Source organism: Enterovirga sp. CN4-39 (genome assembly GCF_049446235.1).
GTDB lineage: Bacteria > Pseudomonadota > Alphaproteobacteria > Rhizobiales > Beijerinckiaceae > Enterovirga.
Window position 1 is genome coordinate 166223 of record NZ_JBMSEF010000008.1, and the last position, 55799, is coordinate 222021.

Here is a 55799-nt window from a genome sequence, read left to right on the forward strand (position 1 = left end):
GGCCAGTATGTTGCGGTCGTCGTCCACGAGGGCGATGGTTGGCATCTTGTCTCCTCGATGTGAGGCAGCGCGCCGGAAATCCGGTCGTCGCACCCACTCGGTTCAATGTCCACCGGCGCCAGAACGCATGGTGGCCAGTCGCTAAATAAGGCAGAGCGGGCCGATTACCAATTCAAGGTGGCCCCGGGACCCGTCATGAGCGAGGAAAACGCGCCTAAAGCTGCCGAGTTCGACCCCGCCCCGCTCGCAAGGCAACTTCTTCGAACGGTGCGGTCCGGAGCGCTGGCAACGATCGACCGGGAGACGGGCGGGCCCTTCGCGACGCTCGTGACCGTCGCGACCGATGTCGACGGCTCGCCTCTCCTCCTCGTCTCGGGATTGTCGGCACACGCAACCAACCTCGATGCGGATCCCCGCGCCTCCATCCTCCTGGCGGCGACCGGCCGCGGCGATCCTCTCGCCCATCCGCGCCTGACCGTGACCGGGCGGGTGGAGCGCTCCGCCGACCCGCGGGTCCGACGCCGCTTTCTCGCCCGCAACCCGAAATCGGAGCTCTATGCCGACTTCCCGGATTTCAGCTTCCGGCGGATGACCGTCGAAGGCGCCCACCTGAACGGCGGCTTCGCGAAGGCCGGCCGTCTCGGCCCTGCGGAACTCCTCACCGACATGACGGGCGCCGAGGCGCTCGTCCAAGCGGAGGAAGGCGCGGTCGCCCACATGAACGCCGACCACGCGGATGCGATTGCGCTCTACGCCACTCGGCTCGCCGGGGCACCCGATGGGAGGTGGCGATGCACGGGCATCGACCCGGAAGGGATGGACCTGGCGGCCGGTGACCTCACGGCGCGCCTCACCTACCCCGAACGGGTGGTCGAACCCGGCGCGCTGCGGCGCGTGCTGGTGGCGCTCGCGGGCGAGGCGCGGGCGCTCGCCTGAGAATGCGCGCATGACGCCCTTGTGACGGGTGGCCGTTTCCGGCTAATTGCCCGGCCGAACAAACCCGTTTGCACGCGGCAGTTTCAGCTTCCAGTGTGGTAGCGTACGAACCTGTCCCGGAGGATACGTCCTTGGAAAATTTCGGCCGCCACAACGAGACGTTCGGCGCTGACAAAATCGGCTTTCGGAACCTCAAGGGCGTTCACTGGAACCTGACAGCCCCGTCGCTGGTCGGGGAATCGCTCGCCAGGGGCGAGTCCCACCTGATCCAAGGCGGCGCCCTCGCCGCCGATACCGGCATCCACACGGGACGCTCCCCGAAGGACAAGTTCATCGTCCGCGATGCGGACACCGAGAACGAGATCTGGTGGGACAACAACGGCTCGATCACCCGCGAGCAGTTCGATGTCATCCTGGAGGACTTCCTCAAGCAGGCCGAGGGCAAGGAGCTCTTCGCGCAGGACCTCTATGGCGGCGCGGACCCGGCACACCGCGTCAAGGCGCGCGTCTTCACCGAATACGCCTGGCACTCGCTCTTCATCCGCAACCTTCTGATCCGTCCCGACGAGAGCGAGATCGCGGGCTACACGCCCGACCTGACGATCATCGACCTGCCCAGCTTCAAGGCTGATCCCGCCCGGCACGGCTGCCGCTCGGAGACGATCATCGCCTGCGACTTCACGCGGAAGATCGTGCTCATCGGCTCCTCGTCCTATGCGGGCGAGATGAAGAAGTCGGTGTTCACCTACCTGAACTACGTGCTGCCGGCGAAGAAGATCATGCCGATGCACTGCTCGGCCAATGCCGGCCACGGCGGCGATTCCGCGGTATTCTTCGGCCTGTCCGGGACGGGCAAGACGACGCTCTCCAACGACCCGAACCGCATCCTCATCGGCGACGACGAGCACGGCTGGGGCCCGAACGGCATCTTCAATTTCGAGGGCGGCTGCTACGCGAAGACCATCCGTCTCTCGCGCGATGCCGAGCCCGAGATCTACGCCACCACCGAGCGCTTCGGCACGGTCCTCGAGAACGTGGTGTTCGATCCCGTGACCCGGATCCCGGATTTCGACGACGCCTCGAAGACCGAGAATTCGCGCTGCGCCTACCCGATCGACTTCATCCCGAACGCCTCGCTGACGGGCCGGGCCGGGCACCCGAAGAACATCGTGATGCTGACCGCCGACGCGTTCGGCGTGCTCCCCCCGATCGCGAAGCTCACGGGCGCGGAGGCGATGTACCACTTCCTGTCCGGCTACACGGCCAAGGTCGCTGGCACGGAGAAGGGCCTGAAGGGCCCGGAGGCGACGTTCTCGACCTGCTTCGGGGCGCCCTTCATGCCGCGGCATCCTTCGGTCTACGGCAATCTCCTGCGCGAACTGATCCAGCGCCACCATGTCGATTGCTGGCTCGTGAACACGGGCTGGACGGGCGGCGGCGTCGCCACCGGCGGCCGGCGCATGCCGATCCGCGTCACGCGCCGGCTCCTGACGGCCGCGCTCGACGGCTCGCTCGCCAAGGCGGATTTCCGGCGCGACCCGTATTTCGGCTTCGCGGTGCCGACCTCGGTGCCGGGCGTCGAGCCGCACATCCTGTATCCGGTCAAGACCTGGCAGGATAAGGCCGCCTTCGCCGAGACGGCGAAGCGTCTGGTCGCGATGTTCCAGGAGAACTTCAAGCGCTTCGAGGCCCATGTGGACGCGGATGTCCGGGCGGCCGAGCCGCAGATGTCCATCGCGGCCTGATCGACGCGGAGAGCGATGCGAGGCCCGGGTTCAGCCCGGGCCTTTTCCGTTGAGGCTGCCATGGCGGATGTCCCGACCCTAAGGCTTCCTTCCGGCGAGAGCGTCCCGGTGCTCGGCCAGGGCACCTGGATGATGGCCGAGGGGAACGGCAGGCGCGCCGACGAAATCGCTGCGCTCCGGCTCGGCCTCGACCTCGGCCTCACCCTGGTCGACACGGCCGAGATGTATGCGGACGGCGCATCCGAGACGCTGGTCGGCGAGGCCATCGCGGGCCGGCGCGACGAGGTCTTCCTCGTGTCCAAGGTGCTGCCGAGCAATGCCGGCCGGGCGGCGGCGATCCGGGCCTGCGAGCGCAGCCTCGCCCGGCTCCGGACGGACCGGATCGATCTCTATCTCCTGCACTGGCGCGGCGGCACGCCGCTTTCCGAGACCCTGGCGGCCTTCGAGACGCTCGCGCGCGACGGCAAGATCCGGCACTGGGGCGTCAGCAATTTCGATCCGGACGACATGGCCGAACTGGAGGGCCTGCCGGGCGGCGACGCCGTCGCCGCCAATCAGGTGCTCTACAACCTCACCCGTCGCGGCATCGAGTTCGACCTCCTCCCCGGCTGCCGCGAGCGCGGCATTGCCGTCATGGCGTATTCCCCGATCGAGCAGGGCCGCATGCTCCGCCATCCGGCTCTTGCGAAGGTCGCCGCCCGGCATGGCGCCACGCCGGCCCAGGTCGGGCTCGCCTGGGTGCTGCGGCAGGATGGCGTCATGGCGATCCCGAAGGCCGGCCGACCAGAGCACGTCCGCGAGAACCGGGCCGCGCTCGACCTCCGGCTCACGGCCGACGATCTCGCGGAACTCGACCGCGCCTTTCCGCCGCCAGCGCGCCCGCAGCCGCTCGAGATGCTATAGGGCCGCAATGGCCTGCCCCACCGAGGTCTGAAACACGTAATGGAAGTGCTTGTCATCGGCGCAGGCGTCGTGGGCCTCGCCTGCGCGCGGGCGCTCGCCCGCAGCGGCCACTCGGTCATCGTGGCCGAGAAGGAGAGCGCGATCGGCTGCGGCGTCTCCTCGCGCAACAGCGAGGTCATCCATGCCGGGCTCTACTACCCGACGGACTCGCTGCGGGCGCGGCACTGCGTGAAGGGACGCGAACTCCTCTACGATTACTGCGCGAGCCACGGCGTGGCCGCGAAGCGCTGCGGCAAGCTCGTCGTGGCCACGACGGAGCTCGAAGTCCCCAAGATCGAAGGCATCTTCCAGCAGGGCCAGCGGAACGGCGTCGAGGGGCTGTCGATGATCGATGGGGGCCGGGCAAAGGCGCTCGAGCCGAACCTGTCCTGCCTCGCCGCCCTGCACTCGGAGGAGACCGGTATCGTCGACAGCCACGGCTTCATGCTGGCGCTGCAGGGCGATATCGAGGACGCGTCCGGCAACCTGGCGCTCAACGCCGAGATCGAGAGCCTCACGCATACGGCGCTGGGCTGGAACGTGCGCTATGGCGGCGCGGATAGCGGCACCCTGACGGTCGACGCTGTGGTAATCGCGGCCGGGCTCGGAGCGCAGGCGCTCGCGGGCGCGACCGAGGGCTACCCGCAGGACCGCATTCCGCCGCTCGTCTATGCGAAGGGCAACTATTTCGGCTGTCTGGGCAAGCCGGCCTTCACGCGGCTGATCTACCCGGCACCGGTCGATGGCGGGCTCGGAACCCACCTCACCATCGACCTCGCCGGCCGGATGCGGTTCGGGCCGGATGTCGAGTGGGTCGACCAGCTCGACTACGAGGTCGATCCGGCCCGTTCCGAATCCTTCTACGCCTCCATCCGCCGCTATTGGCCCGGCCTCCCCGACGAGGCGCTGGTTCCCGATTATTCGGGCATCCGGCCGAAGCTGACCGGCCCGGGTGAGAAGCCCGCCGATTTCATGATCGAGGGGCCCGAGGAGCACGGGCTGAAACGCCTCGTCGCGCTCTTCGGGATCGAGAGCCCCGGCCTCACCTCGGCGCTCTCGATCGGGATCGAGGTCTGCGAGCGCATCGGCGAGTGACGCTCAGCGCGGCGGGAGGAAACGCCCCGCCAGCATGCGGATGACCTGCGGACCCATGTAGATGGGGAACTGCGCGAGCGCGAAGAACAGGAAGGTCGTCTCGGGAGCGCTGGCTCCGAGCGCCGCCACGATCAGCCCGAGATTGCGCTGCCCGGTCGCATAGCCGAACACGACCCGCTGCGATGCCGGGACCGACCGGAGGACCAGCCAGGCCAGGCCGTAGCCCGTCACCGAGAGCGAGGCGGCGAGGGCCAGGAAACCCGCCACCCGCGCCGGATTGCTCACGACGGCCGCCAGTACCCCGTCCATGGCGGCGATCGCGAACAGGCCGTACATCAGCACGCCGATGCCATCGAGGCTGCGGCTGTTCTCCTGGATCCAGCTGGCGCCGAGCAACCGCCGGAGCACGATCCCGGCCACCAGCGCGCCGCCCACCATCACGACGAGGCGCGTGACCAGGACCGTGAGGTCGAGCGGGACCGAGCCGCCCGCGACGAGGTCGGCGATGACGGGCGACAGCACCGGCGCCGCGATGGTGGTGAGGAGAACCGTCGCCAGGATCAGGGCCGGTTCGACGCCGAGCAGCATCGCGACCGCCGGCGAGGACATGATGGGCGGCGCGGCCGCGTAGATCGCAAGCCCGAGCGCCAGGCCGGGATCGATGAGGCCGGGCCCCAGCAGCGCCTTCGCGGCGAGTGCCACGAGGGCGGGCACGAGCAGCACGCAGAGGATGCACAGGATCAGCTTGCGCGGCGCGCGGAGCACCGCCAGGAACGCCGGCCCGTTCAGCCGCATGAAGCTCGTGAGCAGGAAGACGAAGATCGTCACCGCCAGGAACGGGCGCGCAGCCGATGCCAGCCAGGGCAGCGACAGCCCGAAGAAGAGGCTCACCACGAAGCCCTGGGTGCCGTAGCGCCCGATGAGGGCGAGCCACTGGAGGATGCGCTTCATCGGGCGGAGCCATGCCGCTCCGCGCCCCGAAGGCAAGCGGCCGGGCTGCATCAACCCGGCGAAATCTGGCTGGCGGCCGGGTCGGGGCCTGCGGCGCTACTCTAGCGGGTGGGAAGCCGCGTCACGGTGCGGACGAGCTCGGACGCGACATTGGCGTTGCTGACCAGGCGCCCGAGATCGACGTGGACCTTTCCGATCCCTTCCTTCGTCTTCACCAGTTCGCCTTGGCTTCCAGCCGCGAGTTCCCGAAGCTCCACGAGCATGCTCGTGAGCACGACAAGGCGATTGTAGATCCCCAGCGCCACGCAGAAGAGCGCGGTGCCGATGATCGCCAACACCAGAAGCGCGACGGTAACGACGGACATTGCCCTGTGAGGATGCCCGCCCGAAGGACGTTCGGCAAGTGAATCCTGCGGGATTCCGCGGCGTCGGCCTCCCGGCGCGATCAGAACAGCAGAGGATCGTCGGACGGGTCCGTCTCGCCGCCCGAGGGCTGCAACGAGAGGCGTCGCGCGAGCCCGGAGAGGCTGATCGTCGCGGCCGCAAGCGCCGGCGTGACGGTCCAGTCCTCTGCAACCTGGGCGGAGAGGCTCTCCACAAAGGCCGCGAGGGCGCCGAGGTGCTGCGCGATCAGGTCGAGGTCCTGGACGGCGACGAGGTCTGCGCTCGTCAGATCCGCCGAGGCCAGCACGCGCGAGAGCGCCTCCTGGACACCTTCGCTCCGTTGCGCGAGGTCCGCGACCTCCCCCTGAAGAGCGCCCAGGACTTGGGCCAGGCTCGCCTGCTCAGACGGCATGTTCGATCCCCGCCGGGCGATCAGAAGAGTTCGACATCGGAGCCGCCGGCTCTCGCCGAGCCGGCGGGGTCGAGTGTCGGGAGGATCGCCGCCGGATCGAGCTTGTCGACGAAGAGCTGCCGGACGCGACCGGTGGCGGGCCAGAACTGCACGCGCCGGGCCTTGCTCCCCCGCAGGCTCCCGCCCATCGCGATCAGCTCTTCCCGCCTGACGAAGGCCTCGGCGAAATCGGCGTTCTGGGAGCCGATGTCGGTGAGGCGGTCGAATAGTCGCGCCCCGCCGAACAGCCAGACATGCAGGCGTTCGCGCCGGCCGCCGAGCTTCAGGATGCCGTTGATGAGCAGCTCCATCGCGTTGACGCCATAGCGGACATGCGCGCTGGCGGGCCCATCCGCCTCCGGCAGGAGGAAGTGGTTCATGCCTCCGACGCCGGCGACGGGGTCGTGGATGCAGGCGGCGACGCAGGATCCCAGGAGCGTCGTCAGCACGACGTCCGGGTCGGGGCTGACCTCGTACTCGCCCTGCACGATATGCAGGCGCCGGGTCTTCCTGGCCTCGATCCTGTCACTCTCTGGGGCTTCGCGTCGAGCAATTCCGGTCACGAAAGCTTTCCGAACACCGCCTCGATCCGTTCGCGTAGTCCGGCGAGGGTGAACGGCTTCACCACGTAATTGTTGACGCCATATTCCTTGGCCTGCTTCAGCAGCTCGATATCCGCTCTTCCGGTCAGCATGATGAACGCGATCTTGCTGGTCGGCGGGTGAACCCGCAGGGAGCGCAGGAGACCGATCCCGTCGAGGTTCGGCATGTTGAAGTCGGATATGACGAGGTTCACCGGGCGCGTGATGACGCCCTTCAGGCACTCCTCCCCGTCCCGCGCTTCACGGATATCGACGAACCCGATCTGCTCGAGGCTGGTCCGGATGAGTGTTCTCATCGATGCCTGATCGTCGGCGATCATGACGCTGATCTGCTTGGCGGCGGGCATCAGACCCTCTCATCCATCACGTGATTGCAAAGCCGGAGAACCTCGCCGGCGATCCTCGAAAGAGGCAGCTGCTTTTCCACGGCCCCGACTTCCTGCGCGACGCGGGGCATGCCGTAGACGACCGACGTCGCCTCATCCTGGCCGATCGTCGATGCGCCCCCTCGCCGCATCGCCAGGAGTCCCCGTGCGCCGTCGCGGCCCATCCCGGTCAGGATGACGCCGACGCCCTCGGCGCCGACCGCCGCTGAAACCGACTCGAACAGGCGATCGACGGAGGGACGGTGCCCGCTGACGAGATCGCCGTCGCGCAGCCGGCAGCGGAGCGAGGTCAGGCCCGATATCTCGAGATGCGCACCGCCGCCGGGCGCCAGGTAGACATGGCCGGGCAGGAGCGGCGCGCCCTCCTTCGCCTCGGTCACCTTGGCGGCGCTGAAGCGATCGAGCCGCTGGGCGAAGCTGGCCGTGAAGCTGGCGGGCATGTGCTGCGTGATCACGGTCGGCGGGCAATTTGCCGGAAACCGCGAGACGATGGTCAGCAGAGCCTCGACGCCTCCCGTGGAGGACCCGATCGCGACGACGCGCCCGTTCGGCTCGAATGTCTGGCCGGGCGGAGACGGCGACCGGCCCGCGAGATTCGCCTGGCGCGGCCGCGAGCGCTTGGCGGCCTTCACCTTCGCGGGAAGCTCCGCGAATGCCTCGGCGGCCGATACCCCGCCAGCCGGCTTGCCGACGCAATCGAAGGCCCCGAGCTCGAGCGCCCGGATGCTCGATTCCGCGCCATGCTGCGTCAGGGTCGAGATCATGATCACGGGCATGGGCCGCAGGCGCATGATCTTCTCGAGGAAATCGAGGCCGTTCATGTTCGGCATCTCGATGTCGAGCGTGACCACGTCCGGATTGAGGGCCTTGATGGCTTCGCGCGCCTGCAGGGGATCGCCGGCGGTCCCCACCACCTCGATCTCCGGATCGCTCTGGAGCACCGCCGACACGATGCTCCGCATCGTCAGCGAATCATCGACGACGAGAACGGTTGTCTTCGTCACGCGGGGGCTCCGGCGAGGGCGTAGGCGGTAAGCCCATCGCTCCGGAACGCCCCGTCGGTCACGCGCTCCGAATGTCCGACATAGAGGCGTCCGCCGGGCTGCATGGTGGAGCGGAAGCGCCCCCACATCCGGTGCTGCGTCTCCTCGTCGAAGTAGATGACGACGTTCCGGCAGAAGATCACGTCGAAGCGTCCCTTCATCGGCCAGGGGCCGACCAGGTTAAGCTCGCGAAACGCCACGAGCGCCCGCATCGCGTCCCCCACCTCCAGCGCTCCGGCGTCCCGCGGCACCATCCAGCGCTGAGCGAGTTCCGCGGGAATCGGCGCGACCTCCGTCCGCGGGTAGATGCCGCGCCGTCCCGCGATGATGACGTTCGGGTCGATGTCGGAGGCGAGGATCTTCACGTCGTGCTCGGGCGCGTCCGGCATCATCCCCAGGAGCGTCAGCGCGATCGAATAGGGCTCCTGACCCGTCGAGCAGCCGGCGGACCAGATCCGCACCCGGCCACCCTGCCGCAGGCGCGAGACGAGGCCCGGCAGGACCTTTCGCCCGAGATCGTCGAAGTGGTGCGGTTCGCGGAAGAAGCGCGTGACGTTCGTGGTCAGCGCAGCGAGCATGTTGCGCCGCTCGCCCGCACCCTCCGCATTGGACACGAGTTCGCAATAGGCCCGGAAGCTCTCCAGGCCGAGCGCCCGCAGCCGCTTCGCGAGGCGGGAATAGACCAGCGTCGCCTTGCTCTCCGGCAGCGCGAGCCCGGCATCCGCGTAGAGCATCGCGGCGATCTGCCGGAAATCCCGCTCGGTGAAGGGGAATTCACCGCCCGCGATGGAGCTCCCGGCCTGCCGCACCGACAAGGTCGACATTGCTTCAGGCGGCCTTGGCCTGTTCGGGGAGCATGCGATCGAGCGAGACCAGGCTGATCAGTCGCCCGTCTACCGGCAGGAGGCCTTTCACGAACGCACCGGCGGGGTCGTAGGCGACGTCGGGCGTTGGCTGCAGCGCATCCTCGGACACCGTCAGGATGTCGGACACGGCATCGACCAGGAGCCCGACCAGCTGCTCGCCGATTCGGGACACGATGATGACGTGGCGGGCGGTCGGGTCGGTCGTCTCCAGGCCGAGCCGCGCGGCGAGGTCCACGACGGGAAGGACGGCCCCCCGCAGGTTGATCACGCCACGCACGAAGCCCGGCGAGTGGGGCAGCGGCGTCGCGGGGGTCCAGCCCCGGATCTCGCGCACGGCCTGGATGTCGATGCAGAATTCCTGGGCGCCGATGCGGAAGGCAATCAGTTCCTTCCGGTCGGCCCCTTGCACGTTGCTTTCGGTATTCATGGATCAGCCTGCTGCGAGGAGGCGGGTTTCTGTGATCGCGGCGGCGTCGCAGGACGGGCCGGCGATGACGGCGTCGACATCGAGGATCAGGGCGACGCGGCCATCCCCGAGGATCGTCGCCGCCGCGATCCCGGCGACGCGCTGGTAGTTCGCCTCGAGACTCTTGATGACCACCTGCCGCTGGCCCAGGATCTGATCGACGAGGAGAGCGGCGCTCCGCCCATCCTCGCCCTCCACGAGGAGCGCGACGCCCTCCGTGGGCTCGATCGGCGTGGGCCGGTAGCCGAGCCGATGCCCGATATCGAGGATCGGCACGTAGCGGCCGCGTATCAGGAGAAGCGGGACGCTTCCCGCCAGATTGCGCACGGCGGCAGCCTTGGGCTGCAGCGTCTCCATGACGGCGGTGATCGGCAGCACGAAGGTCTGGCCGCCGACCGACACCACCATGCCGTCGAGCACGGCCAGCGTAAGCGGCAGGCTCAGCGTGAAGGTCGAGCCCTGGCCCGGTCGGGACGCGATGCTGATGCGACCGCCCAGTGCCTGGATCGAGCGCCGGACCACGTCCATCCCGACACCCCGGCCGGAGATGTCGGACACCGTCTCGGCCGTCGAGAAGCCCGGCATGAAGATGAGGTTGTCCGTCTCTTCGTCGCTCAAGCTCGCGTCGGGTGGAATAAGGCCCTTGCCGACCGCGATCTCCCGCACGCGCCTGCGGTTGATCCCGCCGCCGTCATCGGAGACCTCGATGACGATGCGGCCGCTGCGATGCAGGGCCGAGAGGCGGACGACGCCCTCCGCCGGCTTTCCGGCCTCGCGCCTCCGCTCGGGCGATTCGAGCCCGTGGTCGATCGCGTTGCGGATCATGTGAGTGATCGGGTCCGTGAGGCGCTCGATGACCGTCTTGTCGACCTCCGTGCCCTCGCCCTCCACGACGAGGCGGACCTGCTTGCCGGTCGCGCTGGCGACCTCGCGCACGAGGCGGGGCATGCGCTGGAAGACGGATTTCACGGGCTGCGCCCGGATCGCCATGACGCTGTCCTGGATCTCGCGCGTCAGGAGTTCGAGGTCGTCGAGGCCGACCACGATCCCGGACGAGCGGGCGACTCCGCTCTCGAGCACGCGCTGCGCCAGCATCGCCTGATTGATAACGAGTTCGCCCACGAGGTCGATGAGGCGGTCGACGCGGTCCAGGTCGACGCGGATCGTCGGCGAGGCTGCCGGAACGGGCTGCACCTCCTCCTTCCTGGCCTGAGGCTCGGCCGCGCGCGCCGGGTGCTCCTTCAGGGGGATCACCTCGGCGACCGGCTGCTCCGATGCGTCCCGGGCGGCTTCCGGGGTAGCGGTGGCGACCTGGGTCACCCCGCCCGTGGCGCGCGCGATCAGCGCCTTGATGTCGAGCTCATCGAGGGGCACAGCCGCCGTCGCGGGCTCGACCGGGACCGGCGCGATACCGGCGAAGGCCGTCTCGTCCGGATTGTCGATGGCCAGTTCGCAATCGCCCTCGACGAAGTCGAAGACCTCTCGGATGGCTGCCTCGTCGGCCGTGGCCACCCTGGCAGTCCATCGGAAATAGGCCGCCTCGGGCTCCAGCGCGTCGAGGAGCGGGAGTGTGCTTGCATCCAGCTCGATCGCCGTCCTGCCGAGCGACGCGAGTTCGCGCAGCAGCACGGCCGGCTCGTTCGCCTTGGCGTAGAGTGCGCTCGTGGGCTTGAAGGTGACGATCCGGCTCTCGGCAGGCGCGACCACTCCCTCGAGCGGTGCCGGCTCGCTCTCGGGCAGGTCGATCGCCACGACGATCGGCGCGAAGTCGAGATCCAGGAACTCGTCCCCGGCCGAGGCGTCCTGCTCCGTCCCGGTGAGTTCACCGAGCTCGGCCATCAGGGCCTGGGCGCGAGCCTCGTCCATCGCGGTGCCGTCGCGCGTGGCCCGCACGAGGTCGGCGAGCACGTCGGAGGCGCGCAGCATCACGTCCAGGATCGGGCCATCGGGTGCCAGCCGGCCGGCTCGCATCTCGTCGAGGACCGTCTCGAAGACGTGGGCGAAGCGGACGAGGTCGGTCAGGCTGAAGGCACCGGCGCCGCCCTTGATCGAGTGCACGGCGCGAAAGACGGCGTTCACCGTCTCGGAATCGCACTCGCCCTCCTTCATGGCGAGAAGGCCGACCTCGAGTTCGGCGAGCTGCTCCTCGCATTCCTGGAAGAATGTGACCTTGATGGAAGCGAGGGGATCCACGTGACGCGCCCTTCTGGGACTGTGGTCGATCAGGCCGCGACGCGGCGGATCGCGCTGACGAGTTTCTCGGGATTGAAGGGCTTCACGATCCAGCCGGTGGCGCCCGCCTCCCGCGCCCGTTCCTTCTTGGCCGCATCGCTCTCGGTGGTGAGGACCAGGATGGGCGTCGCCCGATGCTTGTCGTCGCGCCGCACGCTCTCGATCACCCCGAACCCGTCCATGCGCGGCATGTTGATGTCCGTGATGATCACGTCGGGCTTCTCGGCCCCGAGCATTTCCAGCCCGTGCACGCCGTCCACCGCCTGGACGACGCGGTAGCCGGCATCCGTGAGGGCCAGCATCAGCATGTCCCGCATCGTGCGGGAATCATCGATCGTCAGGATGGTCTTGCTCACCGCACGCACTCCCGGGAGATGGAGAAGAGGAGGAACGACGCGCCGAGCGTCTCCAGGCCCTCTTCGAAAGCCGGGGAGGTCCCGCCCAGCGAGAAGGGCACCCCGTCCGACGTCCAGGTCGAATGGGCGGACATGATGACCTGGAGGCAGAGCGCCCCGACGCGGTCCACATCCGTCGCATCCACGCAGACCGCCTTGCCGCGCAGGGCGCCGAATTCCTCCTTCAGCGGCGCTGCGGCCGTGAGATCGAGGACGGGCCGCAGCTTCAGCGTCGCTGCCTGTGTCTCTAGTGCCGGCTGCATCCCGCGCTCCTCAGAACTCTTCCCAGCCGTCTTCCGTCGGCTGCGGCTTGCGCACCGCCGCGAAGCAGCGCCCGCTCACCCTGAGAGGTCGGGCGCTGCGCCCAGCCGGACCCGGGTGCTCCGGCAACCGGTTGCGCGACGGTGGCGGCATTCTGCTGCGCAACCCGATCCATCTGATTAACGGCCCCGGAGGCGTAGACGAGATTTCCTAAAACTTCTCTGCCGCGGGCCGCCCTGCGCCCCGCCGGGCGATCGTCCGAAGCTTCCCCAAAATCGAGGCGAGAGCTCTTGCCGGGGTAGAAGAGGACCTTGCGATTCCCGTTGGAGGAGCGAACCTCCGCTCTCGCGCCGGATGCGGGCTGGGCACACGGCCGAAGGCTCATAGCGGGAGCCCGCGGCGCAAGCATTCGTTAACCTCCCGGAAACCATAATCAGTCCTACACGGAGCATGACCGCGGCCTTCAGGCCGGCCGGTTTTCCAGGGGGTCTCCGCGACGCGGGCGACACGTCCGACGGATCGGAACGACGGATGGCGAACCCGACAATTCTCGAACCCGGGCAGGGCGGCGAAGCCGAACAGGACGCGCCGTTCAACCAGGCGTCGATCGACGATTTTCTCGGGCTTGGCGGCTTCGGCGGCCCCGTCCAGAGCCCGTCCGGCATCGACGCCCTCGTCCACGCGCCGACCGTCCCCTACGAGCGCATCCCCATGCTGGAGGCGGTCTTCGACCGCCTCGTGAAGCTGCTGCGGATCTCGGCCCGCAAGATCACGTCCGACCTCGTCGAGGTGCAGCTCGACCGGATCACCTCGGTGCGGTTCGGCCAGTACCTCGACTCGATCGCGCTTCCCTCCCTCATCGGCGTCGTGAAGGCCCAGCCCTGGAACAATTTCGGGCTGATCACGGTGGATTCGAGCCTGGTCTATGCGCTGATCGACGTCGTCTTCGGCGGCAGCGCGAACCTCTCCCCGCCGATCGTCGAGGGCCGGTCCTTCTCGTCCATCGAGATGAACATGCTGCGACGCTTCGTCGAAGCGGTCCTTGGCGACACGCGCGAGGCGTTCAGCTCGATATCGCCGGTGGAGTTCGTGCTCGACCATTTCGAGACGAACCCGCGCTTCGCCTCGATCACGCAGCCGCAGAACATCATCGCGCTCGCCACCTTCAAGGTCGAGCTCGGAACCCTCCAGGGGTTCTTCGACATCGTCCTGCCCTTCGTCACGCTGGAGCCGATCCGCGAGGCCCTGAGCCTCTCCTATGTCGGCGACCGGCTCGGCCAGGACGACGTCTGGCAACAGCACCTCGTGACGGAGGTCAGCCGCTCGGAGGTGAAGCTGACGGCGGTGCTGCACGAGCAGATGCTGCCGCTCGGACGCGTGCTCAACCTCGCGATCGGCGACACGCTGATGTTCGACATCGGGCCGGACCATCTCGTACAGCTCCGCTGTGCGGACGTGCTGCTCACCCGGGGGCGCATGGGCCGCGCCGGGAGCCACGTGGCCGTGAAGATCGGCCAGACCGTCGCGAAACCGCATTACGAGCACGAACCCCCGGCCTGAACGCCTGACCCATGTCGACGATGATGGATGCCAAGGGCCGGGACGACCTGAGCGGCGCACGCAAGGCGGCGACGATCATGCTGATGCTCGGGGAGGAGCGCAGCGCGCCGATCTGGGAGCACCTCGACGAGGAGGAGGTGAAGAGGCTCTCGCTCGCCATGGCCGAACTCGGCACCGTGCCGCGATCGAGCATCGAGGCAATCGCGGAGGAATTCGCGCAGAACCTTTCCGAACAGGACAGGATCGTCGGCAACTACGATCGGACGGAGGCCTTCCTGCGCGGCGTCCTGCCGAAGGAGAAGGCCGACGTCATCATGGACGAGATCCGCGGCCAGGCGAGCCGCAACGTCTGGCACAAGCTGTCCAGCGTCGACGTCTCCCTGCTGTCGGCCTACCTCAAGGGCGAGCACCCGCAGACGGTCGCCCTGATCCTGTCCCGGCTGCCGGCCGAGATCTCGGCCAAGACCCTCGCGCTCCTGGACGAGTCCTTCGCGACCGAGATCCTCAACCGCATGCTGACGCTCAACAACGTCCAGCGCGAGGCGCTGGAGAGCGTCGAGCAGGTGCTCCACGCCGAATTCCTGTCCGGGCTCTCGCGCACGCAGCGGCGCGACTCGCACGAGGCGATCGCGGAGGTCTTCAACAACCTCGACCGGCAGAGCGAGCGGCGGCTGATGATCGCGCTCGAGCGGACGAACGAGGCTGCCGCGACGCGCATCAAGGAGCTGATGTTCACCTTCGAGGACCTGACCAATCTTGGACCGGCCGCGATCCAGACCCTGCTCCGCACCCTCGACAAGGGGCTGCTCGCCCGCGCCCTGAAAGGCGCGAACGACAAGGCGCGCGAAGCCTTCACGACCAACATGTCGAGCCGGGCCGCGAAGCTGTTCATGGACGACCTCGAGGCGCTCGGCCCCATGCGCCTGCGCGATGTCGATCAGGCGCAGGCCACCGTCATCCAGATCGCCAAGGAACTGGAGGCCAGGGGCGAGATCATGATCGGCCGCAACCGGGACGACGAGTTCGTCTAGCGGCGCGCCGCAAAGCCGGCACCTCGACCTCCGAATTGAGTCGGCCGCATTCCAAGATGGCCGACAGTCGTCGCGGTGCGATCAGCACTCCGTGTGCAGATTGACCTTTAGTAACACGGCGCCTCGTGTTAGCTTTACTCGCCGCTCACTGGAATCCCCATGGACCCAGCGATCTTCGAGTCCACCTACCACGGCGTCTCGATAGATGACGCACGGCTAGGACTCCGGGGGCAAGTCGACATAACTCGATACGTCTCCGGGTGGCCGAGCGGCGGCATGGATGAATTCTATGCCGTTCTCAGCGTGCTCGCCCGCAAGCTGAAGCTGTCCGGGCCCAATCAGGTACCGGCCGAGTTCAGGCTCGCGGGGGATTCCCGGATCGATCCGGACGAATACTTCTATCGGCACTCGCTCCGGCGAGCCTATGAGTGCCGGGCCTCGCCCGACGAGATTCGGGACGCGATCCGCCTCGCCTTCTTCGCGGGCAGGTTCAAGTTCCCGGTGACGGCCCAGGCCTACGCCAAGACCTGGTTCGGGACGGACTGCAACGCTTTTGTCGGCAATTATTGCGGGATCTCGCCCTCCACCTCGATCGCCGCATATGCGCGCGGCTACCCGAACGGGGCCATGCAGGGCGCGACACCCGACCTCTATACGAGCCGAGGGCTGCTGCCCGTGCCGCCCGTCGAGAACCTGGACGACATCAAGGCGGGGACGATCCTGGCCACTTTCGGGGCACCCGACACGAGGGGCAATCGCTGGCGCCACATCGCCCTCGTCCAGGAATTCACCCCGACGATCGGCGTCGGCGGCGCCCGCACGGGGGGAACGCTGATCATCGCCGAATGGGGCAGGCCGGGCGGGACCGACCTCCACGTCACCAAGCCCGCCAAGGTGCAGGTGAAGGAGTTCAAGTGCCCGGAACTCCCGGGCCGGCCCTGCCTCGCCTTCGACGGCACCGATCCTGGCGGCAATGCCGCCAAGCGCATCTTCATGAACGGGTCGCGTTTCGACGAATTCTCCACCCGGGGCTTCCAGATCTATAACGGCACGGGTTCGCCGACCTACAATACGTGACTGGGCGAGAAGCCCGTCGGCGACGTTGAGCGAGATTGCCAGGGCCGCGCTTTGACACCGGCGCCGGCACGTGGGACGGCGCGGGGCGCTTCGGACCGCCCGCATGCCCCGCCCCGTTCTAGAATTCTGGTACGAGTTCGCCTCCACCTACTCGTATCTCGCCGCCATGCGCATCGAGCGCGAGGCGGAGCGGGCTGGGGTGGAGATCGCCTGGCGCCCCTTCCTGCTCGGACCGATCTTCGCCGCCCAGGGCTGGACCACCTCGCCCTTCAACCTCTACCCGGCGAAGGGCCGCTACATGTGGCGCGACATGGAGCGCGAGGCGGCCGCCCTCGGCCTGCCCTGCCGCCGGCCCGACCCGTTCCCGCAGAACTCGCTCCTGCCCGCCCGCATCGCGCTTCTCGGGCTTCGGCAGGCGGGGTGGGGTCCTGCCTTCACGAAGGCGGTGTTCTTCGCCCAGTTCGGCGAAGGGCGCTCGATCTCCGATCCCGACATCATGGCCACGCTGCTGCTGGACCTCGCGCTCGACCCGCGCGCCGTGATCGCGGCCGCCCAAGCGGAGGAGAACAAGGCGCTGCTGCGGGCGCAGTGCGACGCGGCCAGGGCGCTCGGAATATTCGGCGCACCGACCTTCATCACGCCTGACGGCGAGATCTTTTGGGGTAACGACCGCCTTGATCGGGCCCTCGCCTGGGCAACAAGGGCCGGACGCCCGGGCTAGAGGGCGAAACAACTTGTCGCTGCGGGGCCGATCGATTAAATGAGCACCGTTCCGACGAGACGATGATGAAGGATGCCGTGCGGGTGCGCTCGCGACGGGTCCCTCCCGCCAGCCCGCCGGATACCGATCTCGCCCGTCGACGACGCGCCGGCCTGCCTTCGGGCAGTGGGTCCTGCCAGACACCTCAGAGGGGTGCGCGGGACCAAGTCGACAGGCAGACCGTATGCAACACGAACCGCCGGCGCCGCCCTTCAGGGCACCAGGAGACTGAATGTCAGCAGCTTTGCAAACCGCCCGCGAAGATTTCGCGGCCATGCTCGCGGAATCCTTCGAGAAGTCCGAGGTCCAGGAGGGCTCGGTCGTCAAGGGGAAGGTCGTCGCGATCGAGAAGGACGTCGCCGTCATCGACGTCGGCGCGAAGACGGAAGGGCGCGTTGCCCTCAAGGAATTCACGGGACCCGGCCGGGGCGACACGCCGATCAAGGTCGGCGACGAGGTCGAGGTCTATCTCGAGCGTGTCGAGAACGCGCTCGGCGAGGCCGTCATCAGCCGTGACAAGGCCCGCCGCGAAGAGAGCTGGGTGAAGCTCGAGAAGGCCTTCGAGGCCAACGAGCGCGTCAACGGCGTGATCTTCAACCAGGTGAAGGGCGGCTACACGGTCGACCTCGACGGCGCCGTGGCGTTCCTGCCGCGCTCCCAGGTCGACATCCGCCCGGTCCGCGACGTTTCGCCCCTGATGGGCACGCCGCAGCCCTTCATGATCCTGAAGATGGATCGCCGCCGCGGCAACATCGTCGTGTCGCGCCGCACGGTCCTCGAGGAGAGCCGCGCCGAGCAGCGTTCCGAGCTCGTGGCCAACCTCGAAGAGGGTCAGGTCATCGACGGCGTGGTGAAGAACATCACCGAGTACGGCGCCTTCGTGGATCTCGGCGGCATCGACGGCCTGCTGCACGTCACCGACATGGCATGGAGGCGCGTCAATCACCCGAGCGAGGTCGTGAATATCGGCCAGACCGTGAAGGTGAAGATCATCAAGATCAACCACGAGACGCACCGCATCTCGCTGGGCATCAAGCAGCTCCTCGCCGATCCGTGGGAGGGCATCGCCGCCCGCTACCCGGTCGGGGCGAAGCTCAAGGGCCGCGTCACCAACATCACCGATTACGGCGCCTTCGTGGAGCTGGAGCCGGGGATCGAGGGCCTGATCCACGTCTCCGAGATGTCCTGGACGAAGAAGAACGTCCACCCGGGCAAGATCGTCTCCACCTCCCAGGAGGTCGAGGTGGTCATCATCGAGGTCGATCAGGTCAAGCGGCGCATCTCGCTCGGCCTGAAGCAGGCCCTGCAGAACCCGTGGGAGGCCTTTGCCGAGCAGCACCCGGTCGGGTCGGTCGTCGAAGGCGAGGTCAAGAACAAGACCGAGTTCGGCCTGTTCATCGGCCTCGAGAACGACGTCGACGGCATGGTCCACCTGTCGGATCTCGACTGGAACCGTCCCGGCGAGCAGGTCATCGACGAGTTCAAGAAGGGTGACGTGGTGCGTGCCCAGGTTCTCGACGTCGACGTCGAGAAGGAGCGCATCTCGCTCGGCATCAAGCAGATGGCTGGCGATCCCTTCGCGGATGCCGGCGAGCTGAAGAAGGGCCAGGTCGTCACCTGCGAAGTGGTCGACGTGAAGGATTCCGGCATCGAGGTGAAGATCGTCGACACCGACATGCAGACCTTCATCCGCCGGGCCGAGCTCGCGCGCGACCGCGGCGACCAGCGCCCCGAGCGCTTCGCCAAGGGCGAGAAGGTCGATGCCCGCGTGACCATGTTCGACCGGAAGGCGCGCCGCGTCACCCTGTCGATCAAGGCGCTCGAGATGGCCGAGGAGAAGGAAGCGATGGAGAAGTTCGGGTCTTCGGATTCCGGCGCCTCGCTCGGCGACATCCTCGGTGCGGCTCTGAAGAACCGCAAGTAAGCATCCTCTCCGGGGTCCGCCCCGGAGAACGTCTCAGGCCCGCGCGGAGCGATCCGCGCGGGCTTTTTCATTCCGCGGCCTTGAGAGCTCCGGAGGGCACCGTCCGGGCGCGGACGTCCGCAGCGCGGCGGGTCTCCGGCAGGAACAGCTTTGCCACCGCGAGGCCGAAGGCCGAGACGCAGGCGAGGAACACGAACGCCGCGCTGTAGCTGGCCCGGGTGACGATGAAGCCCGCCACCGTGGTCGAGAGCGCCGCTCCGATCCCTTGGGCCGTCGCGATGGCCCCTTGCGCGATGTTGAAGCGTCCCGTGCCGCGCATCAGGTCCGCCACGACCAGCGGGAAGAGCGCGCCGAAGATGCCCGCCCCGACGCCGTCCAGGAGCTGTACGCCAACGAGCCAGAACGGATTGTCCGAGACGGGATAGAGCAGCCCGCGCAGCGTGAGCACCGCGAGGCCCGTCAGGAAGATCGGCTTGCGGCCCACCCGGTCCGCAAACCGTCCAACGAGAACCGCCACGGGAACCATCACCAGCTGCGCGGCGACGATGCAGGACGCCATGAGGGTCGTGCCGAGATTCCTGTCCTGCAGCGCGAGCTTCTGGCCCACGAGCGGCAGCATCGCGGCATTGGCGAAGTGGAACAGCGTCGTGGAGAGCGCGAAGACCAGCAGCGGCGGGCAGGTCACGAGCACCGAGATGCCCGACGGCTGATGTTCGACCTGCCCGCTGCCCTCTTCGAGACCGCGCGCCATGTCGTGGTCGATGCGGTCGCCTGGCACGAAGGGCGTGGCCGCGAGGCTCAGGGCCGTCATGGCGGCCATGAGCCAGAAGACGGCGATCGGCCCAGCAAACCAGGCCGCGCCCGCCGCGATCGCGGCCGCGACCGCATTGCCGGCGTGGTTGAAGGCCTCGTTCCGACCGACGCGACGGGGGAATGCCTTCGGGCCGACGATGCCGAGCGTCACGGCCGCGACGGCTGGCGGAAAGATCGCGCCGGCGGCTCCACTGACCGCCTGAAGGGAGGCGACGCTCCAGAACGAGGGGGCGAACGGCAGCGCCACAGCGGCAAGCGTGATGGCGATTGCAGCCGCCGCAAGAATTCCCCGCTTCGCGCGGGAGCGGTCGATGAGAGCCCCCGCGGGCGTCTGGGCGAGGATCGTCGCCACCCCGGCGACCGACATGACGATGCCTATGGACGCGGCATCCCATTTCTCGACGGTCAGGAGATAAATCGCGAGGTACGGGCCGAGCCCGTCCCGCACGTCGGCAAGAAAGAAGTTGAGCGCGTCGAGCGAGAGACGGCACTGCAGGTCGGACTGGGACATGGCACCGTCCTCCGAACCGTACAGAACCTCCGTCCGGCGGAAGCGGGTTCCGCCAGTCACACCGGTGTGATCAGAGCGGTGCCTTGAACACGAAGAACGCGCCCGCCACGATGAGGGCGAAGCCGATCGCGTGATTGATGGTCAGCGCCTCCCGCAGGTAGAGCGCCGAGAAACCCGCGAAGACGACCAGCGTGATCACCTCCTGCATCACCTTGAGCTCGGCCGCGCTGTAGACCTGGTGGCCGATTCGGTTCGCCGGGACCGCGAGCCAGTATTCGAAGAAGGCGATCCCCCAGCTCGCGAAAACCACGATCCAGAGCGGGCGCTCGGTGAACTTGAGATGCCCGTACCAGGCAAAGGTCATGAAGACGTTCGACGCAAAGAGCAGGGCGATCGGGGCGATGTAGCGCAGCGTCATGGCGAGCCTTTCGGGACGATGCGCATTAACGGGCGGGAGGTTCCGGCGCGAGACCAAAGGCCACGCTTGCTTGCGGCCCGACGGAGGTCGGCGCTAGGTACAGGCCGAAACAAGGGACACGTCACATGGCATTCGATGCCGATATGATCGCGGACCGGAGGCGCCTGCGCCGCAAACTCTCCTTCTGGCGGGTGGCGGCCATCCTGGTGCTCGTCCTCGCGGTCGGAGCAGGCGCATTCGTCTGGAGCGGCCGGGCCGGCCTGCCCGGGACCGGGCAGCAGATCGCGCGCGTCTCGATCTCGGGGCTCATCACGGGCGACCAGCGCACGGCGGACCTGCTGAAGCGGGTCGGCGATTCCGCGGCCGTGCGCGGGGTGGTGATCTCCATCAACTCGCCGGGCGGAACCACGTCGGGCTCGGAGGAGCTGTTCCAGCGCATCCGCGAGCTGTCGGCCAAGAAGCCGACCGTGGCGTTCGTGGACGGGCTCGCGGCGTCGGGCGGCTACATCACGGCGATGGCGGCCGACCGGATCGTCGCCCGCGAGACCGCGCTCGTCGGCTCGATCGGCGTGCTGTTCCAGTATCCCGATTTCTCGAACCTCATGGGCAAGGTCGGCGTCTCTGTCGGGACGATCAAGTCGGCTCCGTTGAAGGCGGAACCGTCACCCTTCAGCCCTACGCCGCCGGAGGCGATCGCGGCGCTCCAGTCCGTGGTCAACGACACCTTCGCGTGGTTCAAGCACCTCGTTTCCGAGCGCCGGGGCATCGCGGGAGAGCAGCTCCAGTTCGTGTCCGACGGCCGCGTCTTCAGCGCCCGCCAGGGGCTTCCGCTCAAGCTCGTCGACCAGCTCGGCTCCGAGCGCGACGCGATCGCATGGCTCGAGCGCGAGAAGGGCGTCCCGGCCAGCCTCCCCGTCCGGGACTGGAAGCCGCGCGACACGTCGCGGTTCTCGTTCTGGTCGCTCGCGGCCTTCGGGGCCGACCTTGCAGGGTTCGAAGAGCTCGCCGCCTCGATTCGGTCGACGGCGTTCGGCGCAGTCAAGCTTGACGGTCTCCTGGCTGTTTGGCAGCCTCATTCGACCGACCGTTAAAGTCAGAGCTCGCGTACCCGTATGATCAAGTCCGAGCTCGTCCTGAAGATCGCGGAACAAAATCCGCATCTTTACCAGCGCGACATCGAAACGGTCGTCAGCGCTATACTCGACACCATTGCCGATGCGCTGGCACGTGGTGACCGGGTCGAGCTGCGCGGCTTCGGCGCCTTCTCGGTGAAGAAGCGCGACGCGCGCAGCGGCCGCAACCCGCGGACCGGAGCGACCGTCGCCGTGTGCGAAAAGAACATCCCGGTCTTCAAGACCGGAAAGGAAATGCGCAAGCGCCTCAACCTCTCGGCCCCGGGTGCCGAGAACGGCGACAGCACGGGGTAGGAGACGAATGCTGGGCTTTCTCAAGGCATTGATCCTCTTACCCATCGCGATCCTCGTGGTGCTGCTCGCGGTCGCGAATCGTGCGCCCGTGGTGCTGTCCTTCGACCCCTTCGCGAAGGGCCAGCCGGAACTGAGCATCACGCTGCCGCTCTTCGCCCTGATCCTCGCCTCCGTGGCGATCGGCGTGGTGCTGGGAGGGGTCGGCTCCTGGCTCGCCTCCGGCCGCCAACGGCGGGAGCGGCGGGTGTCCGCACGCGAGATCAACCGGCTGAAGGCGGAGGCCGACCGGCTGCGCGCGACCATCGTGCAGAGCCGCCCGGCCCTGCCGAGCTCCGGCGCGACCTACTGAACGACGCCCGGCGGGGAGCCTTCCGGCCGCGCGGTCGTTCTCGCCTCGTCTAGCTTTCACGAGGTGAGCATGCCGATCCATCCTGCCATCGAGCCGGGCCGCGTTGCCGTCGTCACGGGCGCGGCGAGCGGCATCGGCCTTGCGGCCGCGACGTCCTTCGCCGCGATGGGCATGAATGTCTGCCTCGCCGACATCGAGGGAGAGAATCTGGACGAGGCCCTTCGCGAGGTCCGTGCGGCTGCCGCGGGGCGCGGCGAGGTCCGGGCCATCCCGACCGATGTCGGCAGCATGCAGGACCTGCTGCACCTGAAGGCGCGAGCCGACGAGCTCGGCGATGTCGCCGTCCTGATGAACAATGCGGGTATCGAGCTCGGCGGCCGGTTCTTCAGCCCGCTCGGGACCTGGCGCCGGATCCTCGACGTGAATCTCTGGGGCGCCATCCAGGGCGTCCAGGTTTTCGTCCCGGACATGATGGCGAGCGAGCGGCCGGGCCTCGTCATCAACACCGGCTCGAAACAGGGCATCACGACGCCCCCCGGCAACACGCCCTACAACGTGTCGAAGGCCGGCCTGAAGGTGATGACGGAGGCGCTGGCCCACGAGCTCAGGAATGCTCCGGGGTGCCTCGTGACGGCGCATCTGCTCATTCCGGGCTTCGTCTTCACGGGCCTGACCCGTGCGCGCGGCGTGACCGAGAAGCCCGCCGAGGCCTGGACGCCGGAGCAGACGGTCGACTTCATGCTGGCGTCGATCGAGCGCGGCGACTTCTACATCCTCTGCCCGGACAACGACGTCACCCGGGAGATGGACGAGAAGCGAATGGCCTGGGCGGTGGGCGACATCATCGAGAACCGCCCCGCTCTCTCGCGCTGGGACGAGCATTACAAGGACGCGTTCGACGCTTATATGAGGGGGTGAGATCCGCGAGCAGGAGGCTCGCTTGAACGCACCGGAGACATATCGCTCGATCCTTCGACATCACGTCGCGAGCATCGAGGCCAAGTACCCGCTCAAGATCGTGGGGCTGCTGCCGTCCGGCACGCTTGGGCATTGGAGCGGCGAAGAGGATGCCGAGTTTCTAGCGGAGCGTGGCGATGGCCTATCCATTCTTGGCTTGAGCGGCGCGGAGGTTGATCTCGGAATTCTTCTCGGCAAGCCCGTCCGGATCGTACTCGTCAGCGAATTGCATGGCTCAGCAGCCGAAGAGATCCCGGCAAGAGCGTCGCCGCTTTGACGCGAACGGACCTCGAACGGCTTGCTGATGCGCGGGATCATGCGGGCGCGGCCATAGACCTCGTGGGGCACCGCGGATGGAAAGCCGTTTGGGCAGATCCCCTGACGAGGCAGGCGTTGATCCTCGACGTGATCGTCGTCGGCGAAGCTCTGGGGAAGGTGTCACCTGCGGTTCAAGGGCTCGCGCCTGAAATCCCTTGGCCGGCCATTCGCGGAATGCGAAATCGGCTTATCCATGAGTACTGGTTGCATGACGAGCATATCATCGCGAATGCCATCGCGAATGATTTCCCTTCGCTGATCTCGGCCGTCGGTGACCTCATTCGATTGATGCAGGACCCATCGTGATCAAGATCTGCGGCCTGTCCACGCCCGCGACGCTCGATGCCGCCATCGCGGCCGGGGCGGACATGGTGGGCTTCGTGCGCTTCCCGCGCTCGCCGCGCCATCTCGGGCTGGAGCGCGGGCGCGAACTCTCCGAGTTCGCCCGCGGGCGCGTGTCGCGCGTGCTGCTCGTCGTGGACCCCACCGATGCGGAGCTCGACGAGGCCATCGAGGCTCTCGCACCGGAGATCCTCCAGTTGCACGGCCGCGAGACGCCCGAGCGGGTGGCGGAGATCCGGGCGCGGACGGGCCGACCCGTCATGAAGGCGCTCGGGATCGCCGAAGCGGCGGATCTCGCGCGCGCCGCAGACTATGCCGGCGTGGTGGATCGGCTCATCCTCGACGCGAAGCCGCCGCGCGGGGCCGTCCTCCCGGGCGGCAACGGCCTGTCCTTCGACTGGTCGCTCCTTGACGGCCTTGACCCGCGGCTCGATGTCATGCTGTCCGGCGGGCTGGATCCGGCCAACGTTGCGGAGGCGATCGGGCAGACGCGCGTCAGGGCGGTGGACGTCTCGTCCGGCGTCGAGGCGCGCCCGGGCGAAAAGGATCCGGACAAGATCAGGGCCTTTATCGAGGCCGCACGGGCGGCTTTCGCCCAGCAGGACAGGACCGCATCGTGACAGCGCAACCCACCCCGAACAGCTTCCGGATCGGGCCGGACGAGCGCGGCATGTTCGGCAAGTTCGGCGGCCGCTTCGTCGCCGAGACGCTGATGCCGAACATCCTGGCCCTGGAAAAGGCCTACGAGGAGGCGAAGGCCGACCCCGAATTTCGGACGGAGATGGACGGCTACCTCACGCATTACGTAGGCCGTCCGAGCCCGCTCTATTTCGCCGAGCGCCTCACCGAGCATCTCGGCGGCGCCAAGATCTACCTGAAGCGCGAGGAGCTGAACCACACCGGCTCGCACAAGGTGAACAACGTCCTCGGGCAGATCCTGCTGGCCCGCCGCATGGGCAAGAAGCGCATCATCGCCGAGACGGGTGCCGGCCAGCACGGCGTCGCGACCGCCACCCTCTGCGCGCGGTTCGGCCTCGAATGCATCGTCTACATGGGCGCCGTCGACGTCGCCCGGCAGGCGCCGAACGTGTTCCGCATGCGCATGCTCGGCGCCGAGGTGGTGCCGGTCGAGTCCGGCACCAAGACCCTGAAGGACGCCATGAACGAGGCGCTCCGCGATTGGGTCACCAATGTCGATACGACCTTCTACTGCATCGGCACGGTCGCGGGCCCTCATCCCTATCCGGCGATGGTGCGAGACTTCCAGTCGGTCATCGGCGAGGAGACGCGTGAGCAGATGCTGGAAGCGGAAGGCCGCCTGCCGGACTCGCTCGTCGCCTGCATCGGCGGCGGCTCCAACGCGATGGGCCTCTTCCACCCCTTCCTCGACGACCGCGAGGTCGCGATCTATGGGGTCGAAGCGGCAGGCCATGGGCTCGACAGCCTTCATGCGGCCTCGCTCACGGGCGGCCGCCCGGGCGTGCTGCACGGCAACCGCACCTACCTCCTCATGAACGATGACGGGCAGATCGCGGACGCCCACTCGATCTCGGCCGGGCTCGACTATCCGGGCATCGGGCCGGAGCATTCGTGGCTGCACGAGTTGGGGCGCGTCACCTACCTGTCCGCCACGGACGACGAGGCGCTCTCGGCATTCCAGCTCCTGTCCCGCCTGGAAGGCATCATCCCGGCGCTGGAGCCCTCGCACGCGATCGCCAAGGTGGTCGAACTCGCCCCGACCCTGCCGAGCGATCACCTGATGGTGGTCAACCTGTCCGGCCGCGGCGATAAGGACGTGCCGCAAGTCGCCGAGATGCTGGGGATGTGACGCGTCACTGACGCCGATAGTGGAAGCGGGCGGACGCGATCTCCAGGCTTTGGCCCTCTCCGGATCCGACCACCCGATAGACCAGGCGGTGCTCGCCGGTGAGCCGACGCGACCACCAGCCCTGGAACTCGCCCCGCAGGGGCTCGGGCTTGCCTACCCCGGAGAACGGGGAGCGGACGGTGTCCCGGATGACCTCATTGAGGCGTCTGAGCACCGCACGGTCATGCTCCTGCCAGTAAAGGTAATCCTCCCAGGCGAGCGGCGCGAAGACGAGCCTCAAGGGTCAGGCAGGCTATCGACGACGACGCCCTCTCCGCGATCGAGCTCCTTGACCGATTGGCGGAGACGCCGTGCGTTCTCTTCGCTGCTCAGCAGATGCAGCGTCTCGCGCAAGCTTTCGAGCTCGGCGAGCGGCATGATCACGACTGGTTCGCGGTTCTGGCGCGTGACGACAAGCTCGTCTCGATCGGCGACCAGCCGGTCGAAATGGCTCGCCATGTTGGCCCGGAGCTCGGTAAAGGACACGATTGCCATGGCAAGTCTCAGTACGCGATTACGTACATAAACCTGACCTCCTTCTGCGGCAAGCTTCCCCTACGCGGCGGTCAGCCGCGTCGAGAACTGATCGAGCTCCTCGTCGAAGCGCTCACGATTGGCCGAGATGCGTCGCGACGCGTCGTCCATGGCGGCCATCGAGGTCTTCAGGTCCTGCATCATGGTCCGCACGCCGTTTGCGGCGGTCCGGATGGTCGCCACGGCCTCCGATGCGAAGCGGGCCTGGTCGGCGATCGCCGCCGTGGCGGAAGCCTGCTCGCTCGTTGCGGCAGCGGCGGCGGCGGAGATTTCCTCCACCTGGGCGATGATGCCCAGGATGCGCCCGAGTTGCTCGGCGGAGCGCGCGGAGGCGGCCTGGATGGCGCCGACCTGGGCGGTGATCTCGCGCGTCGCGGCCGCGGTCTGGCCGGCGAGGCTCTTCACCTCCGAGGCGACCACCGAGAACCCGCGCCCGGCTTCGCCGGCGCGTGCGGCCTCGATCGTCGCGTTCAGGGCGAGCAGATTCGTCTGGCTCGCGATCCCGGCGATCATCGTGACGACGCTGCCGATCTCGCGCGCGGCCCGCTCCAGCTCCTGGACCTCGTCCCGCAGGGAGCCGACCGTGGCGGTCGTCTCGCGCACGGCATCGAGGCTCTGGTTCGCGAGCCGGTCGACTTCCCCGATCGAGCCCACGAGCTGCGCGCTCGCGGCCGCCGTGGAGACGAGATTGCTCGAGCCGCGGTCGGCCGCCTCGCTCGTCTGCTGCGACGCGTCGAGGGCGGCTTCGACGGCCGTCGCGGTCCGCAATGACGTCTCAGCGAGAGCCCCCGAAGCGTCATTCATGGCGGCCCGCAGGTGGGAGGCGGCCTGCCCGAACATCTCCAGCGCCTCCCCGATCGTGGCCTTCCGCCGCTTCACCGTCTCGCGGGCATGCACCCGCTCGAGCTGGAAGGCGTTCAGGTTGTCGACCCCGAGATAGCGGATGAGCGCCGCGCAGAGGCGGGCCGTCTTGGGTCCGGACCAGCGATGGCGCCGGCCGATACTTTCGAACAGGGCTGCCGCGACATGGGTGCTCATGCCGAGATGGACGCGGAAGCCGTAGCCCGTCTCCTGCTCGGCCTTGTGCACGGCGCAGAGGCGCTCGTGGGAGGCCTGGTCCATCGGCCCCGAGAGGAGCGCTTCGAAATACGCGGCTTCCAGGCGGGCGAGCCTGCGGCCGTCCTCCCGCTTCTCCTCGTCGTGCTCGCAGAAATCCGACCAGGACTCGGTGTAGTCGTCGATCGCCCGGCTGATCTGCCCGGCCGCGCCTTCCGCGATCCTGAGGACCTCGCGCTCGGTCTCTGGGGTGACGTGAAGCGCCGCTCGCCGAGCCTGAAGATCGGCCTCGTAACTGCTCATGCGCGCGCAACCCCGTCCCCGGGATCACGCTTGCCGGGACGCCGTAAAGATCCTGTAAAGCCTAAGGCGCACTCAGCCCGTGGCCTGGGCTTCCAGGGCAGGCCGACGCGGCGAGGCGCTCACCCGGTGCCAGCGGCTGAGCAGGAGGTAGATCGCAGGCGTCGTGTAGAGCGTCAGGAGCTGGGACACGACGAGCCCTCCGATGATCGTCACGCCGAGCGGCTTGCGGATCTCCGCCCCGACGCCGGTCGCGATCGCGAGCGGGACGGCGCCGAGAAGCGCGGCCAGGGTCGTCATCAGAATCGGCCGGAACCGCTCGACCGCGGCCTGGACGGCAGCCTGCTCCGGGGGGAGCCCCCGCGCCTCCGCCTCGAGGGCGTAATCGACCAGCATGATGCCGTTCTTCTTCACGAGCCCGATGAGGAGCACGAGCCCGATCAGGGCGATGATGGACAGGTCGTAGCCGACGAGATCGAGCGCGATCAGGGCGCCCAGGCCCGCGGAGGGCAGGGTCGAGATGATCGTGATCGGGTGGACGAGGCTTTCGTAGAGGATGCCGAGGATGATGTAGACGGCGAGCAGCGCCGCGAGGATCAGCATTCCGGTGCTGCCCGAGCCCTGCGCGAAGTCCTTGGCATCGCCCGCGAAATCCGCCCGGAGCGTGTCCGGCAGGCGCAGCTCGTTCACGGCCTCCATGATGGCGGCCGTGCCCTCGCCGATGCCGATTCCGGGGGCGAGGTTGTAGCTGATCGTCACCGAGGGGAACTGGCCCTGGTGGTTGACGACGAGGGGCGATGTCCCGCGCGTCACCCGGGCGATGGCCGAGAGGGGAACCTGGGTTCCGCCGGAGGCCGGGACATAGATGCGCGTCAGGTCCTCCGGATCATCCCGGTCCGTCGGGGCGACGTCGAGCACCACGCGGTACTGGTTCCGCTGGGTGTAGATCGTCGAGATCTGCCGCTGCGAGAAAGCGTTGTTCAACGCATCGTCGACGTCCTGCATTCGCACGCCGAGCCGCGAGGCGGCCGTACGGTCGACCTCGACCTTCGCCTCCAGGCCGCCCTGCTCGCGGTCGGTCGAGACGTCCTGCAGGCCGGGCAGCGTGCGCAACTTCGCGAGCACCCGGGGCATCCAGGTCTCGAGGTCGGAGAGCTCGGGGCTCCAGAGCGTGAACTGGTAGGTGCCCCGCCCGCCCCGCGCACCCGCCCGCATGTCCTGCGCCAGGAACATGAAGGTGCGGATGCCGGCCACCTCGGCGAGCTGCCGCCGCAGCCGCTGGATGACCACCATCGACGGCTCGCGCCCTTCGCCCGTCTTGAGGCTGATGAAGAGCCGACCCTGGTTGACGGAGGCAACGCCGAAGCCGGAGGACCCGACCGACGAGGACACACCGACGACCGCACGGTCCTCGCGGATGATCCGCGCCACCCGCTCCTGCAGCTCGGCGATCGCCGGGAAGGAGATGTCCGGCGCGGCCTCGGTGAAGCCGACCACGAGGCCGGTATCGTCCTGCGGAAAATAGCCCTTCGGGATGGCGCGGAACATCTGCACCGTGAAGGCCACGGTTGCGAGGGTCAGCAGCAGCATGAGCCAGCGGTGGCGAAGCGCCCCGCCGAGCGTCGCCGCGTAGCCGCGCGTGAGCGCCCCGAGCACTCCCTCGACGATGCGGTCGAAGCGCGTCGGGCGGCCCTGGCGCTGCGGCATGCGGGCCACGATGGTCGGCGCGATGGTGAGCGACACGATCGTCGAGATCACGACCGCGAAGGCGAGCGTCATGGAGAATTCGCGGAAGAAGCGGCCGATGATCCCGGGCATAAAGAAGAGCGGGATGAAGGCGGCCAGCAGCGAGAGCGAGATCGACAGCACCGTGAAGCCGATCTGCCGGGCGCCCGCGATCGCCGCATCGATGCGGCTCATGCCGGCCTCGACGTTCCGCTGCACGCTCTCGATCATCACGATGGCGTCGTCGACCACGAAGCCGATCGAGATCGCGATGGCCATCAGGGACAGGTTGTCCAGGGTGAAGCCGCAGGCCCACATCAGCGCGAAGGTGCCGGCCAGGGACAGGGGCACGGTCACGCCTGCGGCGAGCGTCGGCGTCGCCCGGCGGAGGAAGACGAAGACCACCAGCATGACGAGCAGGATCGTCTCGAACAGGGTCACCTGCATGTCGGCGAGGGAGGACCGGATGGTTGCCGTCCGGTCGCTCATCACCTGGATGTCGATCGCGGCCGGCACCCAGCGCCGCAACTCGGGCAGGATCTCCTTCACGCGATCGACGGTCTCGACCACGTTCGCGTCCGGCTGCTTGGTGATCTGCAGCGTGACGGCGGGCAGGCCGTTATAGGAGCCCGCCGCCCGCGTGTTGCGGGTCCCGCGCTCGACGACCGCGATGTCGCCCAGCCGCACGATCGTGCCGTTCTGGCTGCGGACGACGATCCGCCGGTACTCCTCCGGCGTCGAGAGCTGCCCGTTGGTCTCGATCGTGATGCCCTGGTCGTTCCCGTTGAAGGCCCCGAGCGGTGATTGCGTGTTCGCGGCCGCGACGGCGCTGCGCACCGCCTCGAGCGAGAGCCCCATGGCGGCCAGGCGCTGCGGATCGATCCGGACCCGGATGGCCGGCTGCTCGGCGCCGCTGACATTCACCTCCGCGACGCCTTCCACCTGCGCGATGCGCTGGGCGATCACCGTGTCGGCGACGTCGTAGATCGCCGGCCCGCCGAGCGTCTTCGAGGTCAGGGCCAGGATCAGGACCGGGAAGGCGCCCGGATTCGACTTGCGAAAGGTCGGAAGCGTCGGCAGGTCGCTCGGAAGGTCCGTCGCGGCCGCATTGAGGGCCGCCTGGACGTCCCGCGCCGCGCTGTCGGAGTTCCGCGACAGGTCGAACTGGATCGAGATCGAGCTCGACCCGAGCGAAGACTGGGAGGTGATCTCCGTTACGCCCGCGATCGCGCCGAGCCGCCGCTCCAGCGGGGCCGCGACGGTCGACGCCATGGTGGCGGGATCCGCTCCGGGACGGCTCGCCATCACCCGGATCGTCGGGAAATCCACCGTCGGCATGGAGGCGACGGGAAGGAGGCGGTAGGCCACGAAGCCGACGAGCAGCAGCGCGATCGAGATCAGCGTCGTGGCGACCGGCCGGCGGATGAAGGGTTCGGAGAGATTCACTCCGCCGCCTCCTTCAGGGGCGTGGGAGCCTTGGGCTGGGGAAGCGGCAGTTCGGGCTCCAGCGCCGCCGCGGGCTGGTTCTCGGGCGCGGCCACGAGCCGCTGCCGGAGGCCTTCCAGGCCGAGATAGATCACCGGCGTCGTGTAGAGCGTGATGAGCTGGCTGAGCAGCAGCCCGCCGATGATCGTGATCCCGAGCGGGATGCGCAGTTCCGCCCCGGCCCCGTGCGCGAGCGCGAGCGGCAGCGCGCCGAAGAGGGCGGCGAGCGTCGTCATCATGATGGGCCGGAAACGGAGCCGGCAGGCCTGGATGATCGCCTCCGTGGCGCCGAGGCCCTGCTCGCGCTCGGCCGCGAGCGCGAAGTCGATCATCATGATCGCGTTCTTCTTCACGATGCCCATGAGCAGGATGATGCCGATCAGCGCCACGACCGACAGGTCGAGGCGGAACAGCATCAGGGCGAGCAGGGCACCGACGCCCGCCGATGGCAGGGTCGACAGGATCGTGAGGGGGTGGATGAAGCTCTCGTAGAGGATCCCGAGCACGATGTAGATCGTCACCGCGGCGGCCAGGATCAGCCAGGGTTGCCCGTCGAGCGAGCGGCGGAACTCGGCGGCGTCGCCCGTGAAGGTGGACACCACCGAGCTCGGCAGGTCCACGTCCGCCTCGGCGCGCGAGACGCCGTCGATCGCCGCGCTGAGCGCTGCCCCGCGCGCGACGTCGAAGGAGATCGTGGCGGCCGGGAACTGCTCCTGGTGCGCTACCGAGAGGGGCGCGGTGGTGCGCTCCATGCGCGAGAAGGCCGAGAGCGGCACCTGCGCCCCGCCCGTCCCCGGCACGTAGAGCTTGGAGAGCGCATCCGGGCTCGTCTGGTAGGCGGGCGCGGCCTCCAGGATCACGCGGAACTGATTCGCCTGGCCGTAGATGGTCGAGATCTGGCGCTGGCCGAAGGCGCTGTTCAGCGTGTCGTTCACGGTCTGCATGGAGACGCCGAGCCGGCCGGCCATCTCGCGGTCCACCGTGATCAGGGCGCGCAGGCCGCCGTCCTGGTTCTCGAAGGCGACGTTCCGCAAGGCCGGGTCCTGCGCGAGGCGCTCGGCGATCTGGCGGGCCCAGAGCGAGACCTCCTGCGCGTCCGACCCGGCCAGCGTGTACTGGTATTGCGACCGGCTCTGGCGGGTCGCGATCTGGATGTCCTGCACGGGCTGGACGAAGAGCGTCGCGCCCGGCACGGCGGCGGCCTCCGCCTTCAGGCGATCGCCGATCTCGGCCGCGGAGGCGGAGCGGTCGTCGCGCGGCTTCAGGCTGATCGAGAGCCGCGCCACGTTCGGGGTCGGGTTCAGGGGCCCGACGCCCACGGAGGAGACCACGCCGGTGACGTCGGCGTCCTGGCGGATGATCCGGACGACCTGCGCCTGGATCCGCGAGACCTCCTGGAAGGAGGAATCCGGCTCCGTCTCGAGCACCGCGACGATCAGGCTGGTGTCCTGCAGCGGCAGCAGGCCCTTGGGGATGGCGAGATAGAGCCAGCCCGTCAGCCCGAGCGTGCCGAAGGTGATCAGCAGCATCAAGGCGCGGTGGCGGAGTGCCCAGCCGAGCGTGACGTCGTAGCCGCGCGCCATCCAGGCGACCGGCGCCTCGGCGATCCGCTGCCAGCGGCTCTCGCCCGGCGGAACGTGGCGCAGGATCTTCGCGCAGAGCATCGGCGTGAGCGTCAGCGACACGATCGCCGACACGACCACGTTGATCGTGAGCGTCAGGGCGAATTCCCGGAACATTCGGCCGACGAGACCGGTCATGAACAGGAGCGGGATGAAGACGGCGATCAGCGAGACCGTGAGAGAGATGACCGTGAAGCCGATCTCGCGCGCGCCCTCCAGGGCCGCTTCGAAGGGCCGCTCGCCATCCTCGATCTTGCGCACGATGTTCTCGATCATCACGATCGCATCGTCGACCACGAAGCCGGTCCCGATCGTCAGGGCCATGAGGGACAGGTTGTCGAGGCTGAACCCGACGAGCCACATCACGGCGAAAGTGCCGATGATCGAGAGCGGCAGGGTGATGGCCGCGATGATCGTCGCCCGCGCGTTGCGCAGGAACAGGAGGACCACCAGGACGACCAGGATCGCCGAGATGATCAGGGTCAGCTGCACGTCCCAGATGGAGGCGCGGATCGTGTCCGTCCTGTCCTGGACGATGCGGAGGTCGACGCCGGCCGGCATGGCCCGCCCGAGGCGGGTCAGCTCGTGCCGGATGCGGTCGACCGTCTGGACGACATTGGCGCCCGGCTGGCGCTGCACGTCCAGGATCACGGCCGTCTCGCCGTTGTACCAGCCGCCGACCCGCGAATCCTCCAGCCCGTCCACGATCTCGGCCACGTCCCGAAGGAGGACCGGCGCGCCCGTGCGGTAGGCGATCACGATGTCGCGGTACTGCGCGGCCGTCTCGATCTGGTCGTTCGCGGCCACCGTGTAGGATTGCTGCTTGCCGTCGAGCGCGCCCTTCGGGCCCGCGACGTTGGCGCCCACGATCGCGAGGCGCAGGTCCTCCAGGCTCAGCTTGTAGGAGGCGAGCCGGGCGAGGTCGGCCTGGATGCGGACGGCCGGGCGCACGCCACCCTGGATCGAGACGCTGCCGACCCCGGACACCTCGGCCAGCCGCTGCGCGATCAGCGTATCGGCGAGATCGGAGAGCGTCCGCAGCGGGACGGTGCGGGAGGACAGGGCGAGCGTGACCACCGGCACGTCGGCCGGGTTCACCTTGGCGTAGGTCGGCGGGAAGGGAAGGTTGCGCGGCAGCGTCGAGCCCGCCGCGTTGATGGCCGATTGCACGTCCTGGGCGGCGCCGTCGATGTCGCGGTCGAGCTGGAACTGCAGCGTGATCTGCGACAGCCCGAAGGACGAGTTCGAGGACATGCCCGCAAGGGCGGGAATCTGCCCGAACTGTCGCTCGAGCGGTGCCGTGACGAGGGACGCGATCGTGTCGGGGTTCGCGCCCGGCAGCCGCGTCGTGATCTGGATGGTCGGAAAATCGACCTGCGGCAGCGAGGAGACCGGAAGCTTCAGGAAGCCGAGCACACCGCAGAGCAGGACCGCGAAGGCGAGGAGGGTGGTCGCGATCGGCCGGCGGATGAACGGCGACGAGACGCTCACGGCGAGGCGGGCCTCGTATCCTGCCGCTCGCCCTGCCGGCCCTCCCCCTGCCGCCACCCCCGCTGGCCGTCGCCGCGGGGCTGCGATCCATCCGCCGCCACGGCGGGAGCGCCGCCTTGCCCGGGGCCGCCGGTCGGGGCCGGCTCCGTCGAACCTGTCTGGGCATCGGGTCGCCTGCGCCGCTCGCGCGGCGGGGTCCCGGCCTCACCGTCCGGGCGCTGGCGCCGCGTCGCCGGCACCGTGGGAGCCGTCGCGGCACCCGGCTCGGGCTCGGCCACGCGGACCCGGTCGCCGTCGGTGAGCCGGGCAAAGCCCGTCGTGATGACCCGCTCCCCGGCCGAAAGGCCGGAGGTAACGACCGACACCGTCTCGGTCTGCCGGCCTATCGTGACCGGCTTGAGCACCGCCCTGTCCTCGTCGAGGCCGTAGACGAACGTGCCGTTCGGCCCGCGCTGGACCGCGGCCGTCGGCACGACCGTCGCGCCCTTGGTCACGTCGACGGTGAGCCGCACGTTCACGAAGCTGCCGGGCCAGAGCTGCAGGCTGGCATTCGGGAAGCTGGCCTTCAGCTTCACGGTCCCGGTCGTCTGGTCGACCTGGTTGTCCACCACCTCGAGACGCCCCGTGTCGATCACGGTCTGGTTGTCCGATTCCAACGCCTCGACCGAGAGCGGGCCGCGCTGGGCGGCGGCGTTCACGGCCCGCAGGTTCTGCTGCGGCAGGTTGAACACCACCGAGATCGGCTTGAGCTGCGTGATCACGACGAGGCCGGTCGTGTCGGAAGCCCGGACGAGATTGCCCTGGTCGACGAGGCGGATGCCGGTGCGGCCGTCGATCGGCGCCGTGATGGTCGTGTAGTCCAGATAGGCGCGGGCATTGTCGATCGCGCCCTGGTCGGCCTTTACCTGGGCCTCGAGCTGGGCGACGAGCGCGCGCTGCGTGTCGGCCTGCTGCTTCGAGCCGTAATTCGTCTTGGCGAGGCTGGCGTAGCGCTCGAGGTCGATCCGGGCATTGGCGAGGTTCGCCTCGTCCTGCGCCTTCTTGGCGACGGCCTGGTCGTACTGCGCCTGGTAGATCGTGGGGTCGATGCGGGCGAGGAGATCGCCCTTCTTCACGTCCTCGCCCTCCCGGAAGGCGAGCTCCATCAGGCGGCCATCCACCTGGGACCGGACCGTGACGGTGTTCAGGGCCTGCGCGGTCCCGACAGCTTCGAGGATGACCGGCACGTCCGCCACCCGGGCGGCCTCGGCCAGGACCGAAACCGGCCCCTCGCCGCCGCGCATCGCGGCCCGCCGGCCGCCGCCGGACGGCGCGCGGCCCGGCCCGGCGACCTGCTGGCCGGGACCGAACAGGCCGAGCTCCTTGCGCCAGACATAGGCAGCGCCGGCCGCGATGACGGCGAGGATCAGGAGGGCCGAGAAAAGCCGCTTCACGGGACGGACTTCCAGCTGAACGGCGCATCCGCGACCGCCGCGACCGCCACCGCCCGCTCCGCCGTCCAGCCGCCGCCAAGCGCCTGGTACAGGGAGACGAGCGCCTGGAAGCGCTGCAGCCGCACGCGGGCCAGCGCATCCTGGTTCCCGAAGAGTGTCGTCTGGACGTTGAAGAGCGTCACGATGTCGATCGTGCCCTGGCGGAGAAGCTGTTCCGTTATGTCGAGCGCCCGGCGCGATGCCGCAACCGCCTCACGTTGCCGCCGCTCGAACTCGGCCGTCTCGCGCACGGCCACCAGGGCGTTCTCGACGTCCAGGAAGGATTGCAGGATGGTGCGCTTGTAGGCGGCCGCGAGTTCCGCCGCGCGCCCCTGCTGGAGGGCGAGCTGGCCCTGCAGGTTGAACCCGTCGAAGATCGGCTGCGTCAGGCCGGCCGCGACGGAATAGACGAGCGAGTTGCCGCCGAGCAGCGAGCGCAGGGCCGCGCTCTGGAAGCCTCCGCTGGCCGTGAGCTGGATGGACGGGAAGAAGGCGGCGCGGGCAGACGCGACATTCGCGGCCGCGGCCGCGAGGTTCGCCTCGTCCCGGGCGATATCGGGCCGCCGAAGGAGAAGCTGCGAGGGAAGGCCGGCCCGCACGCCGGGCAGGCGAAGCCGGTCGAGGCTGCCGCCCGCGACGCTCATGCTCTCGGGCGTGCGGCCGACCAGCACGGCGAGCGCGTTCCGGTTCTGCTGCAGCTCCTGCCTCAGGGGCGGCACCGTGGCGCGCTGGGTGGCGACGACGCTCTCCTGCTGGGCGAGGTCCAGCGCCGTCCCGGTGCCGACATTGAGGCGGCCCCGCACGGCCTCGAGCACCCGCTCGGCGATGCGGAGGTTGTCCTGCGCGATCCGCAGGCGATCCTGGGAGGCGAGGACGGCGAAATAGGTGTTCGCGACGGAGGCCGCCGTGGCGAGGGCGACCACGTCACGGTCGAAGCGGGTCGCGATCGCGGTCGTCTCCGCGGCGCGCGCGGCGTAGCGGTTGCGGCCGAACAGATCGACCTCGTAGGAGGCGTTCAGCCCGAGGCTGAAGGAATTGGAGCGGAACGGCGACCCGCTTCCGCCGACCCCCGCGCGCCCCGTTCCGGAGGATTGCTGCCGCGAGGCGTCCGCCGAGGCGCCCAGGTTCGGGAAGAGCGGTGCGCCCGCGACGACGGCCTGCGCCTCCGCCTGGTTGATACGCTGGATGGCGGCCTCGATGTCGAGGTTCTGCTCGAGCGCGGCGCCCACAAGCCGGTCGAGCTCCGCCGAGCCGAAGCCGCGAAACCACAGCGGAGAGACCGGCGGCGTCTCCCCGCTGGGGGCCGCCTTGAAGGCGACCGGGATCGGAAGCGCCGTGTCGGGCGCCGCCGTCTGGCAGCCGGCGAGAAGCAGGACCGCACCTCCGGACGCACAGAGACGCCGCCAGGCACGGCGGCGGCGCTGGACGTCCTTGGCGGGAAAGGATGACATCTGGATCTGGGCGCGGAACATCGTTGCGCCCAAGGTTTGCCAGCCTGGAGGGTCGCCGCGGGACCTTAAGGAGGGTCGAGGTAGCTGAGAAGCCGCAACCCCTTAGATGAACAAGATTTAATGCGGCCGCGTCACCCTCGGCAAGCGAGGCCCGCAACCGAGTTGCCCCCTGTGAGTTGCTGAGGCGAAGAGGAAAAACGGACCATGTCTGCGCGTATTGTCGCTTCCGGCCTGCTTCTATGCCTGGCCGCCATCCCGCTCGCGGCACCGGCCCAGGCCGACCCGGCGAAGGACTATCTTTTCCAGGAGCGGCAGCTCCGCACCTTCTGCCAGCCGCCGCTCAAATTCGCGGCCGGCGCCTGCATGCCCTATTGCCCGGCCGGGTTCGAGGACCTCGGCAGCTATTGCCGCCTCTACAACCAGAGCTCCCAGTCCAGCCGCTGGTAGAGGGCTGCAGGGAGCGCCGTTGCGGGGGGCCTGCCTCTACGCCCAGGGCTCCCCGGCGAGCAACCGCCGGGCCATCCCATTCACCACGGCCTCGATGAGGCGCTCGCCCTTCTCGGCCGAAGCGCGGCGCGCATCGCCGAGGACCCCGGTCTCCGACAGGTCGCGGAAGGAGCGCCAGCGGTTCAGGGTCGGCGACAGGATCGCGCTCGGGCTATCCGCACCCTGACCGAAGGCATCCGGCAGGCGCGCGGAATCCACCAGGTCGGGCCGGACCACCATCATCATGGAGGTCTCCGCCTCGCAGGCATGCAGCACCGAGCGCTGGTCCTCGAGGATGGAGGCGAACTCTTCCTGCGCCGCGAGGAAATAGGTCGTCGTCGCGATCGGGGCATCGAGTTCGCGCGTCAGGTCCACGGTGAGCGCCGCGAGCGCGCTCATGTTGCCGCCATGGCCGTTGACGATGAGGATGTAGCGGAAGCCGGCCCGCAGGATGGAGCGGCACAGGTCGCGCAGCAGGGCGTGGTAGGTCGGGAGCGTCAGCGTGAAGCTGCCCCCGAAGGCGACGTGGTGCTCGGCGAGCCCGCACCAGAGCGTCGGCGCGACGACGCTCGGCTTCCCGGCGGAGACCAGGGCTTCGGCCACCCGCCGGCAGATTTCGGAGCACAGGACGTCATCCACGCCCGTCGCGAGGTGCGGGCCGTGCTGCTCGGTCGAGGCGACCGGCAGGAGCACGAGCGCGCCGGCGGCGGGCCCGTCGCGAAGCTGCGCCGCCGTGAGCTCGCGCCACAGGACCGAATTCGTCATGACCTCGCCTTCTCCCTCGCGATCTCGCCCAGCCGGCCGACGAGCTTGCGGGCGACCTCGTCCTTGCCCATCGTCGGCCAGGTCTCGACCTCCGTGGCCGTGACCAGGTGGACCGTGTTGCGCTCGCCGCCCATCACGCCGGTCGCGGGCGAGACGTCGTTCGCGACGATCAGGTCGCAGCCCTTTCGGGCGAGCTTCTGCCGGGCATGCTCGACCACCTTCTCCGTCTCGGCCGCAAAGCCCACCACGAGGGGCGGCCGCCCCTCCGTCCGATGGGCGATCGTGGCCAGGATGTCCGGGTTCAGGGCGAGTTGCAGGGGCGGCGGGGCGTTGCCGTCCTTCTTGAGCTTCTGGCCGGCCTCGCTGGCGGTGCGCCAATCCGCGACGGCCGCCGCGAAGACCGCGATATCCGCCGGCAGCCCAGCCTCGACGGCGGCGAGCATGTCGCGTGCGGTCTCGACATGCACCGTCCTGACGCCCGCCGGGTCCGGCAGCGAGACCGGACCGGAGACGAGCGTGACATCCGCTCCCGCCGCCGCTGCGGCGGCCGCAATGGCGTGGCCCTGCCGGCCGGAGGAGCGATTGGCGATGTAGCGGACCGGGTCGATCGGCTCGTGCGTCGGCCCGGACGTGACGAGGACGCGAAGGCCCGCGAGCGGAGCTGGCCCTCCCCCTTGTGGGGAGGGTCGAGCCGAAGCGAAGCGAAGGCCGGGGTGGGGGGCGGGAGGAGTATGGCTCGGGGGCGGCGTCTCGTCCGGCCCGCCCCCCACCCCGGATCGCGCCTCCGGCGCGACTCGGCCCTCCCCACCAGGGGGAGGGCACTCCGCCAGCACCCGCTCCACCGCGTCCGCGATCTCGGTCGGCTCCGCCATCCGGCCCGGGCCGAACTCCGCCTCCGCCATGGCGCCCTCGTTCGGGCCGACCACATGGATGCCGTCGCCCTGCAGCGTCGCGAGGTTCCGCTGGGTCGCTGGGTGCAGCCACATGCGGACGTTCATAGCGGGCGCGACCAGGACCGGCAGGGTCGTGGCGAGGAGCACCGTCGAGGCGAGGTCGTCGGCCGCGCCGTTCGCCATCTTGTTCATCAGGTTCGCGGTGGCCGGCGCCACCACGATCGCGTCCGCATCGCGGGCGAGCTTGATGTGGCCGATATCCGCCTCGTCCTCGCGATCGAAGAGATGGGTATGCGCGCGCTGCCCGGAGAGTGCGGCGGCGGCGAGCGGCGTCACGAATTGCTGCGCACCCGCCGTGAGGATGCAGCGGACGGAGGCGCCGCGCTCGCGCAGGCGGCGGATCAGGTCTAGCGACTTGTAGGCCGCTATGCCGCCGCCGATGACGAGGAGGATGCGCCGGCCTTGCATCGGAACACCTATAGGGCCGCGAGGCCGAAGAGGAGGATCACCACCACCACCCATATGCCGAGGGCGATGAAGCTCAGGTTGCGCGTCGGGCGCTGCCCGATCGTGGTGACCTGGACGGGCGAGAGGCCGAGGCCCTGGTCCGCCACCCGTTCGAGCTTGGCGAGGAGCCGCTCCGTGCGCTGCGCCATCTCGGGAAGATCGGACACGACCTTGGCGAGCGTGGCGAGGCCGCGGCCCGCCTCCTCCACCCGGCCGATCGGCCCGAGATTGCGCTCGATCCAGTCGCGCACGACCGGCTCGGAGGTCGCCCAGATGTTGAGATGCGGATCGAGCCCGCGCGCGACGCCCTCGACCACCACCATGGTCTTCTGCAGCATCACGAGTTCCGGCCGCGTCGCCATGTCGAAGAGCGACGTGATCTCGAACAGCAGCGTCAGGAGGCGCGCCATCGAGATCTCGCTGGCGCGCCGGTTGTGGATCGGCTCGCCGATGGCCCGGATCGCCTGCGCGAAATCCTCGACCGAGTGATGCGCCGGCACGTAGCCGGCATCGAAATGCACCTGGGCGACACGGCGGTAGTCGCGCCGGATGAAGCCGAGCAGGATCTCGGCCAGGAAGCGCCGCTCCTTGAGGCCGAGCCGCCCCATGATGCCGGTATCGACCGCGACGAGCCGGCCCTCCCCGTCCACCATCAGGTTCCCGGGATGCATGTCGGCGTGGAAGAAGCCGTCCCGGATGGCCTGGCGCAGGAAGGACTGGATGACCGTGCGGGCGAGCGCGGGCCGATCGTGGCCGGCCGCGTCGATGAGATCGAGCCGGTGCAGCGGGATGCCGTCGATCCACTCCGTCGTGAGGACGTCGCGCTGCGTCAGGTCCCAATCGGGGCGCGGCACCCTGAACCCCGGATCCGCTCCGGTGTTGTCGGCGAGCTCGGACAGGGCCGCCGCCTCCAGCCGGAGGTCGATCTCGACCGCGACCGAGCGCGCCAGGGTCTCGACGATGTCCTGAGGCCGGAGGCGGCGCGCCTCGGGCAGGGTCCGCTCGGCGAGACGGGCCGCGAAGCGCATCGCCTGCAGGTCCTTGTGGAACTGCTCTCGCACGCCGGGCCGCACGACCTTCACGGCGACCGTCCGCCCGTCGCTCAGCACCGCCCGGTGGACCTGCGCGATGGAGGCTGCCGCGACAGGCTCGCTCAGGCTGACGAAGATGTCCGAGACGGGCCGTCCGATCGCGGCCTCGATGGTGGCGACCGCCTCCGCCTTCGGGAAGGGCGGCATGCGGTCCTGCAGGCTCTCGAGATCGCGCGCGACCTCCACGCCCACGATGTCGGGCCGGGTCGCCAGGAACTGGCCGAACTTCACATAGGAGGGGCCGAGCCGGGTGAGGGCCGAGGAGAGGCGGGCCGCGCCTCCGCCGGCGCGCTGCTTCTCGATGAGCCGCGCGAGGCCGAGGCCGAGCCTCGCGCCGGGCGGCAGCACGCTGGCATCGATCAGCGAGAGCGCCCCCTCGCGCGCCAGCACGTAGCCGGCGTGAAGGTTGCGGGCGAGATGCGCGACGGCGCCGATCACGCTCAATATTTCCAGCCCGAATGGATGGCCACGATGCCGCCCGACAGCGGCCGGTGGCTCACGCGGCGGAAACCTGCCTCCTCGATCATGCGGGCGAAGGTGCCCGGGGCCGGAAAGCGGCGGATCGACTCGACGAGGTACTGGTAGGACTCGCGATCCTTCGCGACGAGCTCGCCGATCCTCGGGATCACGTTGAACGAATAGGCTTCGTAGATGCGATCGAGCCCGGGCACGTCGACCTTCGAGAATTCGAGGCACAGGAACCGGCTGCCGGGCTTCAGCACCCGGTGCGCCTCCTTGAGGGCGAGCTCGATGCGCGGCACGTTCCGGATGCCGAAGGCGATCGTGTAGCCGTCGTATTCGCGATCCCCGAAGGGCAGCGCTTGGGCGTCGGCCTCCACGAAGTCCAGCCGGGCGAGCCCGCGCTTGTCGGCGCGCTCGCGCCCGACCGCCAGCATGTCGGCGTTGATGTCCGCGACCGTGACGCGGGTCTGCTCGCCGCCGGCCGCCGCGACCCGGAAGGCCACGTCGCCGGTGCCGCCCGCGACGTCGAGGTGCCGGAAGGGATGGTTCCGGGGCGGCCGCAGCATGGAGACGAGCGTCGACTTCCAGGCCCGGTGCAGGCCCGCCGACATCAGGTCGTTCATCAGGTCGTAGCGGCGCGCCACCGACCGGAAGACATCGTTGACCCGCCCCTGCTTCTCGGCAAGCGGCACCGTCTCGAAGCCGAAATGGGTCTCGTCGTCGCGCGATCCGTTCAAAGCGTCCTGCATGCCTGTCCGACCTTCCGACCGCACATAGCGAAAGCCGGCCCGGCCCGCTATCTGAGCCGGGTCTTTAGGTTATCCGCGCGGCTTGGGCGAATGCCGCCCGCTCTCCGCAAAGGGTCATCATGCCCGAACTTCCCGAGGTCGAGACCGTCCGGCGCGGCCTCGAGCCGGTCCTCGTCGGCCGAAAGCTGGTCCGCGTCGAGCAGCGCCGGCCCGACCTGCGCTTTCCGTTTCCCGAGCGCTTCACCGAGCGGCTCTCCGGGGCGAGCGTCGAGGCGCTGCGCCGCCGGGCGAAGTATCTCCTGGCCGACCTCTCGTCCGGCGAAGTGCTCGTGATGCATCTCGGCATGAGCGGGCGCTTCCGGGTCGAGATGGGCCGCGAGGCGGAGGAACCAGGCGCCTTCTACTACGACGCGCCGCCCGCGCCGGCGCACGACCATGTCGTCTTCGAGCTCTCCGACGGCGCCCGGGTCACCTACAACGATGCGCGCCGCTTCGGCTTCATGAGCCTCTACGACGGCGCGACGATCGAATCCTCGCCGCCCTTCGCAGGAATGGGCATCGAGCCGCTCGGGCCGGACCTGTCCGGCGCGTCGCTCGCGGAGCTGTTCCGGGGAAAACGGACGCCCCTCAAGGCGGCGCTGCTCGACCAGCGGCTCGTGGCGGGCCTCGGCAACATCTACGTCTGCGAGGCGCTGTTCCGGGCCCGGCTCTCGCCGGAGGCCCCGGCCGGCTCCCTCGTGACCGAGACGGGGCGCCCGAAGGCCAAGGCACAGGCCTTGAGCGAGGCGATCAGGGCCGTGCTCGAGGAGGCGGTCGCCCATGGCGGCTCGACATTGCGCGACCACGCGCAGGTCGACGGCACCTCCGGGGCGATGCAGGAGCGGTTCCGGGTCTACGACCGCGAGGGCGAGCCCTGCATCACGCCCGGCTGCCGAGGCGTCGTCGGACGGATCGTCCAGTCCGGCCGCTCGACCTTCCACTGCCCCGTCTGCCAGCGATGACGCCCATGTTGGAGGCGACCACGATCAGCACCTCCATCGGTCGCGAATGGCGGGAGGTCTACGAGGCGTTCTGGAGGCCGGAAGCCTTCCCGCGGTGGGCATCGGGCCTGAGCGAGGCCGGGCTCGAGCGGGTCGGGGATGCCTGGAGAGCACGCGGCCCGGAGGGTCCGGTCACGATCCGCTTCACGCCGCACAACGCCTTCGGCGTCATGGATCATTGGGTCGATCTCGGCGGGCCGCGAGGTCTACGTGCCGCTGCGCATCATCGCGAACGGCGAGGGCTGCCTCGCGAGCCTGACGCTGTTCCGCCAGCCCGACATGGACGACGCGACCTTCGCCCGGGACAAGGCCTGGGTCGAACGTGACCTCGCGGCGCTGAAGGCGCTGGCGGAGGATATGCCCGGCTAACGCTAGCCCTCGTTCTTGCCCTCGTCCTCGTCCGGCAACCCGAATTCCTTCCGGATAGCCTCGAGGCCCCTCTGCGAGGACATCTCGCGCCGTTGGAGCTGGTGGACGAGGCCGGCGAATTCCGGCGGCACGGCGTCGTCGCCGAGGAAGGCCGGCTTCTCGGCCTCCACGCGCAGTTCGGACCGGAGCTTCCGGCCCAGATGTTCGCGCACTTCCCGGGATAGAGCTTTCTCGTGCTCCTCGCGCCCGAACTCGTCCGTGTCGTCGCCTGGTAGCATGGTCGCCACTCCTGCATCCGCAACGTGCGAAACCAGGCGAAGTTCGCACAGCCAAGCTGGTGCAGTCACGGTTCCGGGCCGCGAGCGTACGCTCGATCACGTTCGTGTCGGCAGATTTCACATTCTGGCCGCTTTGGGGTCGCGCTCTCGCCAAGCGGGGGCGGCACAACTGGATCGTTGCCTCGACGGCCCGGCTATCTGCCGTGCTTTGTCAGCCCCCAGCCAACGCGGCCGAGGGCCGGGCTAGACGATGGTCGAGACATCAGGGCCGCCCTCCGGGGCGGCCCTTTCGTTTGTGGGTTCGGGCGTCCGGCCTCAGCCGTTCAGGCCGAGCGCCCGCCGGATGCGGTTGTCGTGCCCATAGAGGTCGTCGAAGGATTTCAGCTCGCCGTGGGCATCCACGCTCAGGGTGAAATAGGTGAGATGCACCGGCAGCTTCTGCGGCAGGAAGATCGTGCGCTCGCCGCGGCCGATGAGCTTCTTCAGCCGTTGCTCGGACCATTCGGAGCCGAGCACGAAATCCGCCAGCAGGAACGGGTTCTCCACCCGGACGCAGCCGTGGCTGTAGGCGCGGCGCGTCGTGGAGAAGAGCCGCCGGTTCGGCGTGTCGTGCAGGTAGACGGCATGCCCGTTGGGGAACATGAACTTGATGAACCCGAGCGCATTGCGCTCGCCGGGCGGCTGCCGGATCGAGATCGAATTGCCCCGCCGGACCACCTGGTAGCCCTGCCGGGCCGCGTAGTTCGGGTCCTCGGCCATCTTGGGCAGGAACTCCTTCTTCAGGATGGAAGGAGGCACGTACCAGGACGGGTTGACGACGGCGTATTCCATGAGACCCGAGAAGACCGGGGTCTGCGTATCGGTCTTGCCGACGATGACGCGCGTCTCGTGCGCGACATGGCCGCCCTCGAAGAGGCGAAGCCGGTATTCCGGGATGTTCACCGACACATAGCGCTCGCCGAGTTCGCTCGGGAGCCAGCGCCAACGCTCCATGTTGACGATCAGGTCGCCTTCGAGGCGCGGATTCGCGTAGGCGCCCCTGGGCGGCGTCACTGGGGCGTCGTTCAGGATCGCGACCGACTGCGTCGTGAGTTCGATGCCGCGCTTCCGGCGCACCATCGGGGCGGTGGCCGGCCGGTTCGCCCGGTACTCGGCGAGCTTGCGCTTGAGCGCGACATAGCCCGGGTGGCTGGGATTGTAGGCTTCGAGCGCGGCACCGGGATCTTCGGCGGCCGCAAGCCGTGCCAGGACCTCACCGGCGCCCGGCAGCTCCAGCGTCGGGGTCAGCATCCCGGATAGCCGGGCAGGGTTGAGGCGCCCGCCCCGGGCGTCGCGCGCATAAAGGGCGACGGCGGCGCTCAGCTTGAGCTCCGCCTCGGCGAGTTCCGCCGGCGATTGTCCCTCGCCACCGGGCCCGATAGCGAGCGGCCGGTAATCGGCCGGGTCGAGCCCCTCTTCCGCGGCGAGTTCCAGGCGGCGGATCACCGCGCTCGCGCCGGCATTCCAGTCGGTCGAAGCTAGCCACAGCGGCCGCTGCTCCCGGGCCACGTAGAACGCCGCGATCGCTTCCCGGTCCGCCTTGGGCAGGCGTCGCGGCCAGATGCCCTTGTCGTCCGCGAGCCGGTTCTCGATCGCGCCGCTTACGAAATCCCCGGCTGTCAGCACCACCTCGACCGGCGTCGGGAGCAGAAGCTCGCCCAGGCTGCCCGTCCGCACGGGATCGGCCGGCTTCAGGGCCTCGGCGACGGGAGGCACGGCGGGGAGATCGGGCGGAGGGAGGTCGAGAACCGACGCCGCCTCCTTCACCTCCGTCGTGCCGCGAAGGCTGAACGGGGCGGGCTCTCCGGGAACCGGGATGCCGAGCGCCGCATCCTGCCCCGGCTCCATCGCCAAGGCCGGTGCTGCTGCGAGCCACAGCCCGACGAACCAAGCTGCGCCGCACCCTCGTCCCATGCCCTACGCCCCTTACGCCCTGCCGAAACCTGCTTGTCCCCACCCGCCGACGTACGCAAGCGCACGAAGGACACAGTCGAGGGTTCAGGCTGCTTCCTCGTCGAAGCCCTCGTCTAGGCCGAATTCCTTCAATTTTCGGTACAGGGTCGAGCGACCGATCCCGAGCCGCCGGGACACTTCCGACATCCGGCCGCGGTAATGGGCGAGCGCGAACCGGATCACCTCCGCTTCCACGTCCTCCAGCTTCTTCACGTCGCCGACCTCGTCGAGGAGGGACGTCGAGTGCGGGTCGCGGATCTCGACGCGCACGATCTCCTTCTCCACGGGGGCCGAGGCCTCGCGGGTCGGCGCTGGCGGGATGCGGACGTCGTAGCCGTCGACCAGATTGGCGATCTGGGGGAACTCGGCCAGCGTGAGCTCGTCCCCGTCGGCCAGGACGACGGCCCGGAACATGGCGTTCTCGAGCTGGCGCACGTTTCCGGGCCAATCGTACTGGGAGATGAGCGACAGGGCCTCCGACGAGATCCCGCGCAGGCGCTTGCCCTCCTCGGCCGAGAACCGCGCCAGGAACGAGCGCGCGAGTTCCGCTATGTCCTCCCGCCGGTTGCGCAGCGGCGGGATCGTCATCGGGAAGACGTTGAGGCGGTAATAGAGGTCCTCGCGGAAGCGGCCCTCCTTGACCATGTCGAGGAGGGAGCGGTTCGTGGCGGAGATCAGGCGGATGTCCACGCGGACCGACCGCTTGCCGCCGACCGGGTCGACCTCACCTTCCTGGATGGCGCGGAGCAGCTTGACCTGCGCGCTCGGCGGCAGCTCCCCGATCTCGTCCAGGAAGAGCGTTCCGCCATTCGCCTCGACGAACTTGCCCTGGTGCCGCTCCGTCGCGCCCGTGAAGGCGCCCTTCTCGTGCCCGAAGAGGGTCGATTCGACGAGGTTTTCCGGGATCGCGCCGCAATTGACGGTCACGAAGGGCTTTCCCTTCCGGTCGCCCGAGCCCTGGATCGCCCGCGCGAGCACCTCCTTGCCGACGCCCGATTCGCCCTCGATCAGGACGGGAATGTTCGATTTCGCCGCCCGCTCGGCGAGGCGGAGCACGCGCGTCATGTCGGGCGAGCGCGTGGGCAGGTCGCGGAAGGACAGGGTGCCTTCGGCGCGCCGCTTCATGCGCCGCACCTCGCCCTCAAGCGAGCCGAGCCGCAGCGCGTTCTTGATGGACACGCCGAGGCGCTCGGCCCCGACAGGCTTGACGACGAAATCGACCGCGCCCGCCCGCATGGCGTTGACCACGGTCTCGATCGAACCGTTCGAGGTCTGCACGATGACGGGCAGCTCCAGGCGTGATTCGCGCATGGCGGCGAGCACGCCGAACCCGTCCATCCCGGGCATCACGAGATCGAGAATCACGAGGTCGACGGTGTCGCCGGCCCGCAGGAGCGACAGCGCCGCGTCCCCGTTCTCGGCGATCAGGGCGCCGTAGCCGAGGCGGCGGACGGTCGCCTCCAGCAGGCGGCGCTGCACGGGATCGTCGTCGACGATCAGGACGGTCTGGGACATGCCTCGAGGTGCGGATGCTGGGCTGCTAGGTCGCCCGCATCGTGGGTGGGAAGGGTAAAGCCCCGCTTAAGGTTACCGGCTTCCCTTGTTGATCCGCGCCGTCTACGCCCGATATTGGAACAGTTCCACGCCGATCAGGATTGCCATCGCGATGTCGCCCGTCGCCTTCCGTGAGCATGCTCGCTCCAGTGCCGTTCTGGCCGCCACGCCCGCCGGCCAGACGGAGCTTGGCGCCCTGCCTGAATGGGATCTGTTCCAGCTCTATCCGGGAATGGACAGCGAGGCGTTCAGGACTGACCTCGCCTGGGCCGAGGGCGAGTGCCGCACCTTTGCGGAGGCCTACCGGGGCAGGCTCGACGACCTGGCTCGCTCGGGCGGGCTCGCCGAGGCCGTCAAGCGCTACGAGGCGATCGAGGATCGGCTCGGGCGGCTCATGTCCTATGCCGGGCTGGTCTATTCCGGCGACACCACCGACCCCGTGCGGGCCAAGTTCTACGGCGACACGCAGGAGCGGCTGACCGCGGCCTCAAGCGACCTCCTGTTCTTCACGCTGGAGCTGAACCGCATCGAGGACGGGGTCCTGGAGACCGCGATGGCCGACCCGGCCCTCGGCCATTACCGGCCGTGGCTGGAGGACATCCGCAAGGACAAGCCCTTCCAGCTCGAGGACCGCATCGAGCAGCTCTTCCACGAGAAGTCCGTCACCGGCCGCGGCGCCTGGAACCGCCTGTTCGACGAGACGCTCGCCTCGCTCCGCTTCAAGGTCCGGGGCGAGGAGCTGACGCTCGAGCCGACGCTCAACAAGCTCCAGGATCGTGACGGCGAGGTACGCCGCGAGGCCGCCGACGCGCTCGCCGACGTGTTCAGGAGCAACCTGCGCGTCTTCACGCTGATCACCAACACGCTCGCCAAGGACAAGGAGATCTCCGACCGCTGGCGCGGCTTCGAGGACGTGGCCGATTCGCGCCATCTCGCGAACCGCGTCGAGCGGGAGGTCGTCGACGCCCTCGTCCAGGCCGTCACGGACGCCTATCCGCGCCTGTCGCATCGCTATTACCGGCTGAAGGCCCATTGGTTCGGCCGCGACGTGCTGGATTTCTGGGACCGCAACGCGCCGCTTCCGAAGGTCGACCAGCGGCCGATCTCCTGGGGCGAGGCGCGGGACACCGTGCTCGAAGCCTATGGCGAGTTCGCCCCGAAGATGGCCGACATCGCGCGCCGCTTCTTCGACGAGCGGTGGATCGACGCGCCGGTGCGGCCCGGCAAGTCGCCCGGTGCCTTCGCGCACCCGACCGTCCCCTCCGCGCATCCCTACGTCCTCCTGAACTACCAGGGGAAGCCGCGGGACGTGATGACGCTCGCGCACGAGCTCGGGCACGGCGTGCACCAGGTCCTCGCCGCCCCGAACGGCGCCCTGATGGCGCCGACGCCGCTGACGCTGGCCGAGACGGCGAGCGTCTTCGGGGAGATGCTGACCTTCCGGCGACTGCTGGAGCGCACAACCGAGACCGAGCAGCGGCGGGCCATGCTCGCCCAGAAGGTCGAGGACATGATCAACACGGTCGTGCGTCAGATCGCGTTCTATTCCTTCGAGCGGAAGCTTCACATCGAGCGCCGCCAGGGCGAGCTGACGTCAGACAAGCTTTGCGAACTCTGGATGTCCGTCCAGTCCGAGAGCCTCGGGCCCTCGATCCGCCTCGGCCCGGGATACGAGACCTACTGGACCTATATTCCGCACTTCATCCACTCGCCGTTCTATGTCTACGCCTATGCGTTCGGCGATTGCCTGGTGAACTCGCTCTACGGCGTCTACCAGCGCGCGAGCGACGGCTTTGTGGACCGGTATTTCGCGCTTCTCTCGGCGGGCGGCAGCAAGCCCTATGGCGAACTCCTGAAGCCCTTCGGCCTCGACGCGCGGGATCCCGGGTTCTGGCAGATCGGATTGTCGATGATCGAGAACCTGATCGCCGAGCTGGAGAGCATGGAATAACGCAGTCGTCTCGCAATCTGCCGTTGAAAACGACCTGTATAGAGCCTGTCCAGCGACATCTCCCCTATCCGGTTCATAGATTGACAACAGCTCCCGTTGCACATGGCAAAAGGAGCTGGAAGATGAACGGGCCGACCGACAGCGACGCATGGATTGGCGCATGAGCCCGGCCGGGATCGTGGTCGATTCCTCTCGCGCTCTCTCGCTGACGGCCTCGATCCGCGAACGGGTGAAGCGCGTCGCTTCGCACCGGGACGGACGCGCCGGCGCCCAGGTGCTTGCCGCCCGCCTCGCCGGCGCTGCGCTGGCCTATGCGGCCCAGGTCCTTGCCGCCCGCTATCTCGGCCAGGAAGGCTTCGGGATCTATGCCCTCGCGCTCGTCTGGCTGACGCTGCTCGGCCATCTCTCGGTCGGGGGCACCAACCAGGCGCTCTGCCGCTACGTGGCGGAGGCGCTCGCGACGAGGGATCACGCAGCCGTGCGCGGCTTCGTGCGGTTCGGGATCCTCTTCGCGCTGGGGGCCGGCACTTGCATCGGGCTCGCGGCGATCGGGGTCGTCACGCTCGTACCGGGCCTCCTGGACGGCATCTACGTCCTGCCGCTCGCGATCGCCTTCCTGGCCGTTCCACTCCTCGCCATCCAGGACAACCTCGAGGCGATCGCCCGCGCGATCGGGCGTCCGCTGCTCGGGATCGGGCCGGCCTATGTCGTCCGGCAGGGCGCAGCCGTTCTGATCTTCGGCGCGCTCGCGCTCTCCCCCGTGCTGCCGAGCCCCGGCGGCGCGCTGGTCGGAGCCGTGGCGGCTCTCCTGGCCGGAATCGCGGTCCAGGCCCTCCTTCTCCGGGCCGCCCTGCGGCAGGCCGTGCCGACGGGCGATCGCCGCTACGACATCCGCCTGTGGCTGAGGACCGCCCTGCCGATCGCGCTCGTCGACACGACCGAGATGCTGCTGCTGAACGCCGACGTCCTCGTCGTCGGGCTGTTCCTCCCGCCGGAAGCCGTGGCGGTCTATTTCGCCGCGACCCGGATCGCGCAGATCCTGGAATATGTCCGCTATTCCGCCTCGGCCGCCACCGCCCAGCGCTTCGCGGCCCTCCGGGCGACCGGCCGCAGGGCCGAGCTCCACCGCCTCATTGCCTTCGTCACGCTCGGGACCTCCGCCGTCGCTCTTGTCGGCGCCATCTGCCTCTCCGCCGCCGCGCCGCTTCTGCTGGCCCTTTTCGGGCCCGGTTTCGGACCGGCGGCCTGGCTCGTCCCGATCCTGGTCTCCGGGATGGTGGTCGCCTGCCTCTGCGGGCCGGGAGAGGACGTCCTGACCATGCTGGGCCAGGAGCGCGTCTGCGCGCTGAGCTTCGCCCGCGCGCTCGTCCTGAACCTCGTCCTCCTCGTGCTGCTCGTCCCGGCCTTCGGGCTCGCGGGCGCGGCGGCCGCGAGCGCGGCCACGATGGCGGGCCGCTCGCTCCTGCTCGCGGGCTACGCCTATGCCCGGCTCGGCATCGCCCTCCCGCTCGGTCTGTCCTTCAGGCAGGCGCATGACTGAGATCCTGCACCCGCCCGTCATCCGCCTCCTCGGCCCGGAGGAACTCCAGGCGCTCGGCCCCGCCTGGGACGAGCTCGCCGCGAACGCCATCGAGGAGAACCCGTTCTACAGCCGACCCTATTTCCTGGCCGGCCTGCACCACCTGGAGGAGAGCGGCACCCGCGCGCTCTGCGTCTTTGCAAGGGACGGGAGCGGGGAGCGTCTGATCGGCTTCCTGCCCGTGCAGAGAAGCCGGTTCCGCTACGGCCTGCCCTGGTCGGTGGAGCTCGGGGCGCAGAACCTGTTCCAGCCGAGCGGCACGCCCCTGATCCACCGCGACCACGCGGCCCGCGCCCTGGATGCGATCCTGTCCGTCCGGACGGCGGCCTCCGGGCTCGCGCCCCACCTCCTCCTGCCCAACATCCGCCTGGACGGCCCCGTCGCAGGCCTGATCCGTGCGCGCGCCGGTGCGACAGGATCTCGGGCCGAATTCATCGGCAGCCTGTCCCGGCCGATCCTGCGCCGACGCGACGAGGCGGCGGAGGAATACCTGGCCCGGAGCGTCGCGCCCAAACGGCTGCGCGAGCTTCGCCGGACGCAGCGCCGCCTGTCCGAGCAGGGTGCGGTGGCCTTCCGGCATGTGACCGAGCCCGGCGAATTCCGGGCAGCCCTGGAGGACTTTCTCCGCATCGAGCATTCCGGCTGGAAGGGCGAAGCCGCGACGGCCTTCCTGTCGCAGCCGGAGACGGCCGCCTTCGCCCGCGCGGCCTTCGCCGGGCGGATCGGAGATGCGCCCCTCGCCTCGGCCGACGTCCTGTCGCTCGACGGGACGGCGATCGCCGTCTCGCTCAACCTCCAGGTCGGGCGGACCTCGTTCGCGATCAAATGCGCATATGACGAGAGCCTTCGCCGCTTCAGCCCCGGACTCGTGCTCGAGCTCCTCGTGATCGAGCACCTGTTCGCCAGCCGCTTTGCCGACGAGATGGATTCCTGCGTGACCCAGGCCGGCCACGTCATCCAGGACCTCTGGGACGATGCCGTGGAGGTCGGCACGCTGGCCCTCAGCGCGCCGGGCGGGCTCTCCAGCGTGCCGCTCGTCGGACTGGACCTCGCGAGCGCCGAGCGGAACCGGCTCCAGCTGCGCTCGGAGGCCAAGGCGCGCTATCTCGCCGCCCGCGAGACCGTCCGGGCGCTGCGCACCCTGGTGCAGGGCGGCGAGGAGACCCGGACCGCCAAGGCCCGCAAGCAGCTCGACGCAACCTCCCGGAAGGCTATGATGACCTTCAACACGGCGCAGCCGAACGGCGAATTCGCCGCCATGCTCGCCACGATGGTGGTCTGAGGCTTTCTTCTGGCTCCGGTGGGTTCTCGAATTGCGGCCGTCATCGGGGGCGGGCCGGCAGGCCTGATCGCGGCTGAAACGCTGGCCCGGGCAGGCGTGAGCGTCACGGTCTATGACCGGATGCCGTCGGTGGGCCGCAAGCTGCTGATCGCCGGCCGCAGCGGGCTCAACCTCACCCATAGCGAGCCCTTCGACCGGTTCCTCGCGCGCTATGGCGAGGCGGCCGAACGGCTCCGCCCTGCCCTGGAGGCCTTTCCGCCCGAGCGGCTGCGCGAATGGGCCGAGGGCCTCGGCCAGGAGACCTTCGTCGGATCGAGCGGCCGCGTCTTCCCGCGTGCCTGGAAGGCCTCGCCGCTGCTGCGGGCCTGGCTCGGCCGGCTGGACGAGCTGGGGGTCACGATCCGGCCCAGGCATCGCTGGACCGGTTTGTCCCCCAGCGGCGAGCTTCTGTTCGACGGGCCCGAGGGCCCGGTCTCGGTCCGGGCGGACGCCACCATCCTGGCGCTGGGCGGCGGGAGCTGGCCGCGGCTCGGCACGGATGGCAGCTGGGTTGCGATCCTGCGGCGCGCCGGGATCGGCATCCGCGATCTCGTCCCCGCGAATACCGGCCTGCGCATCGCATGGTCCGCCCATCTGCTGGAGCGCCACGAGGGCGCGCCGCTGAAGCGCATCGCCCTGACCCATGCCGGCCGGACCGCCAGGGGCGAGGCCAACATCACCCGCACGGGCCTGGAGGGCGGGGCCGTCTACGCGGTCGCGGCCTCGGTGCGGGACGAAATCGCGGGTCGGGGCGAGGCGATCCTGACCGTCGATCTCCGGCCGGATCTCTCGGCCGACGACCTCGCGCGCTCGATGGCGCGCGGGCGGGGGAAGCAATCGCTGTCGAGCTTCCTGCGCAAGGCAGCCGGACTTTCCTCCGTCGCGATCGGCATCCTGAGGGAGGGTCTCGGGCCTGCCCTCCCGGCGGACCCGCAGGGTCTTTCGGCCGCGATCAAGTCCGTGCCGCTCAGGGTGACGGGGACCGACAGCCTCGACCGCGCCATTTCGTCCGCCGGCGGCATTCGCCTCGACGAGATCGACGATCGCTTCATGCTGAAGCGCCTGCCCGGCATCTTCGTGGCGGGCGAAATGCTCGACTGGGAAGCCCCGACCGGCGGCTACCTGCTGCAGGCCTGCTTCGCGACCGGGGTCGCGGCGGCGGAGGGGGTGCTGACGCACCTTGGCACCCCCTAGACAGCGCCTTCGCTCGTTATACATTCCGTACAACGAGAGGGCGCTACGATGGGCGACATGCCGAAGGACCTCGAGGGTGAGGCCCTCACGCTTCAGGTACGGAAGATCGGAAACTCCGTCGGGGTGATCTTCCCGAAGGAGCTGCTTCACCGTCTCCGCCTCAAGGAGGGAGACACGCTTCATGTCGTCGAGCAGCCCGACCGCAACCTGAAGCTCACGCCCTACGATCCGAAACACGCCAAGGCGCTCGAATTCGCCCGCAAGGCGTTTCAGCAATACGGCGACACCTTTCGCGAACTCGCCAAGTGACGGAGACCGGCGAGCCGGTATGGCTCACCGTCGAGATGGTGGCCGATGCCCATTCGGAGCAGCTGGCCATTTTCGGCGGCCCTGACGGCATCCGCGATCACGGTCTGCTGGATTCCGCGGTCGCGCGCGCACCGAACAAGTGGGCCTATGGCGAGACGGACCTCGCCGCCTTGGCTGCCGCCTACGCTTTCGGACTCGCGCGCAATCATCCGTTCGTGGACGGCAACAAGCGGGCGGCGTTCACGTCCATCTTCATGTTTCTCGGGCTGAACGACGCCACGTTCAGGCCGTCGCCCGTGGACGCGACCGCCGCGATCCTTGCCCTGGCGGCCGGCGAACTCACGGAGGACCAGCTCGCCCGCTGGATCCGCGACAACATCGATCCGGGCTCCGGCTGAGTGCGCCCGAGAGAACCCTGCCCAATCGGGATTTCCTCCCCATATAGAGCGGGTCCCTCCGGAGCCCCGTCCCCCGCATGTCCGACCGCGAAGCCAACCGATTCTCCGCCCGTGCCGCGCGCTACGCCCGGGTGGGCGCGAATGTCGGCGGGGTCGCGGCGAGGATCGCGGGCCAGCGGCTGCTCGGGCGTGAAAGTGCGAACGCCTCGAACGCGGCCGCGCTCGCGGCGGCCCTGGGCGGCCTGAAGGGTCCCATCATGAAGGTGGCGCAGCTTCTCGCCACCATCCCGGACCTCGTCCCGCCGGAATATGCCGCCGAGCTCGCGAAGCTCCAGAGCGAGGCCCCGCCTATGGGCGCCGCCTTCGTGAACCGGCGCATGATGAGCGAGCTCGGGCCGGATTGGCGCAGCCGCTTCGGCTCCTTCGACCTGAAGCCCGCCGCCGCCGCGTCCCTCGGCCAGGTCCATCGCGCCACGAGCCATGAGGGGCGGGCGCTCGCCTGCAAGCTGCAATATCCGGACATGCAATCGGCCGTCGAGGCGGACCTGAAGCAGCTCGACATCGCCTTCGCGCTGCACCGGCGCATGGATCCGGCCATCGACACGCGCGAGATCGCCAAGGAGATCGGCGCCCGAGTCCGCGAGGAGCTCGATTACACGCACGAGGCCAAGAACGCCGCACTCTATCGAGAGGCGCTGGACGGGGTCGCGGAAGTGCGCGTGCCCGACGTCTTTCCGGAGCTATCGACCCGCCGCCTGCTGACGCTCGGCTGGCTCGACGGCGAGAAGATCCTCGCCTTCAAGACGGCTCCGGTGGAGATCCGCAACCGCCTCGCCATGGCGATGTTCAAGGCCTGGTGGCACCCGGTCGCCGACCTGGGCATCATCCACGGCGACCCGCATCTCGGGAACTACACGGTGTTCTCCGAGGGCGGCGAGCCGCAGGGCATCAACCTGCTGGATTATGGCTGCATCCGCATCTTCCCGCCGCGCTTCCTGGCGGGCGTCGTCGACCTTTATCTCGGGCTCCAGCACGGCGACCGCGACCGCATGGTCCATGCCTATGAGACCTGGGGCTTCCGCCGCCTCACGCCCGAACTCATCGACACGCTGAACATCTGGGCGCGCTTCATCTACGGGCCCCTCCTCGAGGACAGGGTCCGCACCATCGCGGACGGCGTGAAGCCCTCCGAATACGGCCGGCGCGAAGCCTACCAGGTGCACAAGGCCCTGCGCGAAAAGGGACCGGTCACCGTCCCGCGCGAGTTCGTGTTCATGGACCGGGCGGCCGTCGGGCTCGGCGGCGTGTTCCTGCACCTCGATGCGGAGCTCAACTTCCACCGCCTCTTCCAGTCGGAGATCGAGGGCTTCTCGGTCGAACAGCTGGCCCGGAGGCAGAGCGAGGCGCTCGACCGCGCCGGACTGCCTCACCCGGCCTGACATCCGCCACAGCCACGCCCCGATTGCGGCGTCCCGGAGCTTCGGCTACGAGACGGGGAACGTCGCATAAGAGGGTCGAGATGGCGCAGACTAGCAGCGCGGGGAACGAGGCTTACCGTCCCGAGATGGATGGGCCCGCGCATGAGTCCACCTACAATGCCTTTACGCATTTCACTG

The 55799-nt window shown here is 68.9% G+C and carries 55 protein-coding genes and 1 pseudogene (2 of these 56 running past the window's edge); 28 read left to right on the forward strand and 28 right to left on the reverse strand.

All coding sequences use genetic code 11. From position 1 onward, the window contains the following. Positions 1-45: the 5' end (the start) of a response regulator transcription factor gene (locus ACO2SS_RS15060; RefSeq protein WP_423278492.1), read on the reverse strand. 657 nt of this gene lie to the left of the window's left edge; only the first 45 of its 702 coding nucleotides appear in the window; its start codon is at positions 43-45; its stop codon lies beyond the left edge, outside the window. A gap of 150 nt (positions 46-195) precedes the next feature. Between ACO2SS_RS15060 and ACO2SS_RS15065 the strand changes: the two genes are divergently transcribed. From ACO2SS_RS15065 to ACO2SS_RS15080, 4 genes are all read left to right on the forward strand, one after another. Further along, a complete protein-coding gene (locus ACO2SS_RS15065) occupies positions 196-936 on the forward strand; it encodes a HugZ family protein (RefSeq protein WP_423278493.1) in 741 nt (246 codons plus the stop codon). Between the two features lie 131 nt (positions 937-1067). Beyond that, complete coding sequence (locus ACO2SS_RS15070; RefSeq protein ID WP_423278494.1) at positions 1068-2681, forward strand: phosphoenolpyruvate carboxykinase; 1614 nt, start codon at positions 1068-1070, stop codon at positions 2679-2681. Between the two features lie 60 nt (positions 2682-2741). Then, positions 2742-3584, forward strand: coding sequence for an aldo/keto reductase (locus tag ACO2SS_RS15075; protein ID WP_423278495.1), 843 nt, complete (start codon positions 2742-2744; stop codon positions 3582-3584). 39 nt (positions 3585-3623) lie between these two features. After that, entirely contained in the window at positions 3624-4718 is a 1095-nt protein-coding gene (locus ACO2SS_RS15080) for an NAD(P)/FAD-dependent oxidoreductase (protein WP_423278496.1), read from the forward strand. Between the two features lie 3 nt (positions 4719-4721). Here ACO2SS_RS15080 and ACO2SS_RS15085 read toward each other — a convergent pair whose 3' ends face one another. The 11 genes from ACO2SS_RS15085 to ACO2SS_RS15135 form a co-directional block, all read right to left on the reverse strand. Beyond that, positions 4722-5669, reverse strand: a complete 948-nt coding sequence (locus ACO2SS_RS15085) for a hypothetical protein (RefSeq protein ID WP_423278497.1) — start codon at positions 5667-5669, stop codon at positions 4722-4724. Positions 5670-5770: 101 nt separating this feature from the next. Further along, positions 5771-6034: a hypothetical protein gene (locus tag ACO2SS_RS15090; RefSeq protein ID WP_423278498.1), complete on the reverse strand. Its 264-nt coding sequence runs from the start codon at positions 6032-6034 to the stop codon at positions 5771-5773. A gap of 80 nt (positions 6035-6114) precedes the next feature. Next, on the reverse strand, positions 6115-6465 hold the full coding sequence (locus tag ACO2SS_RS15095) for a hypothetical protein (RefSeq protein WP_423278499.1): 351 nt from the start codon (positions 6463-6465) through the stop codon (positions 6115-6117). A 20-nt stretch (positions 6466-6485) separates the two neighbouring features. Next, on the reverse strand, positions 6486-7067 hold the full coding sequence (locus tag ACO2SS_RS15100) for a chemotaxis protein CheD (protein ID WP_423278500.1): 582 nt from the start codon (positions 7065-7067) through the stop codon (positions 6486-6488). After that, the gene (locus ACO2SS_RS15105; RefSeq protein ID WP_423278501.1) at positions 7064-7453 is read right to left on the reverse strand and encodes a response regulator; all 390 of its coding nucleotides are present in this window, start codon (positions 7451-7453) and stop codon (positions 7064-7066) included. The genes ACO2SS_RS15100 and ACO2SS_RS15105 overlap by 4 nt, the downstream gene beginning before the upstream one ends. Next, entirely contained in the window at positions 7453-8496 is a 1044-nt protein-coding gene (locus ACO2SS_RS15110; protein WP_423278502.1) for a protein-glutamate methylesterase/protein-glutamine glutaminase, read from the reverse strand. Before ACO2SS_RS15110 ends, ACO2SS_RS15105 begins: the two co-directional genes overlap by 1 nt. Beyond that, entirely contained in the window at positions 8493-9359 is an 867-nt protein-coding gene (locus ACO2SS_RS15115; RefSeq protein ID WP_423278503.1) for a CheR family methyltransferase, read from the reverse strand. Before ACO2SS_RS15115 ends, ACO2SS_RS15110 begins: the two co-directional genes overlap by 4 nt. 4 nt (positions 9360-9363) lie before the next feature. Further along, positions 9364-9828: a chemotaxis protein CheW gene (locus ACO2SS_RS15120; RefSeq protein WP_423278504.1), complete on the reverse strand. Its 465-nt coding sequence runs from the start codon at positions 9826-9828 to the stop codon at positions 9364-9366. A 3-nt stretch (positions 9829-9831) separates the two neighbouring features. After that, positions 9832-12060: a chemotaxis protein CheA gene (locus ACO2SS_RS15125; RefSeq protein WP_423278505.1), complete on the reverse strand. Its 2229-nt coding sequence runs from the start codon at positions 12058-12060 to the stop codon at positions 9832-9834. A gap of 29 nt (positions 12061-12089) precedes the next feature. Further along, on the reverse strand, positions 12090-12455 hold the full coding sequence (locus ACO2SS_RS15130; protein ID WP_423278506.1) for a response regulator: 366 nt from the start codon (positions 12453-12455) through the stop codon (positions 12090-12092). Then, positions 12452-12757: an STAS domain-containing protein gene (locus tag ACO2SS_RS15135; protein WP_423278507.1), complete on the reverse strand. Its 306-nt coding sequence runs from the start codon at positions 12755-12757 to the stop codon at positions 12452-12454. The genes ACO2SS_RS15130 and ACO2SS_RS15135 overlap by 4 nt, the downstream gene beginning before the upstream one ends. Before the next feature lie 529 nt (positions 12758-13286). On the opposite strand from ACO2SS_RS15135, the gene fliM reads away from it, so the two are divergent. The 5 genes from fliM (at position 13287) to rpsA (ending at position 19107) form a co-directional block, all read left to right on the forward strand. Then, on the forward strand, positions 13287-14315 hold the full coding sequence (gene fliM, locus ACO2SS_RS15140; RefSeq protein ID WP_423278508.1) for a flagellar motor switch protein FliM: 1029 nt from the start codon (positions 13287-13289) through the stop codon (positions 14313-14315). Between the two features lie 11 nt (positions 14316-14326). Then, on the forward strand, positions 14327-15346 hold the full coding sequence (fliG, locus tag ACO2SS_RS15145) for a flagellar motor switch protein FliG (protein WP_423278509.1): 1020 nt from the start codon (positions 14327-14329) through the stop codon (positions 15344-15346). A gap of 276 nt (positions 15347-15622) precedes the next feature. Then, positions 15623-16423, forward strand: coding sequence for a hypothetical protein (locus tag ACO2SS_RS15150; protein WP_423278510.1), 801 nt, complete (start codon positions 15623-15625; stop codon positions 16421-16423). Between the two features lie 103 nt (positions 16424-16526). Then, complete coding sequence (locus ACO2SS_RS15155) at positions 16527-17144, forward strand: 2-hydroxychromene-2-carboxylate isomerase (protein ID WP_423278511.1); 618 nt, start codon at positions 16527-16529, stop codon at positions 17142-17144. Between the two features lie 271 nt (positions 17145-17415). After that, a complete protein-coding gene (gene rpsA / locus ACO2SS_RS15160) occupies positions 17416-19107 on the forward strand; it encodes a 30S ribosomal protein S1 (RefSeq protein ID WP_423278512.1) in 1692 nt (563 codons plus the stop codon). A 67-nt stretch (positions 19108-19174) separates the two neighbouring features. Here the strand turns inward: rpsA and ACO2SS_RS15165 are convergent, their stop codons facing one another. Continuing rightward, a complete protein-coding gene (locus ACO2SS_RS15165) occupies positions 19175-20431 on the reverse strand; it encodes an MFS transporter (RefSeq protein WP_423278513.1) in 1257 nt (418 codons plus the stop codon). 70 nt (positions 20432-20501) lie between these two features. After that, positions 20502-20849, reverse strand: a complete 348-nt coding sequence (locus tag ACO2SS_RS15170; RefSeq protein WP_423278514.1) for a DMT family protein — start codon at positions 20847-20849, stop codon at positions 20502-20504. 125 nt (positions 20850-20974) lie between these two features. On the opposite strand from ACO2SS_RS15170, the gene sppA reads away from it, so the two are divergent. The 8 genes from sppA (at position 20975) to trpB (ending at position 26070) form a co-directional block, all read left to right on the forward strand. Next, entirely contained in the window at positions 20975-21940 is a 966-nt protein-coding gene (gene sppA, locus ACO2SS_RS15175) for a signal peptide peptidase SppA (RefSeq protein ID WP_423278515.1), read from the forward strand. A gap of 21 nt (positions 21941-21961) precedes the next feature. Further along, the gene (locus ACO2SS_RS15180) at positions 21962-22276 is read left to right on the forward strand and encodes an integration host factor subunit beta (RefSeq protein WP_423278516.1); all 315 of its coding nucleotides are present in this window, start codon (positions 21962-21964) and stop codon (positions 22274-22276) included. Positions 22277-22283: 7 nt separating this feature from the next. Then, positions 22284-22625: a lipopolysaccharide assembly protein LapA domain-containing protein gene (locus ACO2SS_RS15185; RefSeq protein ID WP_423278517.1), complete on the forward strand. Its 342-nt coding sequence runs from the start codon at positions 22284-22286 to the stop codon at positions 22623-22625. Between the two features lie 69 nt (positions 22626-22694). Next, positions 22695-23543 carry an SDR family NAD(P)-dependent oxidoreductase gene (locus ACO2SS_RS15190; RefSeq protein ID WP_423278518.1) on the forward strand — a complete coding sequence of 283 codons (849 nt, stop codon included), beginning with the start codon at positions 22695-22697 and terminating at the stop codon, positions 23541-23543. Positions 23544-23565: 22 nt separating this feature from the next. Beyond that, on the forward strand, positions 23566-23859 hold the full coding sequence (locus tag ACO2SS_RS15195) for a hypothetical protein (protein ID WP_423278519.1): 294 nt from the start codon (positions 23566-23568) through the stop codon (positions 23857-23859). A 62-nt stretch (positions 23860-23921) separates the two neighbouring features. Further along, the gene (locus tag ACO2SS_RS15200) at positions 23922-24206 is read left to right on the forward strand and encodes a DUF86 domain-containing protein (RefSeq protein ID WP_423278580.1); all 285 of its coding nucleotides are present in this window, start codon (positions 23922-23924) and stop codon (positions 24204-24206) included. Continuing rightward, on the forward strand, positions 24200-24862 hold the full coding sequence (locus ACO2SS_RS15205) for a phosphoribosylanthranilate isomerase (RefSeq protein WP_423278581.1): 663 nt from the start codon (positions 24200-24202) through the stop codon (positions 24860-24862). The genes ACO2SS_RS15200 and ACO2SS_RS15205 overlap by 7 nt, the downstream gene beginning before the upstream one ends. Further along, complete coding sequence (trpB, locus tag ACO2SS_RS15210) at positions 24859-26070, forward strand: tryptophan synthase subunit beta (protein WP_423278520.1); 1212 nt, start codon at positions 24859-24861, stop codon at positions 26068-26070. Before ACO2SS_RS15205 ends, trpB begins: the two co-directional genes overlap by 4 nt. A 4-nt stretch (positions 26071-26074) precedes the next feature. Here trpB and ACO2SS_RS15215 read toward each other — a convergent pair whose 3' ends face one another. The 7 genes from ACO2SS_RS15215 to ACO2SS_RS15245 form a co-directional block, all read right to left on the reverse strand. After that, on the reverse strand, positions 26075-26350 hold the full coding sequence (locus ACO2SS_RS15215) for a Txe/YoeB family addiction module toxin (RefSeq protein ID WP_423278521.1): 276 nt from the start codon (positions 26348-26350) through the stop codon (positions 26075-26077). After that, positions 26347-26604, reverse strand: a complete 258-nt coding sequence (locus tag ACO2SS_RS15220) for a type II toxin-antitoxin system Phd/YefM family antitoxin (RefSeq protein ID WP_423278522.1) — start codon at positions 26602-26604, stop codon at positions 26347-26349. The genes ACO2SS_RS15215 and ACO2SS_RS15220 overlap by 4 nt, the downstream gene beginning before the upstream one ends. Before the next feature lie 60 nt (positions 26605-26664). Next, positions 26665-28002 carry a methyl-accepting chemotaxis protein gene (locus ACO2SS_RS15225; protein WP_423278523.1) on the reverse strand — a complete coding sequence of 446 codons (1338 nt, stop codon included), beginning with the start codon at positions 28000-28002 and terminating at the stop codon, positions 26665-26667. A gap of 72 nt (positions 28003-28074) precedes the next feature. Next, the gene (locus ACO2SS_RS15230; RefSeq protein ID WP_423278524.1) at positions 28075-31170 is read right to left on the reverse strand and encodes an efflux RND transporter permease subunit; all 3096 of its coding nucleotides are present in this window, start codon (positions 31168-31170) and stop codon (positions 28075-28077) included. Next, a complete protein-coding gene (locus ACO2SS_RS15235) occupies positions 31167-34322 on the reverse strand; it encodes an efflux RND transporter permease subunit (protein WP_423278525.1) in 3156 nt (1051 codons plus the stop codon). Before ACO2SS_RS15235 ends, ACO2SS_RS15230 begins: the two co-directional genes overlap by 4 nt. Then, positions 34319-35755 (reverse strand): efflux RND transporter periplasmic adaptor subunit, encoded by a 1437-nt coding sequence (locus ACO2SS_RS15240; protein WP_423278526.1) that lies wholly within the window; start codon positions 35753-35755, stop codon positions 34319-34321. Before ACO2SS_RS15240 ends, ACO2SS_RS15235 begins: the two co-directional genes overlap by 4 nt. After that, positions 35752-37266 (reverse strand): efflux transporter outer membrane subunit, encoded by a 1515-nt coding sequence (locus ACO2SS_RS15245; protein ID WP_423278527.1) that lies wholly within the window; start codon positions 37264-37266, stop codon positions 35752-35754. Before ACO2SS_RS15245 ends, ACO2SS_RS15240 begins: the two co-directional genes overlap by 4 nt. Positions 37267-37449: 183 nt before the next feature. Between ACO2SS_RS15245 and ACO2SS_RS15250 the strand changes: the two genes are divergently transcribed. Further along, positions 37450-37692: a hypothetical protein gene (locus ACO2SS_RS15250; RefSeq protein ID WP_423278528.1), complete on the forward strand. Its 243-nt coding sequence runs from the start codon at positions 37450-37452 to the stop codon at positions 37690-37692. A gap of 36 nt (positions 37693-37728) precedes the next feature. Here the strand turns inward: ACO2SS_RS15250 and ACO2SS_RS15255 are convergent, their stop codons facing one another. The 4 genes from ACO2SS_RS15255 to ubiE are packed head-to-tail and all read right to left on the reverse strand — an operon-like array spanning position 37729 to position 42198. After that, entirely contained in the window at positions 37729-38496 is a 768-nt protein-coding gene (locus ACO2SS_RS15255) for a creatininase family protein (RefSeq protein ID WP_423278529.1), read from the reverse strand. Further along, positions 38493-39857 (reverse strand): phosphopantothenoylcysteine decarboxylase, encoded by a 1365-nt coding sequence (locus ACO2SS_RS15260; protein ID WP_423278530.1) that lies wholly within the window; start codon positions 39855-39857, stop codon positions 38493-38495. The genes ACO2SS_RS15255 and ACO2SS_RS15260 overlap by 4 nt, the downstream gene beginning before the upstream one ends. 8 nt (positions 39858-39865) lie before the next feature. Further along, a complete protein-coding gene (gene ubiB / locus ACO2SS_RS15265) occupies positions 39866-41425 on the reverse strand; it encodes a 2-polyprenylphenol 6-hydroxylase (protein WP_423278531.1) in 1560 nt (519 codons plus the stop codon). A gap of 2 nt (positions 41426-41427) precedes the next feature. Next, complete coding sequence (gene ubiE, locus ACO2SS_RS15270; RefSeq protein ID WP_423278532.1) at positions 41428-42198, reverse strand: bifunctional demethylmenaquinone methyltransferase/2-methoxy-6-polyprenyl-1,4-benzoquinol methylase UbiE; 771 nt, start codon at positions 42196-42198, stop codon at positions 41428-41430. A gap of 119 nt (positions 42199-42317) precedes the next feature. Between ubiE and mutM the strand changes: the two genes are divergently transcribed. Together mutM and ACO2SS_RS15280 are read left to right on the forward strand one after the other, a co-directional pair. Next, positions 42318-43199 (forward strand): bifunctional DNA-formamidopyrimidine glycosylase/DNA-(apurinic or apyrimidinic site) lyase, encoded by an 882-nt coding sequence (mutM, locus tag ACO2SS_RS15275; RefSeq protein ID WP_423278533.1) that lies wholly within the window; start codon positions 42318-42320, stop codon positions 43197-43199. Between the two features lie 5 nt (positions 43200-43204). Beyond that, positions 43205-43607, forward strand: a pseudogene (locus ACO2SS_RS15280) (polyketide cyclase). 2 nt (positions 43608-43609) lie between these two features. Here the strand turns inward: ACO2SS_RS15280 and ACO2SS_RS15285 are convergent. From ACO2SS_RS15285 to ACO2SS_RS15295, 3 genes are all read right to left on the reverse strand, one after another. Beyond that, the gene (locus ACO2SS_RS15285; protein WP_423278535.1) at positions 43610-43894 is read right to left on the reverse strand and encodes a hypothetical protein; all 285 of its coding nucleotides are present in this window, start codon (positions 43892-43894) and stop codon (positions 43610-43612) included. Between the two features lie 306 nt (positions 43895-44200). Beyond that, positions 44201-45838, reverse strand: a complete 1638-nt coding sequence (locus tag ACO2SS_RS15290) for a L,D-transpeptidase family protein (protein WP_423278536.1) — start codon at positions 45836-45838, stop codon at positions 44201-44203. An 84-nt stretch (positions 45839-45922) separates the two neighbouring features. Continuing rightward, positions 45923-47392, reverse strand: coding sequence for a sigma-54-dependent transcriptional regulator (locus tag ACO2SS_RS15295; protein ID WP_423278537.1), 1470 nt, complete (start codon positions 47390-47392; stop codon positions 45923-45925). A gap of 151 nt (positions 47393-47543) precedes the next feature. Here ACO2SS_RS15295 and ACO2SS_RS15300 point away from each other — a divergent pair, with 151 nt between their 5' ends. The 8 genes from ACO2SS_RS15300 to ACO2SS_RS15335 all read left to right on the forward strand — a co-directional run. Then, complete coding sequence (locus tag ACO2SS_RS15300) at positions 47544-49382, forward strand: M3 family oligoendopeptidase (RefSeq protein WP_423278538.1); 1839 nt, start codon at positions 47544-47546, stop codon at positions 49380-49382. A 148-nt stretch (positions 49383-49530) separates the two neighbouring features. After that, positions 49531-50922: an oligosaccharide flippase family protein gene (locus ACO2SS_RS15305; RefSeq protein ID WP_423278539.1), complete on the forward strand. Its 1392-nt coding sequence runs from the start codon at positions 49531-49533 to the stop codon at positions 50920-50922. Beyond that, a complete protein-coding gene (locus ACO2SS_RS15310; protein WP_423278540.1) occupies positions 50915-52243 on the forward strand; it encodes a GNAT family N-acetyltransferase in 1329 nt (442 codons plus the stop codon). The genes ACO2SS_RS15305 and ACO2SS_RS15310 overlap by 8 nt, the downstream gene beginning before the upstream one ends. 18 nt (positions 52244-52261) lie before the next feature. Beyond that, positions 52262-53476, forward strand: coding sequence for a TIGR03862 family flavoprotein (locus ACO2SS_RS15315; protein WP_423278541.1), 1215 nt, complete (start codon positions 52262-52264; stop codon positions 53474-53476). Between the two features lie 57 nt (positions 53477-53533). Further along, positions 53534-53785 (forward strand): AbrB/MazE/SpoVT family DNA-binding domain-containing protein, encoded by a 252-nt coding sequence (locus ACO2SS_RS15320; protein ID WP_423278542.1) that lies wholly within the window; start codon positions 53534-53536, stop codon positions 53783-53785. Next, the gene (locus ACO2SS_RS15325) at positions 53782-54183 is read left to right on the forward strand and encodes a type II toxin-antitoxin system death-on-curing family toxin (RefSeq protein WP_423278543.1); all 402 of its coding nucleotides are present in this window, start codon (positions 53782-53784) and stop codon (positions 54181-54183) included. The genes ACO2SS_RS15320 and ACO2SS_RS15325 overlap by 4 nt, the downstream gene beginning before the upstream one ends. 77 nt (positions 54184-54260) lie before the next feature. Further along, positions 54261-55622, forward strand: coding sequence for an ABC1 kinase family protein (locus ACO2SS_RS15330; protein ID WP_423278544.1), 1362 nt, complete (start codon positions 54261-54263; stop codon positions 55620-55622). An 80-nt stretch (positions 55623-55702) separates the two neighbouring features. Further along, on the forward strand, positions 55703-55799 hold the 5' end (the start) of the coding sequence (locus ACO2SS_RS15335; protein WP_423278545.1) for an aa3-type cytochrome c oxidase subunit IV. It continues 197 nt past the right edge of the window; the window shows 97 of its 294 coding nt (coding positions 1-97); it begins with the start codon at positions 55703-55705; its stop codon lies beyond the right edge, outside the window.

Coding starts and splice junctions, on each gene's coding strand:
- ACO2SS_RS15135 (WP_423278507.1), bottom strand. CDS start 12,757: ATGCAGCCGGCACTAGAGACACAGGCAGCGACGCTGAAGCTGCGGCCC.
- ACO2SS_RS15080 (WP_423278496.1), top strand. CDS start 3,624: ATGGAAGTGCTTGTCATCGGCGCAGGCGTCGTGGGCCTCGCCTGCGCG.
- ACO2SS_RS15165 (WP_423278513.1), bottom strand. CDS start 20,431: ATGTCCCAGTCCGACCTGCAGTGCCGTCTCTCGCTCGACGCGCTCAAC.
- ACO2SS_RS15310 (WP_423278540.1), top strand. CDS start 50,915: ATGACTGAGATCCTGCACCCGCCCGTCATCCGCCTCCTCGGCCCGGAG.
- ACO2SS_RS15185 (WP_423278517.1), top strand. CDS start 22,284: ATGCTGGGCTTTCTCAAGGCATTGATCCTCTTACCCATCGCGATCCTC.
- ACO2SS_RS15300 (WP_423278538.1), top strand. CDS start 47,544: ATGTCGCCCGTCGCCTTCCGTGAGCATGCTCGCTCCAGTGCCGTTCTG.
- fliM (WP_423278508.1), top strand. CDS start 13,287: ATGGCGAACCCGACAATTCTCGAACCCGGGCAGGGCGGCGAAGCCGAA.
- ACO2SS_RS15120 (WP_423278504.1), bottom strand. CDS start 9,828: ATGAATACCGAAAGCAACGTGCAAGGGGCCGACCGGAAGGAACTGATT.
- ACO2SS_RS15320 (WP_423278542.1), top strand. CDS start 53,534: ATGCCGAAGGACCTCGAGGGTGAGGCCCTCACGCTTCAGGTACGGAAG.
- ACO2SS_RS15105 (WP_423278501.1), bottom strand. CDS start 7,453: ATGCCCGCCGCCAAGCAGATCAGCGTCATGATCGCCGACGATCAGGCA.
- ACO2SS_RS15095 (WP_423278499.1), bottom strand. CDS start 6,465: ATGCCGTCTGAGCAGGCGAGCCTGGCCCAAGTCCTGGGCGCTCTTCAG.
- ACO2SS_RS15155 (WP_423278511.1), top strand. CDS start 16,527: ATGCCCCGCCCCGTTCTAGAATTCTGGTACGAGTTCGCCTCCACCTAC.
- ACO2SS_RS15260 (WP_423278530.1), bottom strand. CDS start 39,857: ATGCAAGGCCGGCGCATCCTCCTCGTCATCGGCGGCGGCATAGCGGCC.
- ACO2SS_RS15075 (WP_423278495.1), top strand. CDS start 2,742: ATGGCGGATGTCCCGACCCTAAGGCTTCCTTCCGGCGAGAGCGTCCCG.
- ACO2SS_RS15290 (WP_423278536.1), bottom strand. CDS start 45,838: ATGGGACGAGGGTGCGGCGCAGCTTGGTTCGTCGGGCTGTGGCTCGCA.
- ACO2SS_RS15170 (WP_423278514.1), bottom strand. CDS start 20,849: ATGACGCTGCGCTACATCGCCCCGATCGCCCTGCTCTTTGCGTCGAAC.
- ACO2SS_RS15220 (WP_423278522.1), bottom strand. CDS start 26,604: ATGGCAATCGTGTCCTTTACCGAGCTCCGGGCCAACATGGCGAGCCAT.
- ACO2SS_RS15085 (WP_423278497.1), bottom strand. CDS start 5,669: ATGAAGCGCATCCTCCAGTGGCTCGCCCTCATCGGGCGCTACGGCACC.
- ACO2SS_RS15255 (WP_423278529.1), bottom strand. CDS start 38,496: ATGACGAATTCGGTCCTGTGGCGCGAGCTCACGGCGGCGCAGCTTCGC.
- ACO2SS_RS15190 (WP_423278518.1), top strand. CDS start 22,695: ATGCCGATCCATCCTGCCATCGAGCCGGGCCGCGTTGCCGTCGTCACG.
- rpsA (WP_423278512.1), top strand. CDS start 17,416: ATGTCAGCAGCTTTGCAAACCGCCCGCGAAGATTTCGCGGCCATGCTC.
- ACO2SS_RS15250 (WP_423278528.1), top strand. CDS start 37,450: ATGTCTGCGCGTATTGTCGCTTCCGGCCTGCTTCTATGCCTGGCCGCC.
- ACO2SS_RS15330 (WP_423278544.1), top strand. CDS start 54,261: ATGTCCGACCGCGAAGCCAACCGATTCTCCGCCCGTGCCGCGCGCTAC.
- ACO2SS_RS15150 (WP_423278510.1), top strand. CDS start 15,623: ATGGATGAATTCTATGCCGTTCTCAGCGTGCTCGCCCGCAAGCTGAAG.
- ACO2SS_RS15180 (WP_423278516.1), top strand. CDS start 21,962: ATGATCAAGTCCGAGCTCGTCCTGAAGATCGCGGAACAAAATCCGCAT.
- ACO2SS_RS15090 (WP_423278498.1), bottom strand. CDS start 6,034: ATGTCCGTCGTTACCGTCGCGCTTCTGGTGTTGGCGATCATCGGCACC.
- fliG (WP_423278509.1), top strand. CDS start 14,327: ATGTCGACGATGATGGATGCCAAGGGCCGGGACGACCTGAGCGGCGCA.
- ACO2SS_RS15245 (WP_423278527.1), bottom strand. CDS start 37,266: ATGTTCCGCGCCCAGATCCAGATGTCATCCTTTCCCGCCAAGGACGTC.
- ACO2SS_RS15225 (WP_423278523.1), bottom strand. CDS start 28,002: ATGAGCAGTTACGAGGCCGATCTTCAGGCTCGGCGAGCGGCGCTTCAC.
- sppA (WP_423278515.1), top strand. CDS start 20,975: ATGGCATTCGATGCCGATATGATCGCGGACCGGAGGCGCCTGCGCCGC.
- ACO2SS_RS15295 (WP_423278537.1), bottom strand. CDS start 47,392: ATGTCCCAGACCGTCCTGATCGTCGACGACGATCCCGTGCAGCGCCGC.
- ubiE (WP_423278532.1), bottom strand. CDS start 42,198: ATGCAGGACGCTTTGAACGGATCGCGCGACGACGAGACCCATTTCGGC.
- mutM (WP_423278533.1), top strand. CDS start 42,318: ATGCCCGAACTTCCCGAGGTCGAGACCGTCCGGCGCGGCCTCGAGCCG.
- ACO2SS_RS15065 (WP_423278493.1), top strand. CDS start 196: ATGAGCGAGGAAAACGCGCCTAAAGCTGCCGAGTTCGACCCCGCCCCG.
- ACO2SS_RS15305 (WP_423278539.1), top strand. CDS start 49,531: ATGGATTGGCGCATGAGCCCGGCCGGGATCGTGGTCGATTCCTCTCGC.
- ACO2SS_RS15115 (WP_423278503.1), bottom strand. CDS start 9,359: ATGTCGACCTTGTCGGTGCGGCAGGCCGGGAGCTCCATCGCGGGCGGT.